This is a genomic window from Pseudomonas sp. 44 R 15 (assembly GCF_900004965.1).
In the GTDB taxonomy this organism is placed as follows: Bacteria; Pseudomonadota; Gammaproteobacteria; order Pseudomonadales; family Pseudomonadaceae; genus Aquipseudomonas; species Aquipseudomonas orientalis_A.
This window is the reverse complement of sequence record NZ_CVTU01000022.1, coordinates 1-57,671: the sequence shown is the minus strand read 5'-3', so window position 1 is coordinate 57,671 and position 57,671 is coordinate 1. Positions and strand designations below refer to the sequence as shown.

28 protein-coding genes (1 of these 28 running past the window's edge) are annotated in these 57,671 nt (G+C 63.8%); 20 read left to right on the top strand and 8 right to left on the bottom strand.

Annotated features, from left to right (window positions below; translation table 11 throughout):
* Window positions 1-453, top strand: the 3' portion of a protein-coding gene (locus BFP93_RS01645; RefSeq protein ID WP_240996978.1) for a GNAT family N-acetyltransferase. It extends 54 nt beyond the left edge of the window; only the last 453 of its 507 coding nucleotides appear in the window; its start codon lies off the left edge, out of view; the stop codon is at window positions 451-453.
* A gap of 46 nt (window positions 454-499) precedes the next feature.
* Here the strand turns inward: BFP93_RS01645 and BFP93_RS01640 are convergent, their stop codons facing one another.
* Window positions 500-1,561: an SDR family oxidoreductase gene (locus tag BFP93_RS01640; protein WP_065891689.1), complete on the bottom strand. Its 1,062-nt coding sequence runs from the start codon at window positions 1,559-1,561 to the stop codon at window positions 500-502.
* 96 nt (window positions 1,562-1,657) lie between these two features.
* Window positions 1,658-2,572, bottom strand: a complete 915-nt coding sequence (locus BFP93_RS01635) for an AraC family transcriptional regulator (protein WP_218061228.1) — start codon at window positions 2,570-2,572, stop codon at window positions 1,658-1,660.
* A gap of 126 nt (window positions 2,573-2,698) precedes the next feature.
* Between BFP93_RS01635 and BFP93_RS01630 the strand changes: the two genes are divergently transcribed.
* Complete coding sequence (locus BFP93_RS01630) at window positions 2,699-3,208, top strand: RidA family protein (protein ID WP_256095146.1); 510 nt, start codon at window positions 2,699-2,701, stop codon at window positions 3,206-3,208.
* Window positions 3,209-3,339: 131 nt separating this feature from the next.
* On the opposite strand, the gene BFP93_RS01625 is transcribed toward BFP93_RS01630, so the two are convergent.
* Genes BFP93_RS01625 through BFP93_RS01610 form a run of 4 tightly spaced genes read right to left on the bottom strand, consistent with a single transcriptional unit; the run spans window position 3,340 to window position 8,002 of the window.
* Complete coding sequence (locus tag BFP93_RS01625) at window positions 3,340-3,672, bottom strand: isochorismate lyase (protein WP_065891688.1); 333 nt, start codon at window positions 3,670-3,672, stop codon at window positions 3,340-3,342.
* A 28-nt stretch (window positions 3,673-3,700) separates the two neighbouring features.
* Complete coding sequence (locus BFP93_RS01620; protein WP_065891687.1) at window positions 3,701-4,924, bottom strand: histidine decarboxylase; 1,224 nt, start codon at window positions 4,922-4,924, stop codon at window positions 3,701-3,703.
* A 39-nt stretch (window positions 4,925-4,963) separates the two neighbouring features.
* Window positions 4,964-6,799: a (2,3-dihydroxybenzoyl)adenylate synthase gene (locus BFP93_RS01615; RefSeq protein ID WP_065891686.1), complete on the bottom strand. Its 1,836-nt coding sequence runs from the start codon at window positions 6,797-6,799 to the stop codon at window positions 4,964-4,966.
* Window positions 6,800-6,826: 27 nt separating this feature from the next.
* The gene (locus BFP93_RS01610) at window positions 6,827-8,002 is read right to left on the bottom strand and encodes an isochorismate synthase (RefSeq protein WP_065891685.1); all 1,176 of its coding nucleotides are present in this window, start codon (window positions 8,000-8,002) and stop codon (window positions 6,827-6,829) included.
* Window positions 8,003-8,115: 113 nt separating this feature from the next.
* On the opposite strand from BFP93_RS01610, the gene BFP93_RS01605 reads away from it, so the two are divergent.
* Together BFP93_RS01605 and basC are read left to right on the top strand one after the other, a co-directional pair.
* Window positions 8,116-12,456, top strand: coding sequence for an amino acid adenylation domain-containing protein (locus BFP93_RS01605; RefSeq protein ID WP_065891684.1), 4,341 nt, complete (start codon window positions 8,116-8,118; stop codon window positions 12,454-12,456).
* A 31-nt stretch (window positions 12,457-12,487) separates the two neighbouring features.
* Window positions 12,488-13,807: a putative histamine N-monooxygenase gene (basC, locus tag BFP93_RS01600; RefSeq protein WP_065891683.1), complete on the top strand. Its 1,320-nt coding sequence runs from the start codon at window positions 12,488-12,490 to the stop codon at window positions 13,805-13,807.
* Between the two features lie 45 nt (window positions 13,808-13,852).
* Here basC and BFP93_RS01595 read toward each other — a convergent pair whose 3' ends face one another.
* Window positions 13,853-15,964 carry a condensation domain-containing protein gene (locus BFP93_RS01595; protein ID WP_065891682.1) on the bottom strand — a complete coding sequence of 704 codons (2,112 nt, stop codon included), beginning with the start codon at window positions 15,962-15,964 and terminating at the stop codon, window positions 13,853-13,855.
* A gap of 229 nt (window positions 15,965-16,193) precedes the next feature.
* Between BFP93_RS01595 and BFP93_RS01590 the strand changes: the two genes are divergently transcribed.
* The 8 genes from BFP93_RS01590 (at window position 16,194) to BFP93_RS01555 (ending at window position 26,446) form a co-directional block, all read left to right on the top strand.
* On the top strand, window positions 16,194-16,712 hold the full coding sequence (locus BFP93_RS01590) for a sigma-70 family RNA polymerase sigma factor (RefSeq protein ID WP_065888161.1): 519 nt from the start codon (window positions 16,194-16,196) through the stop codon (window positions 16,710-16,712).
* Between the two features lie 137 nt (window positions 16,713-16,849).
* Window positions 16,850-18,628, top strand: a complete 1,779-nt coding sequence (locus BFP93_RS01585; protein ID WP_065891681.1) for an ABC transporter ATP-binding protein — start codon at window positions 16,850-16,852, stop codon at window positions 18,626-18,628.
* A complete protein-coding gene (locus BFP93_RS01580; protein ID WP_065891680.1) occupies window positions 18,622-20,379 on the top strand; it encodes an ABC transporter ATP-binding protein in 1,758 nt (585 codons plus the stop codon). Before BFP93_RS01585 ends, BFP93_RS01580 begins: the two co-directional genes overlap by 7 nt.
* Window positions 20,376-21,320, top strand: coding sequence for an ABC transporter permease (locus tag BFP93_RS01575; protein WP_083203258.1), 945 nt, complete (start codon window positions 20,376-20,378; stop codon window positions 21,318-21,320). Before BFP93_RS01580 ends, BFP93_RS01575 begins: the two co-directional genes overlap by 4 nt.
* Window positions 21,317-22,264: an iron chelate uptake ABC transporter family permease subunit gene (locus BFP93_RS01570; RefSeq protein WP_065891679.1), complete on the top strand. Its 948-nt coding sequence runs from the start codon at window positions 21,317-21,319 to the stop codon at window positions 22,262-22,264. Before BFP93_RS01575 ends, BFP93_RS01570 begins: the two co-directional genes overlap by 4 nt.
* On the top strand, window positions 22,261-23,043 hold the full coding sequence (locus BFP93_RS01565) for an iron ABC transporter ATP-binding protein (RefSeq protein ID WP_065891678.1): 783 nt from the start codon (window positions 22,261-22,263) through the stop codon (window positions 23,041-23,043). The genes BFP93_RS01570 and BFP93_RS01565 overlap by 4 nt, the downstream gene beginning before the upstream one ends.
* Complete coding sequence (locus BFP93_RS01560; RefSeq protein ID WP_065891677.1) at window positions 23,040-24,023, top strand: siderophore ABC transporter substrate-binding protein; 984 nt, start codon at window positions 23,040-23,042, stop codon at window positions 24,021-24,023. Before BFP93_RS01565 ends, BFP93_RS01560 begins: the two co-directional genes overlap by 4 nt.
* A 149-nt stretch (window positions 24,024-24,172) precedes the next feature.
* Window positions 24,173-26,446 carry a TonB-dependent receptor gene (locus BFP93_RS01555; RefSeq protein ID WP_065891676.1) on the top strand — a complete coding sequence of 758 codons (2,274 nt, stop codon included), beginning with the start codon at window positions 24,173-24,175 and terminating at the stop codon, window positions 26,444-26,446.
* Window positions 26,447-26,648: 202 nt separating this feature from the next.
* Here BFP93_RS01555 and BFP93_RS01550 read toward each other — a convergent pair whose 3' ends face one another.
* Window positions 26,649-28,778, bottom strand: a complete 2,130-nt coding sequence (locus BFP93_RS01550; protein ID WP_065891675.1) for a TonB-dependent siderophore receptor — start codon at window positions 28,776-28,778, stop codon at window positions 26,649-26,651.
* Window positions 28,779-29,187: 409 nt separating this feature from the next.
* On the opposite strand from BFP93_RS01550, the gene BFP93_RS01545 reads away from it, so the two are divergent.
* The 8 genes from BFP93_RS01545 (at window position 29,188) to BFP93_RS01510 (ending at window position 57,560) form a co-directional block, all read left to right on the top strand.
* Complete coding sequence (locus BFP93_RS01545; RefSeq protein WP_065888169.1) at window positions 29,188-29,994, top strand: ABC transporter ATP-binding protein; 807 nt, start codon at window positions 29,188-29,190, stop codon at window positions 29,992-29,994.
* Complete coding sequence (locus tag BFP93_RS01540; RefSeq protein WP_065891674.1) at window positions 29,991-30,974, top strand: FecCD family ABC transporter permease; 984 nt, start codon at window positions 29,991-29,993, stop codon at window positions 30,972-30,974. The genes BFP93_RS01545 and BFP93_RS01540 overlap by 4 nt, the downstream gene beginning before the upstream one ends.
* Entirely contained in the window at window positions 30,971-32,014 is a 1,044-nt protein-coding gene (locus tag BFP93_RS01535; RefSeq protein WP_065891673.1) for a FecCD family ABC transporter permease, read from the top strand. The genes BFP93_RS01540 and BFP93_RS01535 overlap by 4 nt, the downstream gene beginning before the upstream one ends.
* A 28-nt stretch (window positions 32,015-32,042) precedes the next feature.
* Window positions 32,043-32,981 (top strand): ABC transporter substrate-binding protein, encoded by a 939-nt coding sequence (locus BFP93_RS01530; RefSeq protein ID WP_163003348.1) that lies wholly within the window; start codon window positions 32,043-32,045, stop codon window positions 32,979-32,981.
* A 151-nt stretch (window positions 32,982-33,132) separates the two neighbouring features.
* Window positions 33,133-34,125: a TauD/TfdA family dioxygenase gene (locus tag BFP93_RS01525; protein ID WP_141687927.1), complete on the top strand. Its 993-nt coding sequence runs from the start codon at window positions 33,133-33,135 to the stop codon at window positions 34,123-34,125.
* A 67-nt stretch (window positions 34,126-34,192) separates the two neighbouring features.
* Window positions 34,193-38,998 (top strand): non-ribosomal peptide synthetase, encoded by a 4,806-nt coding sequence (locus tag BFP93_RS01520; RefSeq protein WP_065891671.1) that lies wholly within the window; start codon window positions 34,193-34,195, stop codon window positions 38,996-38,998.
* A gap of 50 nt (window positions 38,999-39,048) precedes the next feature.
* Complete coding sequence (locus BFP93_RS01515) at window positions 39,049-48,528, top strand: non-ribosomal peptide synthetase (RefSeq protein WP_065891670.1); 9,480 nt, start codon at window positions 39,049-39,051, stop codon at window positions 48,526-48,528.
* A 2-nt stretch (window positions 48,529-48,530) separates the two neighbouring features.
* Entirely contained in the window at window positions 48,531-57,560 is a 9,030-nt protein-coding gene (locus BFP93_RS01510) for a non-ribosomal peptide synthetase (protein WP_065891669.1), read from the top strand.
* Window positions 57,561-57,671: the final 111 nt, after the last annotated feature.

Below are 57,671 nucleotides of genomic sequence, written 5' to 3'. Positions count from 1 at the left end.
CTTCTCCACGCGAATCGGGAAAGCCTTGAATATCATGGCCGCTGGGTACAGCCGTTCACGACCGCTTCAGGGTTCGAGGAGTGGTATTCGGCACACATTACGGGCGCAAGCGTTGGGCTGGTGGCCCGCGATAGAGAATCCGGGCACATTGTGGGAGTCACCCATCTAAGCCAGATCTTCTATAAAGGATTTCAAAACGCCTATCTCAGTTACTGGGGCATGGCTTCGTTTGCCGGGACTGGAAGAATGTCCCAGGCGGTGGGGTTGACAACGAGGTATGCCTTTGAGGAATTAGGGCTTCACCGTATCGAAGCCAATATTCAACCTGAAAATGTGCGATCAATAGCACTGGTCAAACGTCTCGGATTCACGAAAGAGGGGTTTTCTGCGAAATACCTTCAGATCGGCGGAGTCTGGTGTGATCACGAACGCTGGGCGCTCCTGGCCGATTGATGCCTGCGGTGAGAGGCAACAAACGGCCTGGCGTCTCAGGAACGGCCTAAGGTATCAAGCGTGTCTCGCGTAGTTTGTCGAACACGTCGAAAAATGCCTGATCGCTCGCCTGGTAGGCGGTGAAGCCCATGGCACGGCTTTTCGACATGTCCGTGACCACTTCGATGGGTCGACCCAGGTCCGCATCGGTATGCCATGGGGATATCAGCCGACCGATATCGGATTCCTTCAGCCCGAATTGCGCGACCATTTGCGTCCATACGGCTTGGTCGTCAGCCATCTGCCCGGCAAGGGGGGAGGGTGAAGCGGGATAATCGGCGGCAGGCACGTCGAAGTATTCGGCAATTCGGCTCCACATCCATTTCCAACGAAAGACATCGCCATTCGTGACGTTAAATGCCTGATTGGCCGCAGCCGGCGTAGTGGCCGCCCACAATTGTTGTTTGGCCAACTGCCGGGCATCCGTCATGTCAGTGAGGCTGTCCCACTGCACTGTTGATCCGGGAAATACAAAAGGGCGATGGGTCTGTTTACAAATCGAGGCATAGACAGCGAGGGTGGTGGCCATGTTCATCGCGTTGCCTACAGCAACCCCGGTGACCGTATGGGGGCGATGAACGCTCCAGGTAAAGCCGTCCTTTTCAGCTGCGGCGAAGAGTTCGTCTTCCTGGGCGTAGTAGAAATTTTCGATGTCCAGACGACCCTGATCCTCGCGGAACGGTGTTTGCGGAAGGCTGCCGTTACCATAGGCTTCGAATGGGCCGAGGTAGTGTTTCAGCCCCGTGACCAGCGCTACGTGTTCAACGCTCCTGGCTGGACGAATGGCGGCCAGCACGTTGCGAACCATGGCCGCATTGACACGAATGTTCTCGGCTTCCGTGGCTTGCCGTGACCATGTCGTAATGAACACATGCGTGGGCTTCAAACCCGCGAGCGCGTGTTCCAGCGAAGCGGGATCCTGAAGGTCTGCCGCCACGGGGATCACGCCTGGCGCTTGCGATGGGTGCCTGGACAGCGCGGCGACCTGCCAGTTGTTGTCGATTAATAACTGAGTGATGGCGCTGCCGACGATGCCGCTGGCGCCGACGACCAAAGCTGTTTGGCTCATATGTTTCTCCTGGATTCAGGTTTGGGAGTCCGCCTGAGTGACAGAGGTTCAACCTGATCTGATCCGCAGGGGCATCAAAATCGCGGCTCCAAGCGGCTACTGCCTACCGGTCTTGATGTTGACGACATTCTTTCTGGGCGGCTCGCCAAACAGCCGCTTATATTCTCGACCAAATTGATTGGCACTTTCATAGCCGACCATTAAGGCCGCTTCTGTCACATCGCAATCTTCAACCAGCATCAGGCGTTGCGCCTCATCCAAACGCAGACGCTTCTGATATTGCAAAGGGCTGAGTGTCGTTATTTTTTTAAAATACTTGTATAAAGTGGAAGGCGCCATATTCAATGTCCCGGCCAATTTATCTACCTGCAACGTTTCCCGGTAATTTTCCCGCAGCCACATGATCGCCTGATCAATTTTATTGTTTTGAGAACCGACTGTATTCAAAAGTCGAAGTTGATGTCCAAAGGGTGTTGTGAGCAGTCGGTAGTGAATTTCTTGCGATATTAGCGCTCCTAATGCCTTGGCGTGCTCTGGCTTATCGAGTAATTCAAGCATTCTTAAAAAAGCATCAAGCAATTCCGGGCTGAGTTCTTGTACCGCTGCGCCAACGGCAATGTCGTGATTATATTCAGTCGGCGCTGGAATTCTAGCAGCTAATGCAGCGATCAAAGGCCTGTCAAGATCCAGGGAAACTGACAGGTAGGGCCTCTCGGAAGTCGCTTCCAGGAGACAACTGGAGACGGGCATGTTCACGCCGGCGATAAAACATGTGTACTCCCCGAATGAAATATCATTGACACCCATACGAACCCACTTCCTCCCCTGTACTGCGATAATAAGTATCGGCTTGTAGAAGTGGGGTTTTGCCGTATCTGAATGGTCATAGCGGTGCAGCGTAAAACCCTCGATAGGGGTTGGGAAGCGGCCCTCCTCAGTGAGAAGCCCACGAATCATATCCCTGAGCGCCACTCGGCCATCTTCAGCCGCAAAACGATAGTTTTCCGCCAATTAGGGCCTCCTTTGCAGGCACAGTGGGGTAAGACCCATATTTACACATTGTCATACGAAATTATGACACATGCAGAAAGCGCAGCGTGTTGGAAAAATCCACACGTAGAGGATCAGGCAGTAATCGTGCAGAAACGTGACTATTGTCTTTTGCCGGACTTTGAGAACATGGCTAACTTGAAAATCACCTGGCCACGTACTTTAATTCATAAACTCATAATCACCCATGCACTAAAATTCGGACTTACTCATATGCCAAGCGCTAATATCGAATGTAAAAATTACCCGGCACTTCCTCCCGCAGTGGGGCCCTATTCGCATTCAGTAAAAAATGGCCACACGCTCTATCTGTCAGGCTTTACTGCATTCGGCACTGAGGCTCAAGGGCAAAGTCTTGAAAAACAGGCCAATGCTATTTTGCAGCAGATTAAAACGGTTGCAGTCGAGGAGGGCACCGATATGTCTGCACTCTTGAAAGTGACTATCTTCATCACCGACTTCAGCCAGGCCGGCGAACTGCGCAAGGTGCTGGCGCAGCACTATGATGGGCATCTCCCTGCCAGCTCCCTGGTCGAGGTTTCCAAATTGTTTTCCCCGGAACTGAATATCGAAATTGAAGCTATTTTCGGGATATAACAGGCGGTAGAGGCGGCGTTGCATGTTGGAGCAGCGTGCAACCCGCCTCAAACTGGCCATGGAAATGTGTGATACGTGGGGGTCAAGTCCACCCTGGCGGATGGACCTGAATGCGCGGGCCTTTCGATGCTTTAGCCAGCGTTTTCCATACTTCGCTGCGGATAAAGCGCTCGCCAATGTGAGATTTGCTGTTGGATGTTCCAATAAATGATGTGCTCGTAGAGTTTTTCCACAAAATCCACATCGAATCCAGTGTCGACGGCCCACTCGCGGCGGTCCTGCAGCATCGCCGCCACCCGTTCCGGCGCGGGGATCGCTTGTTCGTTGGCCTTGAAGCGCACGGCGGCCTTCACGTAACCCAAGCGTTGTTGCAGTGACTCCAGGATCTGACGGTCGAAAAAGTCGATGCCCGCGCGGATGTCGGTGAGGCTTTCGCACGCCTCGGGGGTTTTCAGTGACGACATAGTGTTTGTCTCTAATAAAGGGTTCGTTTCAGATGACGTCGAAGCGTGGACACGCCAGCCGGGCAGCGGTGGGCGGCTGTTCATGGGCGCCTTGACGCGCACGGGCGGCGCCAGTGCCCCAGGCGTTGCTGTCACGCTCGGCGATGACCTCATCAATCAAGGCGTCGATCATGCAGTTGTCGTGATGATGGGGCGTGGTGATCAAGTGCGCGGTGCCACCGGAGATGGCCAGGCAATACTTTTTCGCGATGCTTTCCGACGGGCAGGGAAACACCACGGTGATGGAGTTCTCGTTGCGCCATGCATCGATGCCGGCTGCCTGGAAGCGATCCACGGCATATTGCGCCTGGTCCAGGCAGTGGCGGACACGCTGGCGCCAGTCGGCGAACGAGTGGCTGCGCAGTGCCGCCCACATCATCAGCGGCGTGTGGCCATTGCGTGAGCCGCTGATGGTTTTGTCATGGGCCAGGATGTAGTCGACTTCCACGCAGATGAGCGCCACGTTCTTGCGCTTGGCGACCACGATGCCGCACGGGATCGGCGAACCAATCATCTTGTGCCCGGACACGCAGATCGAATCGATGCCGTCGGCAAACGTGAAGGGTTGCGGGTGGTCGACGAAGGGCAGGATCATCCCGCTCAGCGCCGCGTCGGCATGCAGGTAGTAGTCACGCCGGGCAATGCCCGCCAGTTGCAGCCGTTGCTGGATGGTCGCGATATTGTCCACCGCGCCACGCATCGTCGTGCCGATATTGGCGAAGATGATCGGGTGACGCTCCTGGTCGTCGGCGATCTTGAGCATCAGGTCGTCGTAGTCGATCTCGCCGTTGGGCAGGGATTCGACGGCGCGGCATTTGATGCGCAGCAGCTTGACGATCTTGGCCACCGAGTAGTGGGTTTCCCTGGAGTAATACAGGGTGCCGTCAGGGAACAGTTCGCGGGCCAGGTAGCAGCCGAACATATTGCCTTCGGTGCCGCCATTGGTGACGTAGCCCCAGCTGTCTTCGAGCGCAATGTCGAACAGCTCGGAGAAGTACGTCATCACGTCCTTTTCAAAGTCGAACGAGTTCAGCACATAGTTGCTGTACTCGTTCCAGTCCCCGCAATTGTTGATCGAAAACTGCAGGAAACGGTGCAACTGAGAGTAATCGAAATCGGCGGATTCGGGGTAGCCGATGTTGAAGTACTGATGGGTCACGCAGTGCTGCCAGAAGTGCTCAAGCCTGCTTTGGTCGGCCGTGGATAACGTCATCTCTAACTCCTTTTAAATCGACTGGGCGAAGCGGCCCGTTCAGGCCGCTTTTTGCCGCGTGTCCACCAGCGACCACCAACTGGCGAGCGTGGGCGAGTCGGCCAGCTCTTCAAAGGTGACGGCGATTCCACGCGCCTTGAGTTCGGCGGCAAGTTTCATCACTTGCAGGGAGTCGAGGCCGTAGAAAATCAGGTTTTCCTCGGGGTCCAGTGCTTCGCCGTCTTCGATCAATTGCAATACGCGGGTTTTCAGCCAGGCGCGGGTGGTTTCCGCCGTCAGCAGTTGGCGCAGCTGTTTCTTGTCGATCTTGCCCACGGCGGTGAGCGGCATGGTGTCGATCAGCCGGATGCGGTCGGGCAGTTTGTATTCGGCGATGCCCAGTTCCATCAGGTGGCGACGCAGGGCGGGCGGCTTGAGGTTGGGATTGCACGAGACGACGAAGGCGCAGCTCTTTTCCCCCAGTGCGGCGTCGGGCATGGCGACCAGACCGGCGTGGGTGACGTCGGGGTGCAACACGATGAGGTTTTCGATCTCTTCGGAAGCGACTTTTTCGCCACCCCGGTTGATCTGGTCCTTGACCCGGCCGACGACGCGCAGGTCACCGCTGGGTGTCATTTGCACCAGGTCTCCGGAGTAGTAGTAACCCTCGTTGTCGAAGGCCTGGGCGTTCTGTTCGGGGCTCTTGTAGTAGCCGCAGAAGGTGTAGGGGCCGCGGGTAGCCAACAGGCCGGGCTCGCCGGGCGCTACGGGCACACCCTGTTCATCGACGATTTTGATTTCGTCCCCCGGGCTGATCGGGCGGCCTTGGGTGGTAAAGATTTGCTCGTCGGTGTCATCCAGGCGGGTATAGTTGATCAGGCCCTCGGCCATGCCGAACACCTGCTGCAGTTTGCAGCCGAGCACCCCGGGCACCTGGCGGGCCAGCGAGTCGGCGAACACGGCGCCGCCGACCTGCAGGAATTCAAGCGATTGCAGTTGTTCGGCGTGCTGCGGCGCGGCCTGCAGCCACAACGCGACGGCACTGGGCACCAGGGCGACGGTGTTGACTTCGTGGCGCTGGATCATTGCGAAGCAGGTCTGCGGTTCCGGGCTCGGCGCCATGATGAGGGTACCGCCTGCGTACAGCACGCCCAGGGCACCCGGGGAGCTGAGCAGGAAGTTATGCGCTGCCGGCAGGGCGCACAGGAAGCGTGTTTGTGCGGTCAGGCCGCACACCTCGGCACTGGTGCGGGCGTTGTAGTGGTAGTCATTGTGGGTGCGTGGGATGAGCTTGGGTGTACCGGTGCTGCCGCCGGACAATTGGAAGAGGGCCACTTCATCCGGTGCGCTGGGGGAGAAATCCACGGGGCTGTCGCTCGGGCTTTCGATCCAGGCAGCCAGGTCGTTGGGGGCATGCTGTTCGCCGAGGAACAGCGTGACCTCAGGGCTTGCGCCGACTTCGTTGAGGTCGGCGAGGTAGCCGTCATCACGAAACACTTCATGCTCACGGGAGGCGATCAACAGCTTTGGCGTGATTTGCCTGGCGTAGCTTTTAAGCTCCAGTTTGCGATGGCTGTAGAGCGCGTTGAGCGGCACGATGCCGGCCTTGAGCAGCGCGAACAGCACGATGTAGAACTCGGCGATGTTGGGCAGTTGCACCAGCGCGGTGTCGCCGTGGCCAAGCCCGCTGGCGGCCAGGCGCGAGGCGAGGTTGGAGGACAGTTGATCCAGCTCGCCATAACTGAAGCGACGCTCGCCGCAAATGATCGCGCAAGCCTGGGGCTGTGCCTGGCTGCTTGCCTGGAGCAGGTGGGTGAGGGGTTGATCGATCCAGTAGCCGTTTTCCCGATAGCGTTGTGCTCTTTCGAGGGGCCAGTGCGTGAATTCTAGGGTCATGAGGGTCACTGCTGAAAAATGGGGAAATTAGTGGGCCAGGCCGCATGCGCGCAGCATGGTGCCGAGCTTGGTCTGGACTTCTGTCCATTCGGAGTCGGGGCTTGAGGCTTCGACGATGCCGGCGCCGGCGAACAGGCGGACCTTGTTGCGCTTGATGGTGCCGCAGCGGATGGTCACGACCCATTCGCCGTTACCCTGGGCGTCGCACCAGCCGACCATGCCGGTGAACAGGCCTCGCTCGACGTGCTCGACGAAGCGGATCAGGTGCCGCGCGCGCTCGGTAGGGAAGCCACACACCGCAGGGGTTGGGTGCAGGCGGCACGCCAACTGCAAGGCGGAAATGCCGGGGTCGGCCAGGGTGCCTTCGATACGGGTGGAGAGGTGCCACAGCGCGGGCGTGCTGATCAGGCTAGGGCGCTGTGGCACGTCCAGCCGTGTGCACAATGGGCCGAGCTGGGAGGCGATGTCTTCGGTCACCAGGCGGTGTTCATAGTGGTCTTTTTCCGAGGCGGCCAGCCAGTCGGCGTTGCGCCGGTCGGCTTCGGGGTCAGCCATGCGCTTGGCCGAGCCGGCGAGGGGATTGGACACGAAATCCAGACCGTCCTTGTGCACCAGCAATTCGGGGCTGACGCCGATCAGCGTGGCGCCGTCCGGCATGGGCACGCGGAAGTGGTAGCCGCTGGGATTCTGGGCACGCAGATTGTTCTGCATGGCGCTCACGTCCACATCCTGGGCAAACAGCAATTCACGCTGCACCGAGAGCACGGCCTTGCGCACGTCGCTGTGGCGGAAGTTGACGATGGCGTGTTCGACCGTGCGCTTGAAGCCTTGCTCGTCCGGTATGTTTTTTTGTTCAAGCAGTTCCGGCATCGAGGCCGCACCGGTGTGCACGGCACCGCTGCGGGCACGCCACTCGGCGTGTTCGGGGATGTAGAGGCAGGACGCTTCAGCGGGATCGAAGGGGATGGCGCCGACGATGATCGGGTTGGCCTGGCCCGCTTTGCGCGCTTGTTCAAAGGCGTGCGAGACGGTTTTTTGAAACAGGCTGCTGGCGTTTTCACCGGCGATGGCCGGCGTTTCGATTCGTTGCAACATGCCGCTGACCGCCAGCTCACGATCGCCGGAGGTGAATGAAAAACTCCGCGTTTCGTCAAGCTGTTGCACCTCATCCATGTCGCTCGTCCTAAGGGTGCCCGTTCTCATGTGCAGAAAGCCTCCGTGGCTTGTGGTCAAAAAATTATACCTTGAAATATAATCATTATCGTTTCTAATAGGTGACGCTAATCATTTAGATTTGTCAATCACATGAGTGGACCATGAGAGAGTTAACTTCGATGCAGGCCGCCTGTTGGATCGGGCGTACTGCTCATGCCTTTTTAGGGAGAGTTTCGGCTCATCTTTATGCCGAGTTCGATGGCCAGTGCATTGACCTGGACCGGTTACACCAAGCGCTAGAGCGGGCCAGCCTGCTGCATCCGATGCTGCGAATGCGCGTGGATGTGCAAGGGCTGCAATCCATCGCGTCCATGGACCAATCGCCGCGGTTGGAAGTCGAAGACCTGCGTGCCATGACCGAGTCGCAGGCCACCCGCCACCTGCTGGCCAAACGGGAGGCGTGGACACATCAGCAACTGGACCTGCGCCATGAGCCGGGCGCCCGGTTTGCAGTGAGCCTGGTGGCCGACGATAGGTTTCGCCTGCATGTCGATACCGACATGATCGCCATCGACCCCTCCAGTTTCCGCACGCTGATGGAAGACCTGGCCCGGATTTACGAGCAGCCCGATGACACGCTGGCGAACACGCCATCCTTCTTCGACTGGTACGACAAGGTGCGTGTCGACCCGGCGCTCAAGGCCGCTCGGGATCGCGACCGTGCCTGGTGGCGTGAACGTTTGGCGCACGTTGCGCCGGCCCCCACCTTGCCATTGCTAGAACATCCGCCGGAGCACGCGCAAAGCCACCGACTCCATACCTGGCTGGGCCCCGTCGAGCGTCAGGCATTGGAACACCTGGCACGGGAACGCAGGATCACCCTGTCGACCTTGATGATGGGGCTGTTTGCGGCGGTGCTCGGGGAGCAGACCGGCGACCGTAGCTTTCGTCTCAATGTACCGACGTTCTGGCGCCAACCGCTGGTGGATCATGTCGAGCGCGTGGTGGGGGACTTCGCCAATGTGTTGATTCTGGATGTGGACATCGAGTCCGCCGCCACGCCGGCCGCGCTGTGTGCGCAACTGGCGAAAAAAATGGTCGGCCTGCTTGAGCATTGCGCCTATCCGGGGGTGAATGTGATGCGCGACCTGTCCCGCCATCACGGCTCGCCACAGCTGGCGCCGGTGGTCTTTACTGCCGCGCTGGACATGCCCGGTGGCGACTTGCTTTCGCCGCGCGTGCGGCGTGTATTCGGCCCGATGAATTGGGTCATCTCCCAAGGGCCTCAGGTGGCGCTTGATGCACAGATCGCCTGCGCCGATGGCGGCATCCTGATCAACTGGGATATCCGTCTTGATGCGTTGCCACTGCCGTGGGTAACGACGTTCTTTGAGCGCTTTGTGGCGATCACGCAGGAAGTGGCGGCCGATTCGCGCGCGTTGGATCAAGCGCTCAATGTCGGTGTTTCGCGCACACTCGAAAAACCACTGTCAGCCCTGCAGCAGGCGTACCTGTTGGGGCGTGGCACCCAGGTGCCTCTTGGCGGCGTGGCCATGCAGGAGTTTCGTGAATACCACGGGGCCATGGACCCGACGCTGCTGCGCAGTCGCCTGGCAGCGATGGTGCAGCGCCATGACAGCCTGCGCACACGGGTGGATGCGCTTAAGTTAGTAAGTTACGTCAGCGATGAAGCCCGCATCAATCTAGACGAAGTCGACCTTACATCGATGTCGGCGCAAGCCGCGTCGGCGTACATCGATGAACGCCGCGAGGCCTACGCCCACGCCATCTTCGAGCTGGACCGTGCGCCTTGGAATGTCACGCTCTTCCACCTGCCCGACCACCAGTTGACCGTGTTCGTGCGCCTGGATGCGTTGATCCTCGACGGCCGCTCCATTGCTGCGTTGTTGGTCGAGCTGTTCGACGGACTGACCGGTGATGAGGCCGCTGCCGAGGCTGCGCCTGCCCAGGTGGATCAGGCCCATCAACGCAAGGCCGACGCGGTTTACTGGAAGACCAAGCTCGCCGACGTGACGGGCGCACCACGCTTGCCATGGCGCGTGCCGCTCGATCAAGTGCGGGCCTCGCGCTACGAGCGTCAGAGCCGACAGGTGCCCAAGGCGGTATTCAACGGTTTCTGCAAATTGGGCGCCCGGCAGCGGCTATTCAAGAACTCCGCCCTGATGGCGCTGGTGATGGAGGTGCTGTCCCACTGGCTCGATGAAGGCGGCTTGTGTGTGGCGGTGCCCGTTGCGCCGCAAACGGGCGGTGCATTTGCCAACCGTTCCAGCTTTATCGCGATCAACCGAAGCGAGGCGCCCGGCACCTTCACGGAGCGTGCGGCGAAGCTGCAAGTGGACGTGCTGGAAGGGCTGCAACACTTGGCCTATTCGGGCGTGGACCTTGCCCGGTTGCTGTTCGAATCCCACGGCCCAGGCCCTGTGCTGCCGGTGGTGATTACCAATGGTTTTTCCTGGCCGGTGTCGGCGGCGGACAGTCTCATGCAATTGCAAGGCGGCCTGACCCAGACGCCTCAAGTGGCCATGGACATTCGCTTCTGGGCAAACGCCGAGGGCGCGCTGGTGCTGGATATCGACTATGCGCGGGAAGTCCTCGACCCAGCGGTGGTTCACGACATCCTGGATGCGTTGGAAAAGGCCATCAGCCAGATCAGCGCCAGCGGTGAGTTTGCCGTGGACGCCGGTGCGATCATCGACACGTCTCACTATTGCCTTAATAGCGCGACAACCGATGCCCGTGCCGAAGGGTTCCTGGCGCAAATCGCCAGGCACCTGTTCGACCCCGCCAACCAACGGATCGCCCTGATCAGCGGCGAGCGGCAGATCAGCTACGCCGAACTGGGAGCGGATGTGTCGCGTGTCATTGCGGCGTTCAAGACCCGTGGCATCGGCCCGGGCCAAGTGGTCGCCATCTGCCTGCCACGCAGCCCGGAGCACACCACGCTGACCTTGGCCTGTGCACTGACGGGCGTGATCTGGGTGCCTATCGACGCCTCGGCGCCGGACGAGCGTCGGCAGTATCTGTTGGAAAACTGCCGCCCCGATCTGGTGATCATCAGCTCAGGCGAGACGGTCGAGCAGGCCCACGCCACGCCGAACGAGTTGCTGGCCGGGCCGCAAGCCAGTGCGCCAATACTGGATGATCGCTCGCTGAGTGAAGCGCCGGCGTATTACCTCTACACCTCGGGCACCACCGGCAAGCCCAAGTGCGTGGTGCTGTGCAACCGCGCCACGGCCAATGTCATCGGCAGCACCTTGTCACACTGGCGCGTGAGCGAGAGCGACGTGTTCATGTCGGTAACCCCGCTGCACCACGACATGTCGGTATTCGATGTGCTCGGCTGCCTGACGGCCGGCGCCACGCTGGTACTGCCTGGCGTCGGCGAGGAAAAGGATGCGCTGCGTTGGAATCAGTTGATCGCCAGGCACGGTGTGACGCTGTGGTGTTCCGTGCCGGCTATCCTCGAAATGCTGCTGGCGTGCCGTGGTGACTATGACTTGGCCAGCCTGCGCCTGATCGCCCAGGGCGGCGACTACATCAAGCCGGGCGTGATCGCCGAGTTGCGCGGGCTGCTGCCATCGTCACGCCTGATTTCCCTGGGGGGGCCGACAGAAACCACGATCTGGAGCATCTGGCACGACATCACTGCCGATGACCAACTGCAAATTCCCTACGGGCGACCGTTACCGGGCAACCGCTATCTGGTGCTCGACGCCCAGGGCGCGCATTGCCCGGCAGGGGTTGTCGGCCGCATTCATACGGCAGGCGTCAACCTGGCCCTGGGCTACCTGGAAGACGGCGCGCTGGCACACACCGAATTCATCAGCGTGATCGATGAGCACGGCCAGGCCGTACGTGCATTTCGTAGCGGTGACTGCGGGCGCTATCGCCGTGACGGCACGTTGATGTTCGACAGCCGCGTGAATGGCTACGTAAAGGTGCGCGGCGTGCGCGTGTCGCTGCCCGACATCGAGAACGAGCTGATCAAGCATCCTGCGGTCAGGCACGTGCTGGTGGTGGACTACGGCGAACAGCGCCAGGGCGAGGTCAACATCGGTGCGCTGTACGTGAGCGCAGAAGACGCCGCCCCCTTGACCGCCGCCGCGTTGCGCCAGTTCGCCCGCGAGCACTTGCCGCAATCCCACGTGCCCACGCGTTTCCTGGCGGTGGAGGCGCTGCCGTTATCGCAAAACGGCAAGCCTGATCGCCCGCGCGCGCGCAGCTTGTTGCTGGAGCCTGCCGAAGAGGTCGTTGAAACCCCGTGCAGCAAGGTCTTGGCGATCTACCTGAGTGTATTGGGCAGGCCCCCGCAGGACGGCGCCAATGCCTCGGTCGACTTCATCAGTCTGGGCCTGCGGCCCCAGCATTTGAAAGCCATCGCTGCGCGGTTCCAGGAGGAACTGGCGGTGACGCTTTCCCTCGGACAATTACTGCGTTGCCGTAACGCACACGATGTCGAGCGATTGCTCGCCTGCGCATAACCATATAGCACTACCCAGGGAGACAGATTGGATGACGGATTTACCCACTGTAGATATCGCCGGTGTTGGCATCGGGCCCTTTAACCTCGGGTTGGCCGCTTTATTGTCCAAACATTGCGAGGTGACCAGTCTTTTCCTGGATCGCAAAGCCGAATTTCGCTGGCATGAAGGGTTGCTCTTGCCGGGCACCACGTTGCAGGTGCCGTTTCTGGCGGACCTGGTGACGATGGCTGACCCGACCCACGAGCTGAGCTACCTGAATTACCTGCACCAGCACGATCGCCTGTACCAGTTCTATTACTACGAGAACTTCCAGGTGCCGCGCCGCGAGTACGACCACTATTGCCGTTGGGCATCGCAGCAGTTGCCGACGTGCCACTTCGGCGAGGATATCTGTGATGTGACTTACGACGCGGGAGCCGGCAAGTTCCTGATTGAAAGCCAGTCCGTGTCAGGCTTCAAACGCTGCTATTCCAGTCGAAACCTGGCGGTAGGCATTGGCACTACGCCCATATTGCCGCATTGGGCTCAGGTGAAAAGTACGGCACCGATCCTGCATTCGGCGGAGTTTGGCAAGCGCCAGGCGCAGTTGTCGCAATGTCGGCGTGTCACCGTGATTGGCTCCGGCCAGAGCGCCGCCGAGTGCGTGCTCGCGTTGTTCAACGAGCTGACCCCCGAGCGGATTGCCGCAGGCGCTTCGATCCGCTGGATCACCCGTTCAGCCGGTTTCCACCCCATGGAATACTCCAAGCTGGGGCAGGAGTGCTTTACGCCGTCCTACATGGAGTACTTCCACAGCCTCCCGCGCGAGCGCCGTCGCGAGGTCGTGGCCAAGCAGGGCCTGTTGTACAAAGGCATCAGTTTTTCCACGATCGCCGCTATCTACGACTTGATCTATGAGCGCTCCATCGGCGGCAGTGACCCTGGCCTGACGTTGCTGTCGAATTGTGAAGTCGAGACGGTCGAGGACGTCGCCGGTACGCTGCGTATTGCCTATCGGCACCGTGAGCTGGACCAGGCCGGCAGCCTGGAGGCCGACGCGATCGTGGCCGCGACGGGCTACGGGCATGCTTGGCCGCAGTGGTTCGAGCGCCTCAAGGGGACGGTGCTGGAGACCGATGAGCACGGTGACTGCTTTGTGGAGGATGACTTCACTGCACGTCGCTGTGATGACGGGGCAGGGCGTATCTTTGTGCAGAACGCCGAGATCTTCCAGCATGGCGTGGGCTCGCCGGACCTGGGCGTTGCCGCGATTCGTAACGCGAGCATTGCCAATCAACTGCTCGGCCGCCCGCACTACCGCCTGCCCAAACGCTCGTCGTTCCAGCGTTATGGCATGCATGAGGTGTAGTGCGTGAACGACAGGGCCTTGGTGTTACCAAGGCCCTGTTGAAGGTCAGACGCGGATGTGGTCCAGGGTGAGGGTATCGGCGCCAGGTGTCGCAAACAGCGCGAACATCTGCTCAATCGTGGCGCTCATGCGAGCCATCTGTTGTGCACTGTAACGGTCCGAACGGTAGGTCACCACCAGGCGCAATGCGCGCTTGCCGTCCAGCGTGTTTTCCATGATCTCGAACTGAATACCGAACATCGACTGGTTTTTGTCCGGGTCAATCTGGCGGTAGCGGATCGCGCCGTTATCCGGTGTGCGCAGGGCGCCGTTCAAGGCGTTGTTGGCGTGAATCTGGATGTACACGTCGAACAGCAGTCCATCCGCCGGGGTCATGCCCAGGGCCTGTTGAATCTGCTCCATCGGCACATCGGCGTAGGCCATCGAGTCGTTGATCAAGCGACTGACGTTTTCAATCAGGGCGCCGACGGCTTGTCGAGCATCGAATTGCACGCGGTGCGCGACCATGGTGGTGAAGTAGCCGACCGTGTCGTAATACGCCGGATCTGTGCGACCGGAAGCCGAGGTGCCCACTACCAGGTCTTTCAAATCGCCGAGCTTGTGCAGGGAGAGCACGATTGCCGAATAGACCACGCCGAACAGTGACGCCTTGTTCTGCCGGGCGAAGGCGTACAGGGGGTCGGTCGTGCCTTGGGTGGGCTTGATCTCGAACCACTGGGCCTTGGTCGATACCTGTGCCGGCGGTGCCTCGGAGGAGGGCAGCGTCAGGCCACGGGTGGCATCGCGCAGCATGCCGGTCCAGTAGTCGAGGTGCTTCTGGTTGATCCCGGCGGCTTGCTGGCGCACGGCGAATTCATGAAAGGACGGTGCCGGGCTTTTCCAGACGGGCGCTTTGTCGGCCGCTCGGGCCAGATAGGCCTGGGCCAGTTCTTCCATCATCACGTTGAGCGACCATTCATCAATGGCCATGTGATGGACGAGCAGCGACAAGGTTTGCCGTTGATGTTGCGCGTCCTGAATGAAGCGCACCCGCAGGGGCAGCTCGCGGGTCAGATCGAACTGATAGGTGGCTTCGCTTTGCAGGGTGGCACCCTGGCTTTCGCGGCTGGGCCAGAACCACTTGAACTGTGCTAGCTGCGAGGTCGGCACGATTTGCTGGTATGCCTCGCCACGCTCGAAGTGGAAGGTGCTGCGCAGGCTGGCATGGCGCTCAAGCAGGTCATGGAATGCCTGCTCGAACAGCGCTTCATCCACCGGGTCGAGAAACTCCATGGCAAACGGCAGGTTGAAGATCGTGCCGAATTCGAAGGCGGCGTAAGCGCGTCCCAGGGACGCCTGGGCCAGTGCGAACGGCGCTTTTTGTACATCTTGCGACGAGCCGATGGCGGTCGTTGGTGCAGCGTTTTTCGCGATGACCCGGGCGCGTGCCGCCAAGGCGGTTGCCGAGGGTGCGCTGAAGAAATCGTTGAACTGGACTTCGATGCCGTGGCTGCTCGACAGCTTGCCGATGATGCGGGTGGCCAGCAGTGAGTGGCCGCCAAAGTCGAAAAAGTCATCCGTCGCCAGCATGCCCGGTTCCGCCAGGGCTTCGCGGAACTCGGCGAGGATAACGGCCGCGACTTCAGGTGTTTCGGTTTGGGCGGCGTTCTCGCCGATGTCCGCCTGGCGGTGCAGCCACGGCAGTGGCGTATCAGCGGTGTGCATGATCTTGCGGTACAGGTCGTTCGCCTGGCAGGTCTGGTCAAGAATCGGGTGAAGGACCAGCGCCAGGATGGGCGCATCCGGCGTTTGCATAATCAGCGCCTTGAATGGCGGCTGGTGTTCGGCGTCCCACGGCGCGGCTTGTTCGGAGAGCAGGTAGTGGCCGGCGTCACCGGTCACCTGAATGCGCTCGATGCACGCTTGCCAGTCGCGCGCCTGGACCTTGTCGACTTCGCCGTCATCGTTGAACTGATAGCGGGCATTGAGCTCGGGGATTGATTCGATCACCGCCTGGAGTGCCGACTCCAGCCTTGCGCGGTCGACAGTCGCGTCGAGTTTCCAGGCATTCAGGTGCTTTGAAATGCGTTCGGGATATTGCTGCTGCAAGAGCCAGATATGCGCTTCGTAATCGGTGGCAGATCGTTTTGAAAACGTATCTGGAGTGAGTTCCATCATGGAAGTTTCCCGCCTTATCAAACTGAACAGTCAGAAGTAGAGATGGCACCAAGTGCCGACAGACCCATCCTCGGTCTGGTGTAACGCCTGGGAACCCGGGCGTCAGAGGACGTGCAATCCGGTTGCGTTGCAGGGGCTTTATGAACACCGTATGATCGCAAATAATAATCATACATATTCGCATTAGTCAAAATCTGATCGCGGGTGGATTCGTCTCAGGAGAGGTGTTGTGAACAACGGAGCGTTTGCGTCCAAACGGCAATTCGAAAAGCTGTACATCGACCATCACCGCTGGTTGTGCAGCCTGCTGCGGCGCAAGCTGGGCAATTCGTTGGATGCTGCGGATCTGGCCCACGATATCTATCTCAACCTCATCAAGAAGGGCCGCGTGCCTTCGATCGAAGACTCGCGCTGCCATTTGACCCAGATCGCCAAAGGCATGGTGATTGACCTCTATCGTCGCCGTCACCGCGAAGCCCGCCACCTGGAATCCCTGATGCAGCAGGCCGAACCGCTGGTGCCGTCCGAAGAGGAGCGGGCGCTGGCCGCCGAGGCGCTGGTGCAAATCGATGACGCGCTGCAAGCCAAACCGCCCAAGGCCCGCGAAGCACTGTTGCTGTGCAAGCTGCATGGCATGGGCCATCGGGACATCGCCGCCGAATTGAACGTGTCGGTGTCCTCTGTCGAAAAATACATCGCGGCGGGCCTGCGGGCCTGCCATCCCTTCGCATCGACGGCCGGGCTGTGAACAATTAAATCCGCAGCGCCATTGAGGGTTTCGTCGCATCGTTCGAAATACACGGTAGGCACGGTGCAAAACGCTCGAACGCAAAAGGACGCCAGGTACGCCACACGGTGGCCGGCAGTGGTTATTCAGGAGAGCTCATGAGCGTTAAAGACACACCCATCGGTTCGGTATCCCAGGTATTACGCCCCATTCGCGGGCGGCTGATACTTGCCGCGGTACTGGCCGCCCTTGGGACCATGCTGACCCTGGTGCCCCTGGCCGGCATCGCCCACATTGCGCGACTGGCCATGGGTGACGCAGCCAGTTGGGTCCAGCTGCAAGGCCCGGTCTGGCAAGTAGTCGGCGTCAGCCTGGCCTGCCTGTTCCTGGGCATGACCTTGATTTCGCTGGGGGAGATGGTCGCGCACCTGGCCGACAACCACATCACCGGCCACCTGCGCCAGGCCATCACCCGCCGGTTGGCCAGGGTGCCGCTGGGCTGGTTCACCCGTCGTGCTTCGGGTGAGGTCAAGCAGGCGATGCAGGATGACATCGGCACCTTGCACAGCTTGACGGCGCATTTTTTCACCACCCTCGGCCGTACGCTTGGGGCGGTGATCATCGCTATCCTCTACCTGTTTGCCATGGACTGGCGCATGGCGATTGTCTCGCTGCTGCCATTCCCGCTGTTTTTCCTGTTTTTCACCCGCGCCACCAAGGCCAGTGGCGCGAACATGCAAGCGTTCGGCGCCGGCATGATGCGCATCAACAATGCCGTGATCGAGTTCGTCAACGGCATTCCCGTGGTCAAGGCATTTGGCGCCGAGGGCAAGGCCCATGGCAGTTACCGGAGTGCGGTGGATGCCTTTGCCGCTGCGTTTACCGACTTCACCCGGCCACTGGTCAGTGCAATGGCCAACGCCCACGCCATGATCACGCCCGTGGCGGTACTCGGTGTGGTGCTGGCGTCCGGTACGTTGGGGGTGAGCCAGGGCTGGCTGGCTCCGGTGGACATCCTGCCGTTTGCGCTGGTCGCTCCAGGCATCTGCGCGCCGCTGTTGCTGCTGAGCTATATCACCCACGACCTGAACAACGCGACCGCCGCCGCCCAGCGCGTGCAGACCCTGCTGCAAACCCCGGTGCTCGAAACCCTGCCAGGCGCGTCAGCACCACTGCCGGCAAACGCTGAAATTCGCGTCGAACACCTGAGCTACCACTATAACGACGACGCCCCGGTGCTCCAGGACCTGAACTTCACCCTCAAGCCGGGCACCGTGACCGCCATCGTCGGCGCATCCGGTTCCGGCAAGTCGACCCTGGCGCGCCTGCTGCTGCGTTTTTTCGACCCTACCGAAGGGCGTATCACCCTGGGGGGTGTCGACCTGCGCCACATCGAGAGCACCCAGTTGTACCGGCGTATCGGTTTCGTGTTGCAGGAGGTACGCCTGATTCACGCCAGCCTGCGCGACAACATCGCCCTGGGCCGTCCCTCGGCCAGCCAGCAGGAAATCGAGGCCGCCGCGCGTATTGCGAACATCCACGAACGCATCCTGGACCTGCCACGGGGCTATGACTCGGTGATCGGTGAAGATGCACAGCTTTCCGGCGGTGAGTTGCAGCGCGTCAGCATCGCCCGCGCCGTGTTGCTCGACCCACCCGTGCTGGTACTGGATGAAGCCACGGCGGCAGCCGATGCCGAGAATGAGGTCAAGCTGCAACAAGCCCTGTCGCGATTCGCCCAGGGGCGCACGCTCATGGTGATCGCTCACCGGCTCGACACGGTGATGCACGCCGACCAGATCATCCTGATCGACAACGGCACCCTCTGCGAGCAAGGCACCCACGCCGAGTTGCTCGCGCGCAAAGGTCGCTACGCCAGGCTGTGGGCGTTGGGCGGTTATGAACAAGCCAAGGAACAGGCGGTGTCGTCATGCTGAAAACCTTTATTCAACTGCTCGGCGAAGACGCTTCGGTGCTGCGCCGCTACCTGGCGATGGCGCTGGTCTATGGCCTGCTCTGCGGGGTGACGATTGTCATGCTGGTGCCGATCCTCACCCACTTGTTGGCGGGGGATACCCGCGCCGCCGCGCAGTGGCTGATCGCGCTGGTCATCGGTGTGGTGGTGTGCTGGGCACTGCGACGCAGCGTCGAAAAAGCCGGCATCCGCGTCGGCATCGCCGTGCTCCAGCGCGGGCGACACCGCCTTGGCGACCATGTGGCGCAGTTGCCCGTCGGCTGGTTCAGTGCGCACAACACGGCGCGGCTCAGCCACCTGGCGACCTCGGGCATGATGGAAATGGCGCAATTGCCCGCACACGTGTTCACACCACTGTTGACCGGTGTGGTCACGCCGGTGGTGATTCTCATCGCGCTGTTCATCCTGCACTGGCCAATGGGCCTGGTGGCCCTGGCGACCCTGCCGGTGCTGCTGGGCGTGTTCGTGTTGACGGCGCGGTTGGGGCAGCGAGCCGACCACGACTTCCAGCACAACGCCGCCCTGACCAGCCAGCGCATGGTCGAGTTCGCCCAGGCGCAGTCGGTACTGCGTGCCTTCAATGGCGAGGACGGCGGTACCCGGTTCCTCGAACAGGCCATCGGTCGCCAGCAGCAGGCTGCCAGGCATCTGATCCACGTATCGGCGATGTCGGTGGTGTTCAATGCGTGGGCGGTGCAGGCCGGTTTTGCTGCGCTGCTGGTGGCTGCCACCCTGTGGCTGGGCGACCTGCTGGGCGCCGGCCTGGAAGCAGGCTCGGTCATCGCCGTGATGATTACGCTATTGCTGGTCAGCCGCTTTATCGACCCGCTGCTGGAAGTGGCCGGCTACAGCGAAGTGCTGCGCGGTGCCCGTGGCCAGTTGGGCGCGGTGCGCGAGATTTTTGCAGTCAAGCCGCTGCCGCAGCCACAGGCCCCCGAGGCGCCTGTCGATAGCAGCGTCGAACTGCGCAACGTCAGTTTCGCCTATGCCGAGGGCCAGCCCGACGTGCTGCGCGAGGTCAGCCTGCGCATCGAACCGGGCAGCATGACCGCACTGGTGGGCGCTTCCGGCTCGGGCAAGACCACATTGGTGCGCTTGATCGCACGCTTCTTCGATGTGACCCAGGGCCACGTGAGCGTCGGCGGCGTGGACGTGCGCCAGATGTCCGGTGAGCAACTGGCCGGCCAGATCAGCCAGATTTTCCAGGATGCCTACCTGTTCCAGGGCAGCATTGCCGACAACATCCGTATCGGCAAACCAGCGGCCAGCGATGCCGAAGTGATGGACGCGGCGCGACAAGCCGGCGTGCTGGAAATCATCGAGCGACTGCCCCAGGGCCTGGACACACCGGTGGGCGAGGGCGGGGCACGCTTGTCCGGTGGCGAACGCCAACGGATCTCCATCGCCCGTGCGCTGATCAAGGATGCGCCGATCCTGCTGGTCGACGAAGCCACCGCGGCCCTTGATGCCGAAAACCAGGCCGCCATCGCCGAAGCGCTGGCGCGGCTGCGTGGCAAACGCACGCTGATCGTTATCGCCCACCAGCTGTCGACCGTGGTCATGGCCGACCAGATCCTGGTGCTCGATCAAGGCCGGCTCAGCGAGCAAGGTTCCCATGCCCAATTGAGCGCCCAACCCGGGCTGTATGCCCACTTTCTTGCCCAGCGCAGGGCGGCAAAAGGCTGGCGGATCGCGGGTGAGGACGCTTCTTGAGTCGTACAGCAGTAGTCGTCCTGTTTGTCGTGCTGTGCGGCCTGTCGCTGATGGTGGGGGTCAAGCAGGTGTCGTGGGTCGAGCTGCTGAGCTTTTCCGACGACGCCTGGCTGACCCTCACCGCCAGCCGGCTGCCACGCCTGGCCGCGCTGATCCTCACCGGGGTCGGGTTGGCCGTGTGCGGGGTGATCCTGCAGCAGATCGTGCGTAACCGCTTCGTCGAGCCCGGTACCAGCGGTGGGTTGGATGCCGCCAAGCTGGGCATTTTGATTTCCCTGACGGTCGCGCCGGGCGCCGGGGCCGCCGGCAGAATGCTGTTCGCCCTGGCCTTTTGCTTTGCCGCCAGCCTGATCTATGTCGCGATCATCCGGCGCATCCAGTTCAAGAACACCGTGATGGTGCCGGTGATCGGCCTGATGTACGGCAGCGTGCTGAGCGCCGTCGCCGAGTTCTACGCCTACCGCCACAACATCCTGCAGAGCATGCAGGGTTGGATGCTCGGCGATTTCTCGAAGATCGTGCAGGGCAATTACGAGATCATCTACCTGATCCTGCCCATCGTCGTGCTGACCTACCTGTATGCCCATCGTTTCACCGTACTGGGCATGGGCGAGGGCATGGCCAGCAGCCTGGGCCTGAACTACGCCGCCAACGCGGCGCTGGGCTTGATGTTGGTGGCCGTCACCGTCTCCGCCACGGTGATTACCGTGGGCGCGATTCCCTTCGTCGGGCTGGTGATTCCCAACCTGGTGGCCCTGCACTACGGTGAAAACCTGGAGCGCACGCTGCCCATCGTCGCCCTGTGCGGTGCCTCGTTGCTGTTGATTTGCGACATCCTCGGCCGCCTGCTGATCTACCCCTTCGAAGTGCCGATCGGCCTGACTGCCGGCTGCATTGGCGGTGTGGTGTTCCTGGTGCTGCTGATCCGGAAGTACACATGAGACACATGGCTACCCGTTATGGCCTTTGGCTGCTGGTCCTGTTGCTGGCCCTTGGGTTCCTGTTGCTGGGCTCGGGCCTGGATTTCGATTACGTCATTCCCAAGCGGCTTACCCGCCTGGCCGCAATCGGCATTGCCGGCGTGTGCATTGCGTATTCGTCGGTGATTTTCCAAACCATCGCCGGCAACCGCATCCTCACGCCGGCGATCATGGGCTACGAGGCGATCTACCTGTTGTTCCAGGCGTTGCTGATTCTGCTGCTGGGCACCAAGAGCCTGCTGCTGGGGCGTGACGGCAACGTGCTGTTATCGGTGCTGTTGATGCTCGGCTATTCGTGGCTCATCCACCGTTGGCTGTTGCGCAATGGCAGTCACAACGTGTACCTGCTGTTGCTGCTGGGGTTGGTGTTGAGCATGGTGATGGGCACCTTCACCCAATTCATCCAGTTGAAGATCAGCCCCGGGGAGTTCTCGATTTTCCAGGGATTCAACTACGCCTCGTTCAACAAGGCGCAACCGGGGCAGGTGATCTATTCGGGCGTGTTGGTGGCGGCGGTGTGCTTCATCGCCCAGCGCACGTTGCCGGTGCTCGATGTCCTGGCCCTGGGACGTGACCAGGCGATTTCCCTGGGGGTCGACTACCCACGCAGCGTGCACCTGCAACTGGCCCTGATCGCCATTCTGGTGGCGGTGTCCACCAGCCTGGTGGGGCCGACCGCGTTCATGGGCGTGTTCGTCGCCAACATCGCCTACGCCCTGGCCGGCACCACGCGGCACCGGGTCACCTTGCCCCTGGGCTGTGCGATTGCCATTGGCATTTTCATCATCGCTCAGTACCTGGTGGAGCAATGGCTCAACTACAACACCTCCGTGAGCATTCTCATCAACCTGGTGTGCGGTGTGTATTTGCTCGCGCTGATGATCCGAACCCGAGGCACCGCATGATCTCTCTGCAACACGTCTACAAAGCCTATGGCGCCAAGCATGTGCTGAGTGACGTCAGCGTGCAGTTCCCACCGGGGCAAGTGACCTCATTGATCGGCCCCAATGGAGCGGGCAAATCCACCTTGTTGATGTTGATCGCCCGTCTGTTGACGCCTACCCGTGGCGATGTACTGATAGGCGGGCGCAACATCGCCGACGTACCGGTGCGTGACTATGCCAAGCGCGTCGCCACCTTGCGTCAGTCGCCGGATTTCAACCTGCGCCTGACCGTCGAAGAACTGGTGGCTTTCGGGCGTTTCCCCTACAGCCGAGGCGCACTCACCGCCCAGGACCGGGTGGTGATCGACGAAGCCATCGAGTTTCTTTCACTGCAACCGCTGCGCCTTTGCTACATCGACGAGCTCAGCGGCGGGCAGCGGCAGATGGCGTTCCTGGCAATGACCATCGCCCAGCAAACCGATTACCTGTTGCTGGATGAGCCGCTCAATAACCTCGACATGAAGCACGCTGTTCACATCATGCGCGCCTTGCGCCGCCTGTGTGATGAGCAAGGTCGCACAGTGATCCTGGTGGTGCATGACATCAACTTCGCGGCCAATTATTCCGACCATATCGTGGCGATGAAGGGCGGCGCCATCCACCGTCACGGCCCGGTCGACCAGGTAGTGACCGAGGCCAACCTGCGCGAGCTGTTCGACCTGGATTTCGAGATTCTGCACAGCCAACAAGGCTTCGTTTGCAACTACTTCAACCCATCACCTTCAAGGGAACTGACATGAGCACTGATCACACGAACAGAATGCGCGCGCTGCTGCTGACGATGGCCGTGGCGGCCGGGCTGCAGGGGTGTGACAAACCGGCACCGGAGGCCAAGGCCCCGGTCGCGGCGCAGGCGGCCTACGCGCCGATCACCATCGAGCATCCGCTGGGCACCACCGTAGTCACTCAGTTGCCCCAGCGGGTAGTGGCCTTCGACATGAGCGAGCTCGACACCCTGGATCAACTCGGGGCCCCGGTGGTCGGCATCGCCAAGGACTACGTCGCCAGCTTCCTCACTCGCTACCGTGACGACACGAATGTCGCGGATGTGGGCACGACCATCCAGCCCAACCTGGAGCGCCTGCATGCGCTCAAGCCCGACCTGATCCTGATCTCTCCACTGCAGGCCCAGAGCTATAAGGAACTCAGCCAGATTGCGCCAACCGTGTACGACGACGTGGACCTGACCAACAAAAAAGGCAATTTCATCGAGACCGCCAAGGCCCATTTGACCCTGCTGGGGCGCATCCTCGCCAAGCCGGAACTGGCCCGCCAGAAAGTGGCGGAGATGGATGCCAAGGTCGAGCAGACCCGCCAAGTCACTGCCGGTCGCCCCGAGAAGGCCTTGATCGTGCTGCATAACAACGGTGCCTTTACCTCCTACGGCGTGAAATCACGCTACGGTTTTGTGTTCGACACCCTGGGCGTTAAACCGGCCAGCCCCGACATCGAGGCCGGCCTGCATGGCCAGCCGATTTCCAATGAGTTCATTCAGCAGGCCGACCCGGACATTCTGTACGTCATCGACCGCACGGCAGTGATGGAGCACCGCCCGGCCCTCGACCTCAAGAGCCTGGACAACCCCCTGTTGCGCAAGACCAAGGCATGGAACAACGGCCGCGTGATCTTCGTCGACGCCCAGACCTGGTACCTGTGCACGGCCAGTGTGACCTGCCTTAACCGCATGGCGGACGAGGTGGTGCAAGGCTACAAAGGCTGATCCAGACACGCGTTCGTGTACCCAAAGCCGCTGCCATTCAGGTTGCGGTTTTTTCTTGCGAATATTTATCATTTAGGTTGAGGGTTTGTGGTTCTGGTACGGAATCCTAGTGAATGCACTTCAATACTTCGCATCGAAAGGAATCCAGCATGTCGGAACACGGCCGCCCAACTCGCGCCCACCCTGATTTATCCCAGGCCACACCGCGTACTTTCCCGTTTACCTTGAACCGCACGTTCTGCGCCGTGCAGATGGCCTTGCTGCTCGGTTTGAGCGGCGGCTCGCTGGCCGTGTCGGCGGCGCCTGAACCGGAGCCGGCCACCGAGGCCCGGCCCGAAGCGGAAAAGAACCGCCTGGTGCTGTCGGAAACCACCATCGTGGGCGAGCGGCTCGCCACCGACGACCTGCCACCTGCGTACGCGGGTGGGCAGGTCGCCACGGGCGGTCGTATCGGGCTGCTGGGCAACAAGGACTTCATGGAAACACCGTTCAACGCCATCAGCTACACCGATGAATTCGTACGCAACCACCAGGCCAAGGACATCGGCTCGGTGATTGGTGCCACTGACCCGTCGGTCAACGTGCCGTCCAAGCGGTCCATCCTCGAAACCTTCTTCATCCGCGGCTTCAACACCAGCGCCAACGACGTCACCTTCAACGGCCTGGCCGGCATGGCGCCGAACCTGCGCGGTTCGACCGAACTGGCCGAGCGCATCGAAGTGCTCAAGGGCCCGTCCGCACTGCTCAACGGCATGCCGCCCGATGGCAGCGTCGCCGGCAGCATCAACATGGTGCCCAAGCGCGCCGCCGACGAACCGCTGACGCGGATCACCACCAGTTACGAATCCAGGGGGCTGTACGGCGCCCACGCTGACGTGGGTCGACGTTTTGGCGAGCAGAACCAGTTCGGTATCCGCTACAACGGCGTGTACCGCGATGGCGACACCAGCGTGAACGACCAGCAGCAAAAAATGCAACTCAACGCCCTGGGCCTGGACTGGCGCACTGAGCGCGTACGCCTGTCCCTGGACGCTTACAAGCAGCGTGAGCGCCTGGATGGCGCCACCTATTTCGGCATCGGCATCTCGCCGGCGGTCAATAAAGTGCCCAGCCCGAGGAAGGGCAACCACTCCCTGGCACCGGACTGGGCCTACACCATCAACGACACCGAAACCGTGCTGGTCCGTGGCGAGGTCGACCTGAATGACTCGCTCACCGCCTTTGCCGCCTATGGCCAGCGCGACGGTGGCCGCAATGCCCTGATGACCCGTGACACGCTGATCAACAACACCGGGGACATCAACGTGCTGGCTTATCGCTCGGACGGGCAGGGCACGCAGAAGTCCGGTGAAGCCGGCCTCAAGGGCACGTTCGACACCGGCCCGGTAGGCCACGCCTGGTCTGTGGCCGCCACCCAGTACAAAACGGAGATGAGCTACAAGGACTTGATGATCCCCAACTATGTGGTCACCAACTACGACAACCTCGACTTCGGCCCGACACCGCCCCTGGGCAAATATGGCGCCGTCACCTCCCGCAGCGAAGCCAAGCTGAGAAGCTTTGCGTTCCTCGACACCCTGTCGTTCCTCGATGGCCGCGTGCAATGGACCGTAGGCTGGCGCAACCAGACCGTGGAAAGCGCCGGCCTGACGCCGGCCCGGGTCAAGACGTCCCGCTACAGCGACAGCAAGGTGTCGCCGGCGACGGCGTTGCTGGTCAAGGTCACCGACGACGTTTCGCTCTATGCCAACTACATCGAAGGGTTGTCCCAAGGAGGCACGGCACCCACCAGCGCCGCCAACTCGGGTGAAATCCTCAGCCCTTACCAGACCAAGCAGTATGAGGCCGGCGCCAAGTTCGACCTGGGCACCTTCGCCACCACCCTGGCCGTGTTTCAGATTGAAAAACCCAGCGCCTACACCGACCCTGTCACCAATATCTACGCCACCAACGGCGAGCAGCGTAACCGTGGCGTGGAATGGAGTTTCTTTGGTGAAGTACAACCCGGCCTGCGCCTGATGGGCGGCGCGTCCTATACCCAGGCTGAGCTGACCAAGGCGTTGGTCAAATCAAACGAAGGCAACCAAGTGACCGGCGTACCTAAGATCATCGCCAAACTGGGCGCCGAATACGACCTGGAAACGGTGCCGGGCCTGACCCTGACCGCCAACACCAACTACGTGGGCCGCCGCTACGTCACCGACGACCATCGTATGGAACTGCCGTCCTACACCGTGTTTGACGTGGGCGGCCGCTACACCACCAAGGTCATGTCCAAGCCCGTGACCTTGCGCGCCAATGTCGAAAACGTGGCCAACCGTGCCTACTGGATCGGTTCGTACAGCGGCGGCGACGGCAGCGGATTGTCCGGTGGCCTGGGTACGCCGCGTACGCTGCAGCTGTCGGCGTCGGTGGATTTCTAACCTTTAACCCGAGCGTGGGGGCGTCCGAGGATGCCGCCATGCCGGGTTGGCAAAGCGTTACGAACTCTCTGACGCATCGTGGGAATTAATCAAGGATCTGGTTTCTCCAGAGCGGAGAATGGGTCGCCCGCTGCCTCTGTCCGTCAGGCAGGTAAGGCCGCGCGCCGCAGCAAGGGGCTTGCTCGGCGCGCGGAGCGGCGGGTCACCAGTTGAAGTTCACCGAGGTCAGCAGGGTGCGCTCGTCACCGTAGAGGCAGGTGGAGAAACTGCACTGCGCGTAGCGCTTGTCGGTCAGGTTGTTGGCGTTGACGGTCACGTCCCAGTGTTCGTCGATCCGGTAGCGCGCCATGGCGTCGAACAGGGTATAGGCTGGCATGGCCGAATCCATACCCGAGGCCTGTGTTGTACCCATGTAGCGAGCGCCGGCGCCCACGGTCAGTTTCGGAATGCCCCAGTTGACGAAGTCGTAGCGGGTCCACAGGGCTGCCTGGTGGTAGGGCGTTTCGTCGGTACGTTGACCCACTTCGGCGGCGATCGCGCTCTTGGTGGTGCGTGCATCGGTATAGGCGTAGGTGGCGATCACGCTGAGTGCCGGGGTGATATCCGCCTTGGCTTCCAGCTCCAGACCGCGGGAGCGTTCCTCGCCGGTTTGGCGGAACTCGTCGGTCGCTGGATCCTGCTTGAGCACGTTGGTCTGGGTCAGCTCGTAGACGGCTGCGCTGAGCAGCATATTGCTGTCCTTGGGCTGATAGCGCACACCCACTTCGTACTGTTTACCTTCGGTGGGGGTGAAGGTCTGGCCGGTGACTTGCGCAACGGAAACCGGGAAGAACGACTCGCTATAGCTGATGTAGGGCGCCAGGCCGTTGTCCGCCAGGTAGACCAGGCCTGCGCGCCAGGTGGTGGCTTCGTCGCTTTGGCTGGCCTTGGCGCCATTGCGATGCGCTGTCTGCTGCTGGTCAGCCCAGTCGTGGCGGCCACCCACCTGCAGGACCCATTTGTCGCCGAACTTGATCTGATCCTGGAAATAGGCACCTTTTTGCAGCATGTCGAGCTGCGAGCCACGGTCTAAGGAGCGGTTTTTGTTGACCACTACGGGCTGACCATAGTTGTAGCGACTCAGGTCCAGGCTGGGGGCTGCGCCTCGGAAGTTATGGGAGTCGTAGGAAGTGTCATAGCCGTCGAAACCGACCAGAACGGTGTGCTCGACGCTGCCGAGCTGCCATTTCGATTCGATATTGGTGTCGCTGCCCAGGGTTCGAGCACGCTCACGGCGATCACTGTATTGCCGTGCAAGGATGCCGGTGTTGGCGGCATTGCGGATAGCCGCTGCGGACGTCTGAGCTTGCAGGTAGTTCCACTTCACATCGGACTCGGAGTAACGCAGCTTGTGATTAAGCGTGAAGTGTTCGTTGAAGTGGTGGGTGAATTCGTACCCCAGGGCCGACATCTCGCCATTCATGTCGTCGTAGCCCGGCTCGCCGATGAAGTCGTGGCGGCCGATCTTGAAGGTGCCGTCACCCGCACCTTTGACCAACTGATAGGGCAGGGGTGCGGGGAAACGCGTATCGGTCTTCTGGTAGAAGGACAGCAGGGTCAGCGATGTGTCTTCGTCAGGGCGCCAGGTCAGCGCCGGGGCGATGTAGATCTTGTCGTCGTTGAGATGATCCTGCTGGGTGTCGCTGTTGCGGCTGAGCAGGGTCAGGCGATAGCTCAGGGTGTCGCTACCGGGCAGTGCGCCGCTGAAATCGGCGGCGAGCTGCTTGCGGTCATTGGAGCCCGTCTGCAGTTGCAGCTCATGAAGCGGCGTTTCGGTTGGGCGCTTGCTGACGCCATTTACCATGCCGCCGGGCGAGAGCTGGCCGTAGAGCACCGAGGCAGCGCCGCGAATGACCTCGACGCGCTCCAGGCCATAGGGTTCCTGAATGCCGTCGTAGGAGTTGTTCTGCAGGCGCAGGCCGTCGCGCAGCGAGCCACCGGTGGCGGATTCGACGGAGAAGCCGCGCATGCGGAAGCGGTCCGCAGTGCGGTTGAATGAGGTCGCGCTGGCGGTGAACCCTGGCGTGTAGCTCAGCGCCTGGGCCAACGTTTCCGCCTGGCGGTCGCGGATCTCGTCGCTCGTCACCACCGACAGCGACTGCGGCGTCTCGGTGATCGGCGTGTCGGTCTTGGTAGCGCTCATGTTGCGTTTGGCTACATAGCCGACCACATGTTCGGTGGGCTGCTCAACGCTTTGCCCGGTAACGTTGATGGCATCAATCTCCAACGGCGCAGCCGTGGCTGCCGGGTTGGTCTCAGCGGCATGCAGGCTGCCCGAGCCCAGGCTGGCCATGGCCAGTGCTAGCGCGGTAATGCTGAAGGCTGGGCGTCGGGCGAAACGTTCGTGGCTTAGGTGCGTAACCTGGCGCATGGCGAAGGTACATCCTCTGGTCTTCTGGTATGTGTGCGCAATGCGGAGGACTTTCTGTGTTCCTTCACGCCAGTGCGCCGTGGCAGTCAGCAATAGCGCGCGAACTCTACATCTAAATGAGAAATATTTGTACTAGCTCACGCGTTATTGTCATCACCAAGATATTACTGCAAGCTAATGCGCATAAATGTTCAAGGCCTGGACGCTGCCCGATAGGCAATGTCCGCCCTGAGCTGGACGAGATTCGCGGTGAACCCGCATGCCCGGCAATCTGCGCTGGCTCTGAGCCAAGAGGGCGCTGGCGCGGTGGTTCGAATTCGAGTGTGTATGCATGTTGAAAGCGATGGGGCTTCATCTTCAATTCGACGAATTGAAGGTGCTCGATGACATCAGTCTGACCATTCACGAAGGCTGCTTTACCGCATTGATCGGGGCCAATGGTTGTGGCAAGACCACGTTGCTGAACGTGCTGGCGCGCATGCTACGCCCGGCCAGCGGCGACGTACTGCTGCAGGGGAAGCCTCACGTTCAGCTCTCGCGACGTGATCTGGCCAGGCAAATAGCGCTGTTGCCGCAACGCACCGCTTCGCCTGCCGGGATAACCGTGCGCGAGCTGGTCATGCAGGGGCGCTACCCCTGGCAAAGCTGGTGGCAGCAGTGGAGTGACGCCGATCAGCAGGCGATCGACCGCGCCGTGGCACTGGCCGACGTCGGCATGCTGCTGGACCGCACCCTGACCAGCCTGTCCGGAGGGCAGTTACAGCGCTGCTGGATTGCCATGACTCTGGCGCAGGAGACCCCGGTCATCCTGCTCGACGAGCCCACCACCTTTCTCGACATCGCTCATCAGATCGCCTTGCTCGAATTGCTCGCCGATCTGCGTGACCAGGGACGCACTGTCGTCGCGGTTCTGCATGACCTCAACCAGGCCGCGCGCTACGCCGATCAACTGGTGATGTTGCGCCAGGGCAAGGTGCACGCCCAGGGCACGCCCGCCGAGGTCTTCACTGCGGCCAACCTCAAGGCGGTGTTCGATCTGGATGCGCATATTCTCATCGATCCACATTCCGGTGATCCTCTGTGCGTGCCGGCTTCGCCTGCGCGCATTCGCGCACTTCACAGCCAGGTAGCCCGATGACGGGTGGGTGGCGCTGGTCGATCTGGTTATCGATCTTGATCGGCATCGGTCTGGCGTCGACGCTGCACCTGGCCGTGGGGGCCAAGTCGATCCCCTGGAGCGATGTCTGGCAGGCGCTGCTGGCGTATGACCCGAGTAATTCTGATCACAGTGTCATCCGCGGTTCGCGCCTGCCGCGCCTGTGGGTGGCGATGGTTGTGGGCGCCTGCCTGGGGCTGGCCGGCACGGTGATGCAGGCGGTGGGCGACAATCCATTGGCCGACCCGGGCATCCTCGGCATCAACAGTGGTGCGGCCTTGTTCGTGGTGATTGGCTTGCTGGTGCTACCCGGCAATGACATGACCATGATTCCCCTGTTTGCCTTCAGCGGCGCTCTGGTGGCCGCCATCGGCGTCATGCTGCTGGCCGGGCGCACGCCCAATCCGGTGCGCCTGACGCTTTCGGGAGCGATGATGGCCGCGCTGTTCGGCGCCATCACCGCGATTCTGCTGTTGCTCGATCAGCAGGGGCTGGACAGCCTGCGTCGCTGGCTGACCGGCTCGCTGGGTATCAGCGGGGCAAACCTGCCAAGCTGGCTCTGGCCCTACCTGATCGTCGGCATGTTGCTTTGCCTGATCAACGTGCGGGCGTTGAATGCCTATCGGCTGGGCGCGCAGGTGGCCTCCAGCATGGGCGTCAACCTGTTGCGGATGCGGCTGTTGAGTTTGGCGGCCGTGGTGCTGCTGTCCGGTTGTGCGGTGGCGTTGGCTGGCCCCATCGGTTTTGTCGGGCTGGTAGTGCCCCATGCGGCGCGGCTGCTGGTTGGCCACGACCTGCGGCAGCTAATGCTGGCCGCGCCGCTGCTGGGCGGCTTGCTGCTGGTGCTGGCCGATATAGTGGCGCGCACCCTCGTGAGCCCGTACGAACTCAATACCGGCATCGTCACCGCGCTGATTGGCGGCCCGGTATTCGTCGCGCTGGTACTGAGGAAGCTCAAGTGAGTCGCTGGCTGACTACGCCAAGGCGTTGCCCCGGGTTGCCCTGGGTCGGCCGACCCATCGATGTGCTGGCGGCGTTGGTGCTGCTCTTGTTGCTGATGGGCCTAACGTTGTACGCGGCGAGCGTAGGCAGCTACACGACGGGCATGGCTCAGCTCTGGCAGAGCCTGTTCGCCGATGATGAGACGGCGCTGGCGGCCAGCGTGCTGTGGGAGTTGCGTCTGCCGCGCATCCTGCTGGCGATACTCGGGGGCGCGGCGATGGCTCTGGCTGGCGTGTTGATGCAGTCACTGACGCGTAACCCACTGGCTGCGCCGGGATTGGTCGGGGTGGAGGCGGGCGCCAGCGTCACCATGCTGCTGATCCTGGTGCTGTGGCCGGAGGCCTTGCCGCTGTCGCTCTATCCCCTGGCAGCGTTGCTCGGCGGTCTGGCGGTGGCGCTGTTTATCGTCGCGCTATCCTGGCGCGGCGGCATTGCCCCGCTGCGTCTGATTCTGGTCGGCGTGGGGCTCACGGCCATGCTCGGTGCCGTCGCCGATCTGCTGATCACCTACGGCAATATCGATCGGGTCGAATCGGCGCTGATGTGGCTTGGCGGCAGCCTGCATCGCAGTGGTTGGCCGCAAGTGCAGAGCCTGCTGATCTGGCTGCTGGTGGCGGGCACGCCCCTGTTGTTCTGTCATCGCCAGCTCAATCTCCTGCAACTGGGCGAGAGCGTGGCGCTCAGTCGCGGCCTGAATGCACCGGTGATAATGCTCTTGCTGTTGCTGTGCAGCGTCACGTTGACGGCGGCAACGGTGGCCAATATCGGCGTGATGACCTTCGTTGGTCTGGTCGCGCCGCACCTGGCGCGGCAGTTGTGCGGTGACCGGCATGGCGCATTGTTGCCGCTGTCGGCCCTGTTCGGGGCCGTACTGGTTCTGCTGGGTGACACTTTGGGGCGCGGCTTGCTGCCGCCGTTGCAACTGCCGGCCGGTCTGGTGGTGGCGATTATCGGTGCGCCTTATCTGTTGGTTTTGCTGGCGCGGCAACGCAACCGTTGACGCGTGGTCACTTAAGGATATGACGAAGATGTTGGTGAAGTTCAAAGCCCTTTCCCTGATAGCCTGTGTACTGTTGGGCCTGAGTTCGATGCAGGCTGTCGCCGCCGAAACCCGTGTCTTCGAGAACCGTTTCGGCCGTGTCGAAGTGCCCGTCGCACCGCGTTGCGTGGTCTCCCTGCATGACCTCAGTCTGACCACCCAACTGCTCGAACTGGGCATAACCCCGTGCGGGTCCACGGGGCGCAAGAAGATGTTCTCGGACGCGTTGTTCCGTGGCGCTCAGCAGCGCTTCGATGTCTCCGGTATTCGCTATGTGGGTTCGCACCAGTCGCCCGATCTCGAGGCCATCGCGGCGCTCAAGCCTGACCTGATCATCGGACTGTCCTATCACCAGGACCTGAAAGAGCGCCTCAGCCGCATTGCCCCGGTGGTGCTGCTGCCGGCGCGCGAGACCGACATCAAGACTTACGCCAAGGAGCTGGCCGAACTGGTAGGCAAGCAGCAGCGCTACCAGAAGCTGCTGAACGAATACGAATGGATCGTCGGCGAATTCGCCAAGCGGGTGAAGGAGCCGGGGCGTATCACGGTAACCACCCTGGAGGTCTATCCGGACGGTTTCCAGCTGATCGGCCGTTCCGGCATGGATGACGTAATCGCCGATTTCGGCCTGGGGCGCGTGTCGGCCTTCAAGGAGGCGCGTCAGAACGTGCCTTATAGCCTGGAGCGCATTGGCGACTTCGACAGTGATTTCATCATCGATACCTATGAGGAAATGCTCGGTTCGCAGGCTGGCACCGAGGCCTTCCGCCGTTCGCCGCAGTGGCAGAACCTGTTCGCGGTGAAGAACCATCAGTTCCTGTATTTCAACCGAAGTCGTTTTGCCGACACCATGCAGGGCATGATCGGCTCGGCCTACCTGCTGCTGTCGCATATTGGCGAGCGCGATTACAACCTGCAGGAAAAGTGATCCATCCAGCCTGGGTAAGCGGCTGCGGCCGCGCAGGTGATGGCTAAATAGTGCCCAGGACCTTATGTTTAAGTAATATTAATTCCTGTTTGATAATGAGTCGGTTTTGCGATAATTTTGTGCCCCTCGTCAGTAGCACAAAGGAACGCAGATGCTTACCGATTTGCTCAACCGCGCAAACCATTCACTCGATGAGGTTCAGGCGGGTGTCGAGGGACCGCTGCCCTTTGTGTCGCGTGCCCCTGTGCCAGGCGACTCCTGGCGTGATCACGCAGAGCTGATCCGGCGTGCGGCCGACAGCAACCTGCAGACCACCGGTGGCATCCTCTTTCGCGATTTCGCCTTTCGCGACGCTAACGACTTCGAGGAGTTCGCCCGCTGTTTCGGTCACGAACTGCTGACCTACGACTACGCCTCCACGCCACGCACCAAGCTCAACAGCCGCGTGTATACGTCGACCGAATACCCCGCCCACCAGATCATTCCGCTGCACAACGAGCAGTCCTACTCGTTGAACTGGCCGATGAAAATCTGGTTTCACTGCATCCAGACCGCGCCGGTCGGCGGTGAGACGCCCATCGCCGACAGTCGCCTGGTCTATCAGCGCATCGATCCCGCCATCCGCCAGCGTTTCGCCGACAAGCGCCTGATGTACGTGCGCAACTATGGCAATGGTCTGGATCTCTCCTGGCAGCAGGCGTTCAGCACCGAGGATCGCAGCGAGGTCGAGCGCTTCTGTCGGCTCAACCACATCGACTTCGAGTGGAAGGACGACGGCGAGCTGCGCACGCGCCAGGTCTGCCAGGCCGTCGCGCAGCACCCGGTCACCGGGGAGTGGGTCTGGTTCAACCAGGCGCATCTGTTCCACATCTCCAACCTCCCCGAAGCGCTGCGCGAAACGCTGGTGTCGATCGTCGGCGAGGAGGGCGTGCCGCGTAACGTCTTCTACGGTGATGGCTCGCCCATCGAGCTGGAGGCGCTGGAGCATGTGCGCGATGTCCTGCAGCGCACCCAGATCAGCTTCCCCTGGCAGGCGGGCGATGTGCTGATGCTCGACAACATGCTGGTCGCCCATGGCCGCTCCACCTTTCAGGGGGCACGCAAGGTGGTGGTGGCCATGGCTGAGCCCGCCTCGGCCGTCTGACGCTGAATAATCCTCGAAGCCACTGCCAGGGTGGCTGACCTCGAATCCGCACGATGAAGGACGACACATGCTCGATCGCTTGATGCATGACTGCTGGCTGCGCGGTATCCGCCTGTCCGCGAGCGAAGGCCGCCTGATGATTTCCACGGGCTTGCCTGAGGCTCTGAGTACCGAGTTGGAGCGTGAGCTGCACGTGCGCAGTGCGGAAATTCTGCCCTGGTTGGCGCGTCACCCTGACTATTTCCAGGCGCGCCCGCTCAACGATAACGAGCGGGCCCTGTGGTTCCTGCAGCGTATGGAGCCCGGCAGTTGCGCCTACAACATCGCCCTGGCCGGGCGTATCAGGCCGCATTACCTCTGGGCAGATCTGCCGCATCGTCTGGAGCGGGCCTGGCAGACGGTGCAGCAGCGTTATCCGCACCTGTGCAGCGCCTATGTCGAACGTGATGACGAGTTGCTGCAGTGGGACAGCCGCCCGCAGCCCACCTCATTGCAATGCGAAATCCGGCAGGACGCGGATGCCGCCAGTGTGCAGCAACGTGTCATTGAGTTGGCCGACAAACCCTTCGATCTGGCTGCCGGTGAGGTCAGCCGACTGGTGCTGTTGAGCAACCAGTCGGGCGACCGTGTCGAGCATACGCTGCTGCTGGGCATCCACCATATCGCTTCCGACCTGACCACGTTCGACGTGCTGTTCGGTGAGCTGTTCGCCCTGGTCGATGGCGACGTGCTTGCCGATGTCGACCCCGAGGCCTATCGCAACTGGGGCAGCGCGTTGTACCTGCGCAGCGAGGCGATCGAGGCCGAGGAACTGACCTGGTGGCAGGCGCAACTGGCCGAAGCGCCGGCGCTGGACCTGCCCATCGACTTCGCCCGTGGCAGCACCCAGGGCTTCGAGGGCGCAGAGCTGTCGTTTCATTTCGGCGCGGACAACAGCGAGCGGCTGCGTGCGGTCGCCAAACGCCTGGGCGTGACGCCCTACGTCTATTGGTTCTCACTGTTCCAGCAATTTCTCGGGGTGCTGTCCGGGCAGGATGATTTCGTTCTCGGTACGCCCAGTGGCTGGCGCCTGAAGCGCGAGCAGGCTGAACTGCCGGGTTATCTGGTCAACCCGTTGCCGGTGCGCTGCCGTTTGCGCCGTGATCTGTCCAGTGCTGAGTGGGCCAAGCAGGTGGCGGCCACTGTCCGGCAGACCTTGCGCCATCGTCACTATCCCTTCGCGCGCCTGGCCAAGCATCTGGATCTGCCGCGGCAGATGGGCCGGGCACCGGTGTTCCAGCACATGTTCACGCTGAACAAGGAGCGTGACGTGCCGTTCGAGCGCTACATCGAGCGCATGATTGGCGAGCAGCGTGGTGCGGCCCACGAATTGAACCTGGTGATCATCGATGACCTGCCCGAGTTCGTCGGGCGCTGGCGTTACAGCAAGGCGCTGTATCGGCGCGAGAGCGTCGAGCGCTTCCAGGCGCAGTTCATTGCCCTGGTCATGGCGGCCCTGGAGCAGCCGGACGTGCCGTTTGCCGAATTGGACTGGCTGCCTCTCGACCAGCGTTCGCAATTGTCTGGCGAATGCCTGCCGGTACCGGAAGAGAGCGCCTGGAACGCTTTTGCCAAACACTGCATGGAGAAGCCCCAGGCCATCGCCCTGGAGGATCAGCAGGGGCAACTGAGCTATGCCGAACTCGCCAGCGCCGTGGTCGCCCGTGGCGAGCGCCTGCACGGTTCGCTGAGTGCGAGCGGTGATCGGGTTGCCCTTTGCCTGCCGCGCAGCCGCGAACTGGTGATGCACATGCTCGCCGCCTGGCAGTGCGGCGCGACCTATCTGGCCCTCGACCCGCAGTGGCCCGCGTCGCGTCTGCAGGATATTTGCCTGGATGCAACGCCCAGTGTCTACGTGGGTGAGGGCGAACGGCCAAACTGGTTACCGACGCAGGTGCAGTGGCTGGCCGTGCCGGTCGAGGCGCTGTTCAGTGATGCGCCGCTGCGCACCCGCGTGCCGGCGGACGTGCCGGCCTACGTGGTCTACACCTCCGGCTCCAGCGGGCGGCCCAAGGGCGTGGAGGTGACCCAGGGCAACCTTGTTCACTATGTCAGCGCCTGCCTGGCGCGGCTGCGCTTGAGCGCTGACGCCAGCCTGACTAGCCTGGCCAGTTGCGCCACGGACCTGGGCCACACCGCCTTGTTCGGCGCGCTGCTCAGCGGCCGGCGCTTGCGCCTGCTGGACGAGGCGCTGGCCTTCGATGCCGAGGAGCTGGCGGCGCTGCTCGGGCAGCAGCCGGTGGACATGCTGAAGATCGTGCCCTCGCACCTCAACGCCCTGCTGGTGGCCAGCGAGCCGCAGCGCCTGTTGCCGCGCCAGTGCCTGGTACTCGGTGGCGAAGCCCTGGGCGCCGATCTGCTGGCGCGGGTGCGCGCCCTAAGCCCGCAGCTGCGCATCGTCAACCACTACGGGCCCAGCGAAACCACGGTGGGCGTGCTGACTCACGACGTCGAAGGTGAGGGTGACGCACCGCTCGGACGCCCCCTGGGCAACGTGCAAGTCAGCGTGCGCGGGCCGGATGGCGCAGTGCTGCCGGCTGGCGTCAGCGGCGAGTTGTATATCGAGGGCGCGACCGTGGCGCGTGGTTACCTGAGTGCCGGCGAGGCCGATCGGGCGCGCTTCGGTGCACGGGGTTACCGCACGGGTGACCGGGTACGCCTCGATCATCTGGGGCGGGTGCTCTTTCTCGGGCGCCTGGACGAGCAGGTGAAGATTCGCGGCTACCGCGTCGAGCCTTCGGAAGTGGCGGCGCAATTGCGTGCGCTGCCACAGGTCGATGACGCGCGCGTGCTCAACGCACCGACGCCCTTGACCGGCAACCGCCTGGTGGCCTTCCTGGTCGCCGGGCCGAGCGCACTGGCGGATATTCAGGCCGCGTTGCAGGCACGCCTGCCGGACTACATGCAACCGGCGCAGTGGCATTGCCTGGAGGCGCTGCCACTGCTGGCCAATGGCAAGGTCGATCGCCAGGCGCTGTTGAACCTGGCCGAGCAAGCACCGCGCAATCTCGAGTCGCGTACCGAGCAGCCGTTGAGTGCACTGGAAAGCGCTTTGCTGGCGATCTGGCGTGAACTGCTGGGTCACCCGAGCATCGGCCCGGACGACAACTTCTTCGCCCATGGCGGCGATTCGATTCTCGGCCTGCAGATCATTGCCCGTGCACGCCAGCAACAGATCACCCTCACCCCCAAGCAACTGTTCGCCGAGCCCAGCGTGCGGGCGCTGGCGCGGGTGGCGCAGACGCCACAGCGCGCCAGGGTCGAGCGCCTGCTGGTGATTGCCCGGGAGATTCTCGAAAAGCCCGAACTGCAAGCCGACGACAACTTCTTCGCGGTCGGTGGCGATTCGATCCTCAGCCTGCAGATCATCGCCCGTGCCAAGCAGCAGGGCCTGCAGCTCAAGCCCAAGCAGATCTTCGAGTTCCCTTCGGTCAGCGGCTGGGCCGAGCAGGCCCTGGACCTCGCCAGTGTGGCCGAGCAAGCCAAGGTCGATAGCGCCGAGCCGAGCGCCGCTTTTGCCCTGACGCCGATCCAGGCCTGGTTCTTCGACCAGCAGCAGGCCACGCCACAGTACTGGAACCAGTCCCTGTTGCTGGCCGTTCACCAGCCGCTGGAACCGGCGCGCCTGGCCCCGGCGCTGGCGAGCTTGCTGCGGCGTCACAGCAGCCTGCGGCTGATCTTCGAGCAGAGCGGGCAGGGTTGGCAGCAACGCTATCAGCCGCTGTCGGCGGCGATGGAAGACACGCTGCTGCAGGTGGTCGAACAGCCGCTGGACGACGCGCTGCTGCAGCAGTGGCAGCAGGGTTGGCAACTGGATCGAGCCCCGTTGATCCGCTGGGTGTATTTCACCGGCAGCGAGCACCTGCTGTGTACGGCGCATCACCTGCTGGTCGATGCGGTGTCCTGGCAGGTGCTGCTCGACGAGCTGGAAAGCCTGTACCACGACCCGCAGACTTCGTTGCCGGCGGTTTCCACCCGCTTCGATCGCTGGAGCGAGGCCTTGCAGCGTCATCGCCAGGCCCCCGAGGTGCTGGCCCAGCGTGACTACTGGCAGGCGCAGTTGGCCGAGGAGGGCGACGTCGCCCTTGATGTCAGCGTGTATGGCGAAAGCCGCACGCTGGAAACGAAACTGTCCCTGGAAAAAACCGAATGGTTGCTGGGCGACTGCCATGGGGCCTACAGCACCCAGGTGCAGGATCTGCTGGTCGCGGCACTGGCTGGCGTAATCGGCCAATGGCAGGGGCGTGAGCAGGTCACCCTGGAGATGGAAAGCCACGGTCGCAGTGGCTGGGAGCAGGGCCCGGATCTGTCGCGCTCGGTGGGTTGGCACACCAGCCGTTACCCATTGGCCGTGCGTGCCGCCGAACAGCCGGAGGACGCGATCATCGCCGCCAAGGAAGCATTGCGCCGCGTACCGGAGCAGGGCATCGGCTACGGTCTGCTGCGCCTCGACCCACAGCACGGGCTGGGTGCCGCGTCGCTGCTTACCTTCAACTACCTGGGACGGGTCGACCAGTGGCTGGGTGGTTCGCGCCTGTGGCGCCTGGCGCAGCCGCTGTGCCCGGCCATGCGCGCCCCCGACACCCGCCGTACCCATCTGCTCGACGTGACCGCCCTGGTCGACCAGGGCCAGTTGCACATCGAGTGGCGCTACGCCCCGCACGTGCATGACCAGGCCCTGATCGGTGCACTGGCGCAGCAGTTCCAGCAGGGTATCGAAGCCCTGCTCGAACACTGCCTGGCCCCCGAGGTTGGTCGCGCCACCGCTGCCGACTTCGCCGATTCGGGGCTTTCCGACGACGAATTCCTCGGCCTGCTCGAGCAATTGCAATGAGCACCCCCGGCGCCCCCACATCCCCAGCCCATGGCAAGGAGACCCTCGACATGAACGACAAGGTCAAAGCACTTTCCCGCAATATCGAGGCCATCTATCCCCTGGCGCCCATGCAGCAGGGGTTGCTGTTTCACAGCCTGATGCACCCGGGCAAGGGCATGTACCTGCTGCAGTACCGCCATGTGATGGTGCTGCCGCAACTCGATCTGCAGGCGTTCCGCCAGGCCTGGGCACAGGTGGTGGAGCGCCACGAACTGCTGCGCACCTCCTTCGTCTGGAAGCAGCAGAAGCGGCCGATGCAGGTGGTGCACAAGCAGGTCGAACTGCCGATCAGCTATGAGGACTGGTCGGCTATCGACGAGGCCGAGCAGCAGGCGCGTCTGGAACATCTGCTGGCCGAGGAGCGTCGCGAGGGGCTGGATTTCACCCAGGCACCGCTGATGCGCGTGCGCCTGTTCAAGCTGGCCCCGGACACCTACCAGTTCGTGCGCAGCTATCACCACATCCTCATGGATGCCTGGTGCTTCTCCATCATCATGATGGACTTTCTCGACGGTTACCGCGCCGCGCGCGAGGGGCGGCGTCTGGAGCTGCCCAAGCCACGCCCGTACCGCGACTTCATCCGCTGGCTGGAGCAGCACAAGCCCGAGGATCATCAGGCCTTCTGGCAGCAGCGCCTGGCCGGCTTCGACACCCCCACCTCGTTCGGTTTCGGCCACCCTGGCCGCGTGATCGATGCACCGGAGCCGGTAGAGGATTGCGTCGAGCACCTCAGCGTCGAGCAGACCCAGGGCCTGCAGCAGGCCGCCAGCGGTCTGGGCATCACCCTCAACACCCTGGTGCAGGGTGCCTGGGCCTTGGTACTGGGGCGCTACAGTGGCAATCGTGACCTGCTGTTCGGCGTCACCGTGGCCGGGCGCCCAGTGCACATGCAGGGCATGGAGAGCATCGTCGGGCTGTTCATCAACAGCCTGCCGCTGCGCTGGAGCTGGCAACCGCAGCAGCCCCTCGGTGCCTGGCTCAAGGCCTTGCAGGCCGAGAACCTGAGCCTGCGCGAACATGAAAGCGTGTCGCTGGCGCAGATCCAGAGCTGGAGCGAGGTACAGCGCCAGGATCTGTTCCAGAGCCTGTTCGTGTTCGAGAACGCGCCGATCTCAGCCAGCCTGCGCCAGGGCCAGTTGGACTACCTGATCAGCGACATGGCCAACCGCACCCACACCAACTATCCGGTGACCGTGGTGATCGTGCCCGGCGAGCGCCTGCACCTGCAGTTGACCTACCAGACCGACTGGTTCCTGCGCGAGGAAGTCGAGCAGATGCTGCGCCACTTCCGCACGCTGCTGCTGAACATGGGCGACAGCCTGGCCAGCGAGGCGGATATCCCGCTGCAGCGCATCGCCATGCTCGATGCGGCGGAGATCGCCCAACAGCACGCCTGGGCCAGCGGTGACCTGGCGGCGGACGCGGCGCAACTGCAGCCGCTGTACGTCGAGCGCCTGCAACAGCAAGTGCGTCGCACCCCCGAGCGAATCGCCGTGGTGCATGGCGAGCGCAGCCTGAGCTTCGATCAGTTGAACCGGGCGGCCAACCGACTGGCCCGTCATCTGCGCGCCAATGGCGTGCAGGACGGCGACCTGCTGGCGTTGCTCGATGAGCGTGGCCTCGACCTGGTGGTGATGATCCTCGCCACGCTCAAGGCTGGCGCCGGCTGGCTGCCCCTGGACCCGCGCAATCCGCCGCAACGCCTGGCCCAAGTGCTCACCCAGAGCCGTTCGCCGCTGCTGTTGCATGGCGTGGAGCAGGGTGAGCTGGCACAGCAGGCGCTGCAGCCGATGGCGCAGCCGCCGGCTGCGATCCGCTACGAGCCAGCGGCCCTGGGCGGCTACAGCGATGCCGACCTGGACATCCCCGTGCATGGCCTGTCGCTGGCCTACTGCATCTTTACCTCGGGCTCCACCGGCACGCCCAAGGGGGCGATGGTGGCCCACGCCGGGATGCTCAACAACATGCTCGGCAAGGTGCCGGGCCTGGGCCTGAATGTAGATGACGTGATCGCCCAGAGCGCGCCGCAGTGCTTCGACATCTCCGTCTGGCAGACCCTCGCCGGCCTGGTGCTGGGGGCGCGCACGGTGATTCTCGGCGACTGCGTGATGCAGAACCCCGAGGCCCTGGCCGAGGCCATCGCTCGCCATGGCGTGAGCATTCTCGAAGCGGTGCCGTCGCTGATGCAGAGCCTGCTCGAGGCGGGCCTGGAGCGCACGGCACTACGCTGGGTATTGGCCACTGGCGAGGCGCTGCCACCGGCGCTGGCACGGCGCTGGTTCGAGCGCTACCCCGGCATCCCGCTGATGAACGCCTACGGGCCGGCCGAATGCTCCGACGACGTGGCCTTCCATCCGCTCACCGAGCGCCTGGCCCAGGCGCGCAGCAGTGTGCCGATTGGTCGCGCCACCCTGAACAACCGTCTTTACCTGCTCGATACCGAATTGCAACCGGTACCACGCGGGGCGGTGGGTGAAATCTTCGTCGCCGGCGTGGGGGTTGGCCGTGGCTATATGGCCGACCCGGCACGCACGGCGGCGGTGTTTTTGCCCGACCCCATCGCCAACGACGGCAGCCGCCTGTATCGCACCGGCGATCTGGCGCGTTTCCTGGCCAATGGCGAGCTGGAGTACGTCGGTCGTACCGACCACCAGGTGAAGATTCGCGGCCACCGTATCGAGCTGGACGAGATCGAAGCCTGCCTGACCCGTTACCCCGGCGTGCGTGAAGCGGTGCTGCTGGCCCGTGACGACCAGCAGCGCGCCAAGGTGCTGGTCGCCTACCTGGTGGCCGAGCCGCAGCCCTCCATCGAGGCGCTGCGTGAGTTCGTTGCCGCCAACCTGCCGCCCTACATGCTGCCCAGCGCGTTCATGCTGCTCGAGCGCATGCCGCTCAACGCCAACGGCAAGATCGACCGCAAGGCCCTGCCGGCGCCCGACTTCGCCGCGCAGAGCGAGGCGCGCTACGTGGCGCCACGCAGTGAGCTGCACGCGCAGTTGGCCGAAGCCTGGCAGGGCGTGCTGGGGCTCGCGCGGGTCGGCATTGAGGATCACTTCTTCGAGCTGGGCGGGCATTCGCTGCTGGCCACGCAACTGATCGGCCAGATCGGCAAGCTCAGCGGCAAGGACCTGCCCCTGCGTGTGGTCTTTGAGCGCCCGACCATCGCCGCCATGGCCGAGTGGCTGGAACAACAGCAGGCCAGCGAGAAAACCACGCCGATGCGCCTGCCGCGTCCGCAGACCCTACCGTTGTCGTTCGCCCAGCAGCGCCTGTGGTTCCTCCAGCAACTGCAGCCGCAAAGCCCGGCCTACAACCTGGCCGGCGCGGTGCGCCTGAGCGGCGACCTGCATGTCGCTGACCTGCAGGCAGCTTTGCAGGCCCTGGTCGATCAGCACGAAGTCCTGCGTACCCGTTTCGTCAGCGACGGCGGTGAACCGTCGCAGGTCATACTCGCCAAGGCCGAGCTGGCCTTGCCGCTGATCGAGGTGGCCAGCGAGGCGCAGTTGCACGACCTGCTGCGCCAGGACGCGATGACTCCGTTTGCCCTGGACAGCGCGCCGCTGCTGCGCGCCTGCCTGTATCGCCTCGGGCCGCAGGCGCACGTGCTGGCGCTCAATTGCCACCATATCGCCGCCGATGGCTGGTCGCTGCAACTGATCATCGACGGGCTTTGCAGCCATTACCGCGAGCTGCGCCAAGGGCGTAAACCGGCGTTGGCCGAGGCGCCGATGCAGTACGTCGACTATGCCCTGTGGCAACGCCAGTGGATGGGCAGCGCCGCCTGCCAGGACGAGCTGGCCTACTGGCGCGAGCAGTTGTCCGGCGAATTGCCGGTGCTCGAGCTGGCCGCTGACTTCCCCCGGCCGGCCCATGCCAGCCAGGCCGGCGGGCGCGTCGAGCAACGCCTGCCGGACGCGCTGGCGGCGCGCCTGCGGGCATTCAGCGCGAGCCACGGCTGGAGCAACTTCATCCCCATGCTCTGCGCCTTCCAGCTGCTGCTGCGCAGCCGCAGCGGCGAGCACGACATCCTCGTCGGAGTGCCGGCCGCCAACCGCCATCACGCGGCGTTGCAGCCGTTGGTGGGCTGCTTCGTCAATACCCTGGTCTATCGCCAGAAGCTCTCCGGCACGGTCAGCCTGCTGCAACTGATGCGCGAATTGCAGGCGCTGTCCGTGGCGGTGCAGTCGCATCAGGACCTGCCCTTCGATTACCTGATCGAACAGCTCGGCGTGGCCCGCCAGGTCAGCTACAACCCGTTGTTCCAGGCCATGTTCAACTACTTCCCGGGCCATGCCCTGGAGCGTTTCGAGCTGACCGATCTGATCGCCGAGCCGCTCGACAATCGCCCGGACAGCGCCCTGTGCGACCTGCATCTGGACGTGCGCGACAGCGAACACGGCATCGCCCTGAGCCTGCAGTACAGCAGCGAGCTGTTCGGCGAGCAGACCGCGCAGGTGATGCTCGAGCAGTATCTGGCGCTGCTCGATGCCGTGCTCGAACAACCGCAGCAGGTACTGGGCGAACTCGCCTGGCAGCCTGAGCAGCGCGCGCTGGCGCGTTTGCACGGTGAGCCCGTGGAGGGTCGGGAAGACATCCTGCAGGCCTTTGCACGGCAGGTCGCCGAGCAGCCCGAAGCCATCGCCGTGCAGGCCGGCGAACAGCGCCTGACTTATGCCGAACTGAACCAGGCGGCCGAACGCCTGGCGGCTGCCTTGCAGGCCCGTGGCGTCGGCGCCGAGGATCGTGTGGCCCTGCGCCTGCCGCGCGATGCGCGGCTGCCCATGGCCATGCTGGCCATTCTCAAGGCTGGCGCCGCCTACGTGCCGCTGGCCGAGGACACCCCGGCCGAGCGCGGCCGTTACATCCTTGCCCATGCGCAGCCGCGGTTGTGCCTGACCAATGCCGAGGCCCTGGCGGAGCTGGCAGAGTGGGGCAGTGCCGTCGAACTGCTGGATATCGATGCGTTGACCACCACCGCGCCCTACCGCGCGCCGAGCGTGCATCCTGCCCAGCTCGCCTACGTGCTCTATACCTCGGGTTCCACCGGCCAGCCCAAGGGCGTGGCCATCGCCCGTGGCAACTTGATGAACCTCATGCTCGGCGTGCAGCAGGTGCTGCCATTGACGGCGCAGGACAGGGTGCTGGCGCTGACCACCGCGACCTTCGATATCGCCATCGTCGAGCTGCTGCTGCCGCTGAGTCGCGGGGCCAGCATCCTGCTCGCCGACCGTGAGCAGGCACGCGACCCGCACGTCCTCGACCGCCTGATCGAGGCCGGCCAGCCGACGGTAATGCAGGCCACACCCGCCACATGGCGTATGTTGGTGGCGCACACCGGGCGCAGTTGGCAGGGCGTGCGCGCCATTTCCGGTGGCGAGGCCCTGCCGTGCGCGCTGGCCGAGGCCATGGAGCAGCGTGGTGCCCAGGTGATCAACGGTTATGGACCGACCGAGGCCACCGTCTACAGCACCTTCGAGCCGCGGCAGGGCGAGAGCGGCGGGGTGGAGGTGCCGATCGGCCGGCCCGTGGCCAATACCGCCGCCTATGTGCTGGACGCCGACTTGCAACCCGTGGCGCCGGGCGTTTCAGGCGAGCTGTACCTGGCGGGTGCCAACCTCGGGCGTGGCTATTTCGCTGCGCCTGCCCTGAGCGCGGCGAGCTTCCTGCCTGATCCTTTTGTGCCGGGGGCGCGCATGTACCGCACCGGCGACCGCGTGCGAAGCAACGCCAAAGGCAGCCTGGACTACCAGGGGCGCCTGGATTTTCAGGTCAAGCTGCGTGGCTTCCGTATCGAGCTGGGCGAGATCGAAGCCTTGCTGGCGCGGCTCACCGGGGTGCGGGAAGCGGCCGTGGTGCTGCTCGGCAGCGGCGACAGCGCGCGCCTGGTGGCTTACTACTCGGTCACGCAGGCGGCGGATGCTGATCTGGACGACGCCGCGCTACGCGTGCAGCTGGCGCAGCACCTGCCGGATTACATGCTGCCGAGCCAGTTCGTGCGCCTGGACAGCTTGCCGTTGAGCCCCAGTGGCAAGGTCGAGCGCAAGGCGCTGCCGGCGCCAAACCAACATGAAGGTCAGCGCGACGGCGAGCTGAGCAAACCCTGGGAGGCGCCACTGGCCGAACTGTGGTGCGAGCTGCTCGGTTGCAACGCGGTTGGCGCCGGCGACAATTTCTTCGCCCTCGGCGGCCATTCGCTGCTGGCGGCACGGCTGGTAGCGCGCATCGCCGAGCGCTACGAGCGGCAACTGCCGCTGCGCAGCGTGTTCGAGTGCCCGACCCTGGGTGAACTGGCGGCCAGCCTGGCCACTGCCGAGGGCGCAGGCGAGAGCATCCTGCGGCGATTCGGCGAGGCGCCGGCGCCGCTGCACTTCACCCAGCAGCGGCTGTGGTTCCTCGACCGGTTGCAGGGCGACACCCAGGCCTACCACCTGTCACTGGCCATGCACCTGCACGGTACTCTGCAAGCCGAAGTCCTGGAACGCGCCTTGGCACAACTGGTGGAGCGCCAGCACAGCCTGCGTAGCGTGTTCAGCGAGACGCAAGCAGGCGCGCAGCAGCAGGTCGTGCCGTTGCACGGCAGGCTGCTCAGCGTCGAGCCCTTGCAGCAGGATGTGCAGTCGCCGGCCTTCGCCCGCACCTTGAGCGAGGAAGCGCAGCGCGCCTTCGACCTGAGCGCAACGCCGCTGTGGCGGGTGCGGCTGTATCAGGGCGAAGGGCAGAGCGTGCTGCAGGCCACCTTGCACCACATCATCGCCGACGCCCGCTCGCTGGAGATCTTCTTCGATGAGCTGCAATGTCTTTACCAGGCCGAGCTGAGCGCAACCCAGGCGGCGTTGGCGCCGCTGCCGCTGCAGTTCAGCGATGTCGCCGCCAGTTGGCAGACGCCTGCCGGGCAGGCACGCATTGAAGCGCAGCTGGACTACTGGCGGCAGGCCCTGGCCGGCGAACCGCCGGTGCTGGACCTGCCCACCGACCTGCCACGTCCTGCCGAGCAGGGCTACCACGGGCGGCGCCTGCGTTTCGAGCTGCCCGTCGAGTTGGTCGAACGCCTGCGCAGCACCGCGCAGCGTCATGGCCTGACCGCCTTCGCGCCCCTGCTGGCAGCATGGAAAGTGCTGCTGGCCAGGCATTCGGGGCAGCGCGAGCTGTGGATCGGCCTGCCGGTGGCGCAGCGTCAGCAGGCGCACACCGATAACCTCATCGGCTATTTCGCCAGCACCCAGGTGCTGCGTAGCCAGATCGACCCACTGCAATCCGTGGCCTCGTTCTGGCAGGCGTTGCAAGCCACCCACCTGACCGCGCAACAGCACGGCGACGTGCCCTTCGAGCGGCTGGTGGAGGCTTTGCAGGTACGCCGCGATCTCAGCCATACGCCGCTGTTCCAGGCGCTGTTCAACCTGATCCAGCGCGATGACGTAGCGGCGGTCGGCCAGGGTTTTGCCGGCCTGCCGGCGCAGCGCCTGAATGTCGAGAGCGACAGCGCCCTGGTGGACATCGGCCTGCATATCGAGCAGCACGGCAGCGTCTGGCACTGCGTGCTGGAGTACAACACCGAGCTGTTCGTCGCCAGCACCATGCAACGCTATGCCGACGAGTACTGCCACCTGCTTGACGGCATGCTGGCGCGGCCCGAGGCGCGGCTGTGGGATATCGACCTGGCAAATGCCGATCATGCCCTGACACGCCGCACGTGGAACTTGCCGGCGCATGCGCTGAGCGAGACGCAGGATCTGATCGCGCGCTTCGAGCGCCAGGCCCTGCGCACCCCGGATGCGCTGGCCGTGGATTGCCAGGAGCAACGCTACAGCTATGCCCAGCTCAATGCCTTGAGCAACCGCCTGGCCCACTGGCTGCGCGCCCAGGGTGTCGGCTGCGACGATCTGGTCGCGCTGTGCCTGACCCGTGGCCCGTGGCTGCTGCCCAGCATCCTGGCGATCCACAAGGCGGGGGCGGCCTACTTGCCGCTGGATCCGCAGCAACCGGGCGAACGGCTGCGCTTCATCATCGAGCATGCGCGGCCGCAGCTGGTGCTCAGCGAGCACGCCTGCGCCGACGTGCTCGGCAGTGTCGACAGCCTGGCCGTCGACCACCTGCCGCTGGACGAACAGCCGGCACACGACCTGGCATTACCGGTGTCGCCGCTGCAGCGGGCCTACGTGATCTACACCTCGGGTTCCACCGGCACGCCGAAGGGCGTACAGGTGACCCGTGGCAACCTGAGCAACCTGCTTGCCGGCCTTGACCGCCAGTTGCCACTGACGGCCGAGGACGTCTGGCTGGCCAGCACCACCTACGCCTTCGATATGTGCAAGCCGGAGCTGTTCCTGCCGCTGCTCAAGGGCGCGACCATCCTCCTGGCGCGTCGCGAGCAGGTGGTCGATGGCCACCGTCTGTTCGATCTGCTGCGCCGTGCCACGGTGTTCCAGGCCACCCCAGCCGGCTGGCAGATCCTGCTGGAAACCGGGCGTGACGACTGGCCGGCCCTGCGCGGCCTGATCGGCGGCGAAGCGGTGCCGGCCGAACTGGTGAGTGTGCTGCAGGCCAAAGGGGTGAAGCTGATCAACGCCTATGGCCCGACGGAAACCACCGTCTGGTCGACCACCCAGGCGCTGCGGGAAGTGCCGGCCGGCGTCGCCGATATCGGCATGCCGCTGCTCAACACCCGTTGCTACGTGCTCGACGAATGCCTGCGGCCAGTGCCGCTGGGCAGCACCGGCGAGCTGTATATCGCCGGCAGCGGGGTGACCCGTGGTTACCAGCGGGCGCCGGCGATCACCGCAGCGGCGTACCTGCCCGATCCGTTCGCCAGCGAGCCTGGCAGCCGCATGTACCGCACCGGTGACCTGGTGCGTCGACGCAGCGATGGGCACCTGGCCTATGTCGGCCGCGCCGATTTCCAGGTCAAGGTGCGTGGTTTTCGCATCGAGCCGGGTGAGATCGAATCGCTGCTGCGCCGGTACCCCGGGGTGGAAGAGGCGGTGGTCATGCTCGATGCGCGCAGCCACAGCTTGTTCGCCTGGCTGCAGGCCGCGAGCCCGGTCGACGAGGTGGCGCTGCGCCGTCATCTGGAAAGCCTGCTACCCGCTTACATGGTGCCGGGCGGGTTTATCCAGGTGCAGCGTTTCGCCCTTAATGCCAACGGCAAGATCGACCGCAAGGCCCTGCCGGCGCCGCAAGCGCAGGCCGAGCAAGGCGTGGCGCCGCGTACGGCGCTGGAGCGCGAACTGGCCGAGCTGTGGCAGGAGCTACTCGATCTGCCGCAGGTCGGCGTGCTCACCAGCTTCTTCGAACTCGGTGGCCATTCGCTGCTGGCGATGCGCCTGATGACCCGGGTGGAGAGCCGCTTCGGCGTGAAGGTCGAGTTGCGCAGCCTGTTCCATAATCCGACCATTTCCGGCCTGGCCGAACAGATCGAAAACCCACAGCGGCCTTCGACCGACCAGGCACTGGATGAGATGCAGCGTTTGCTGGCAGAGATGGAAGACTGAAGATGAATGTGACCAACCAACAGGCCTTTATCGAGATAGCCCAGCGCCTGGCCTCACTGCCGGCGGACAAGAAACAACAGTTCCGCCAACGCCTGGCCGAGAAGGGCATCGATAGCTGGCGCCTGCCCATCGTCCCGGCCGCTGGCGGGGAGGGTGCAGCGGTGCCGCTGGCCCATGCGCAACTGCGTTTTCTCTCGGCCGAGGCCCTGAGCAGCCGTGCGCTGTACAACCTCTGCTCGGTGCTGCGCTTCGATGGCCGTCTGGACCTGGCGTGCCTGCAGCAGGCCATGCAGCAACTGGTGGAGCGGCACACGATCCTGCGCACTCGCTACGTGGCCGATGCCGGAGGCCAATTGCAGGCGCACTGCGAGCCCTGGACGGCGGGCCTGCCGGCGGTCGAGCCGCTACCCCGCGAGGCGCTTGCCGACCCGCAGCAATGGTGCGCCGACGAGTACGCCCGGCAACTGGCCGAGCCCTTCGACCTGAGCCGCGAAGTGCCATGGCGCTGGCGCGCGTTCAGCGATGCCGAACAGGGCAGCACCTGGCTGTTCTTCACCATCCACCACGTCGCCTACGACGCGTGGTCGGCCCAGCAACTGACCCGCGAGCTGGCCGAGGGCTACCGTGCCTCGAGCCTGGGCGCGCCAGCCCAGTTGCCGCCGCTCGACATCCAGTACGCCGACTATGCCGCCTGGGAGCACGAGTGGCTGACCAGCGACGCCTGCCGCCAGCAACTCGATTACTGGTGCAACCAGTTGGCCGATGCGCCCGCTGCGCTGGCCTTGCCCTGCGATCATCCGCGTCCGCCCGCCAACCAGCGTCGCCATAGCGGCGCGGTACGGGTGCGCGAATTGCCGGCTGACTTGTCGGCGCAGGTGGACAGGGCCATCCGCGATCAGGGCGTGACCCTGTACATCTTTGGCCTGACCGCTTTCGCCTGCCTGCTGGCGCGCTACAGCGGCGAGCGTGACCTGTGCCTGGGTACATCGGTGGCGCAACGCGATCGCCCCGAGCTGGCGCCGCTGATCGGGCCGCTGCTCAACACCCTGGTGATTCGCCAGCGCCTGGAGGACGACCCGGACTTTCGCAGCGCCCTGTTGCGCACCCGCGACAGCGTGGCGGCGGCGTTCGACCAGCAGACCCTGCCGTATGAAAAGATCCTCGAAGCCCTCGACCGGCCGCGTTCCAGCCCGCTGTTCCAGGCCATGTTCGTGCAGGTCGAATTGCCGGAAAGCCGCACCCTGAGCCTGCCGGGGGTGACCGTCGAGGTGCTTGACCCGCCGCAGCGCCATGCCCGTTTCGATCTCACCCTGCGTCTGCTGCGTTGCGCCGACCAGCGCCTGCGCTGCGAGCTGGAATACAGCGATGAGCTGTTCGAGGCGGCCACCATCGAGCAACTGCTCGACGATCTGCAGGCCATCCTGCAGGAGGCATCAGTCAATCCCGGGCAGCGCTTGTCGGCACTGCGCCTGGCCTCGCCGGGCAGCGAACTGCAGGGCCCCGCGCTGGGCGCCAGCCCTGAACCGCTGGATCGACAGGTGCGGCAGTGGGCCGCGCGCACGCCGCAGGCGCCCGCCCTGTGCGATACGCGGCAGTCGCTGGCCTACGGCGATCTGGCCAATGCCGTGCAGGCACTGGCGATGCGCCTGGCCGAGCAGCACGTCGGCCCCAGCCAGGTAGTCGCGCTGTGCATGCCGCGCAGCGCCGAGCAGGTGCTGGCGATGCTGGCCTGCTGGCAACGCGGGGCGACCTGCCTGTTCCTCGACCCGGCGCAGCCCGTGCAGCGCTTGCAGCAACTGCTTGAAAGCAGCGCGGCGAGCCTGCTGCTGAACCTGGCCGAGGCGCCAGCGCTGAACGGCGCGGTCGCGCGTCTGCAACTGAGCGCCGCCGATCTCGCCGCCCCCGCACCGTGCCAACCTGTGCCCAGCCTTAGCCAGCCCGAGCAGGCCGCGTACCTGATCTACACCTCGGGCTCCACCGGCCAGCCCAAGGGCGTGCTGGTCAGCCATGCCAACCTGGCGCATTACGCCGCTGCCGTCAGCCAGCGCCTGCAGGCCAGCGCCGGCAGCCGTTGGGCGACCCTGGCCACGGTCGCCGCCGACCTCGGCCTGACCTGCGTCTTCGCCGCCTTGCACTCAGGTGATCCGCTGATCCTGCCGGAGGCCGCGCTGGCCTTCGATCCACCTGGCTGGGCCGATTTTCTGGCCCAACATCCCGTGGACTGCCTGAAGATCGCCCCTTCGCATTTGCGTGGCCTGCTGGCGCTGGACGATGCCCGGCGGGTACTGCCGCGGCAGTTGCTGATCCTGGGCGGTGAAGGCTTCGATGCGGCGCTGTTCGCGCGCATCCGCGAACTGGCGCCGCAGTTGCGCGTGTTCAACCACTACGGCCCGTCGGAAACCACCATCGGTGTGGTCTGTGGCGAGGTGACGGAGGCCGGGCAGGGCGCTTACCTGCCGCTGGGCCAGCCATTGGCCGGTGCCGAGCTGCGTATCGTCGATGCGGCGGGCCAGCCCGTGCCGCGCGGCGTGGCGGGCGAGTTGCTGATCGGTGGCCCCCAGGTCGCGCTGGGCTACCTTGGCCAGCCGCATGTTACTGCCGCCGCCTTCATCGATGACGCAGGGCAGCGTTTCTACCGCAGCGGTGATCGGGTACGCCTGGATCACCATGGGCGTCTGGCGTTCCTCGGGCGCCAGGACGATCAGGTGAAGATTCGCGGTTTTCGCGTCGAGCCCGGTGAGGTCAGTGCCTGGCTGAGCCGGCAATCGCGGGTACGCGAAGCCGTTGTGCTGGCACGCGAGATTCAGGGGCGCATGCAACTGGTGGCCTATTTCGCGCCGCGCCTGACCCCGGACGAACTGAGCGCCATCCGGGCGCAGGCCCGGGCGCAACTGCCCGAACCGCTGCAGCCGGCGTACTGGTCGAGCCTGGATGCCTTGCCGCTGACCGCCAATGGCAAGCTGGATCGGCGTGCCTTGCCCGAGCCTGAAACCGACGGGGCGGTGGACGCGGGCGGGCAGGCGCCCCAGGGCGTCAGCGAGCAATTGCTGGCCCGGCTGTGGTGCCAGGTGCTCGGCTGCGCCGCGGTCACTCGCCAGGACGATTTCTTCGCCCTCGGCGGCGATTCGATTCTCAGCTTGCAGCTGATCGGCCTCGCCGCGCGCGAAGGGCTCCGGCTGCAGCCGCGCGACGTGCTGGAACAGCCGACCCTGGCGGCCATGGCAGCCAGTGCCGACTGCCGCGCGCAGCCGCGTCTGGCGAGTATTCTGGCGGCCTTCCGCGAACTGCTGGGCCAGCCGCAACTGGGGCTGGACGATGACTTCTTCGCCGCGGGTGGCGATTCGATTCTCAGCCTGCAACTGATCGCCCGGCTGCGCCAGGCCGACCTGCGCCTGATGCCGCGCCAGTTGCTGGAAAACCCCACGCCGCGGCAACTGGCGGCCGCGCTGGAGCCGGCGCCTGCCACCCGCAACGAGCCGACAGAGACGTCGCCTGCGTTGGTCAGCGCGGTGGCGCGGCTGTCCCATGCCCAGGAACGGCTGTGGTTCATGCAGCAGCTCGAACCCGACACCACCGCCTACAACGTCACGCAACTGCTGGCCTTGCAGGGTGAACTGCACGTGCCACGCCTGCGCAGCGCCTGCCTGAGCCTGATCGAACGTCACGAAGCCCTGCGTTGCCGTTTCTTCGAGGACAACGGGCAGGTGCGCCAGCGCCTGGTGGAGGCGCCCGAGGCCAGCTTCGCCCTGCACGATCTGCGCGCATCGCCGGCAGATGCACGGGAGGCAGCGATCGCCCTGGCCGCGCAACGGGTCTTCGACCTGGCCCAGGGGCCGTTGGTGGCCATCGACCTGTTCCAGTTCGCTGAAGACGACTATCGCCTGCTGTTCAACGCCCACCATATCGCCGTGGACGGCTGGTCCATGGGGCTGCTGGTGCAGGATCTGGCCGCTCTCTATGAGGGCCGTCAGCCTGTGCCCGGAACGGGCCTGTTGCAAGTGATCGAAGCGCAGCGCCAGGCGCTGGAAGGGGATGCCGGCCAGGTACTGCTCGATTACTGGCAGCAGCGCCTGCAGGGCTTGAGTGACGAGCCGCTGGCCCTCAGCGAAAGCCCGCGCCCGGCAGTGCAGGCGTATGCCGGCGCGCGTGAGCAGTTCCCGTTACCCGGCGAGCTGACCTCGGCAATCGCGGCCCGTGCCAAGCAGCTTGGGGTCACCCCCTTCGTGCTGTATTTCGCCGCGCAGCAACTGCTGCTCTGGAAACACGCCGGGCGCCGCGATTTCGCCATCGGCTTGCCCGTGTCCGGGCGTGAGGCGGCGGACAGCCAGGCGCTGGTCGGTCTGTTCGTCAACACCCTGGCCTACCGCGTGCAGCTTGATGGGCTGGAAAGCCTGGAGCATTTTCTGCGGCGCCTTGGCCAGCGCCTGGCAGATGATCGGGCCCATGAGCAATTGCCGTTCGAGCGCCTGCTCGATGTGCTCCAGGTCGAGCGCAGCCTCGACCGCACGCCATTGTTCCAGGCCATGTTCAACTACCAGGTCGATCACCTCGGCGAGCGCAATCTGCAACTGCCGGGCGTCACGGTAGCGCCGCTGGCATTGCCGCAGGGGGCGATCAGCGCCAAGTTCGACCTGACCTTCAATGTGTTCAGCCAGGGCCGCGGCGATGGGGCCAGCAGCCAACTGATCGTCGAGTACGCCACCGCGCTGTTCGACCCGGCCCGCATCCAGTGCCTGGTGGACGACTACCTGGGTGTGCTGGCCAGCCTGGCGCATCTCGATCTGCAGCAGCCGCTGCTGACGCTGCCACTGCGCTCGGTACAACGCCTGCACAGCGCGGGCGACGCTGCCGAACTGAACGTCGAGGCGGATTTCGTGACCCGCTTCGAGGTTCAGGCCGCCTTGCATCCCGAGCGCACCGCCGTGTTCTGCCGCGACCGACAACTGAGCTACGGGCAGTTGCAGGCACAGGCCAACCAGCTTGCGCACTGGTTGTTGGCGCAGGGTGTGACGGCGGAGTCCACGATCGCCTTCTGCCTGCCGCGCGACGAGCGCCTGCTGGTCTGCCTGCTGGGCATCCAGAAGGCCGGGGCGCAGTACCTGCCGCTCGATCCGAGCCATCCGCCTGCGCGGCAGGCGGCCATCATGCAGAGGGCGCGGCCGCATCTGCTGCTGTGCGACCTTCAGGATGAGCATTTTCCGGCCACGTTGCGCTGCCAACTCTGGCAGGACCTGGCGTTGCAGGCGCAGCCGACCGATGCACCGGCGCTGCCCAGGCACCTGCAGCAACTGGCCTACACGCTCTACACCTCCGGCTCCACCGGGCAGCCCAAGGGTGTGCAGATCAGCCGGGGCAACTTTGCCAACTTCCTGTTGGCGATGGAGCGCGCCTTGCCGCTGGACGGCGTGCAGCGCTACCTGGCGCTGACCACCGTGACCTTCGATATCAGCGGCCTGGAACTGTGCCTGCCGTTGGTGCGCGGTGGCAGCGTGGTCCTCGCCGATGACGAGCAACGCCAAGACCCGCTGCTGCTGGCGCAGTTGATCCGTGAGCGGGCGGTGGAGCTGATCCAGGCCACCCCGGCGACCTGGGCCATGCTGCTGCAGGGCGATCGCCAGGTGCTGGCCGGGCGGGTCGCCCTGGCCGGCGGCGAGGCCCTGGCGGCGGAAATGGCCAGCGAGCTGAAGCCGCTCGTCGGCTGCCTGATCAACGTCTACGGGCCAACCGAAACCAGCGTCTGGTCGACCTATACGTCGGTTGAGGCGCTGCATCAGCCGGTGGTGCCGATTGGCCGGCCGCTGCTCAACACGCGCTGCCATGTGCTCGACGAGTTCCTCTGTGAGGTTCCGCCAGGCCGTGCCGGCGAGCTGTATATCGCAGGCCTTGGGCTGGCCCGTGGTTATGCCGGGCAGCCGGCGCTGAGCGCCGAGCGTTTCATCGCCGACCCGTTCGGCGGCGCTGGCGGGCGCCTGTACCGCACCGGCGATGTCGCCCGGTGGCAGGCCGATGGGCAGTTGTATTACCTGGGCCGCAGCGACGATCAGATCAAGCTGCGCGGCTTCCGTATCGAGCTGGGTGAGATCGAGGCGGCGCTGCTCGGTCACCCGGGGGTCGCCCAGGCGGTGGTGGCGGTGCAGGGTGAGCACCTGGCCGCGTTCTGGGTTGCCAGTCTGGCTGGCGAGCCGAGCGCAGACGAGTTGCGTGAACATCTGCAGGCACGTCTGCCGGTGTATATGCTGCCAACTCACCTGCAAGCGCTGCCGGCATTGCCGCTCAACAGCAACGGCAAGGTGGATCGCCAGCAATTGCCGCAGTTGCGCAACCAGCAGCAGGCGGCAGCCGGCAGCGCGCAGCGGCCGATGAGCGCCAGCGAGGCCCTGCTGAGCGAGATCTGGGGCCAGGTGCTGCAGCTCGAGCAGGTGCCGCTCGATGGGCATTTCTTCCAGCTCGGCGGGCACTCGCTGATGGCCGCGCAGGTGCGTTCGCGTCTGCGCGAGCAGGGCTTCGAGGTGCCGCTGCGCTGGCTGTTCGAGACGCCTTCGCTGACGGAGCTGGCGGCGCGCGTGGAAACCCAGGCCACCGCCATCGACCCGGCTGGATTGAGCATCGCGCGGGTCGATCAGCACATCGACCAGCCGCTGTCGCCTGCGCAGCAACGGGCCTGGCTGATGCAGCAACTGCAGCCGAGCGACAGCAGCTTCAATATGAGCAGCAACGTGCGCCTGCGTGGCGCCCTCGATACCCAGGCGTTGCAGCGGGCCTTGCAGCGTGTGATACGACGCCATGCGATCCTGCGCACCACCTACCATCAGCAGCAGGGCGAGGCGCGCCAGCGCATCCAGGCGGATTCTGCGTTGACGCTGCAACTGGCGACCCTGAGCCAGGCGCAGTGGGCGCAGGCTGAACATGAGATGGCCACGCGACCGTTCGACCTGAGCGTTGAGGCGCCGCTGCGCGCGGTGCTGTATCGCCTGGGCGAGCAGGAACATGTGCTGCAACTGGTGCTGCACCATATCGCCTCCGACGGCTGGTCCGGCTCGGTGCTGATCGGTGAGCTGGTTGAAGGCTACGAGGCCTACAGCCAGGGCCGGCTGCCCGTGGAGCGCGAACTGGCGATCCAGTACGTCGACTATGCCGCCTGGCAGGTTTCAGCGGCGCTGCGCGCCCGTCAGCGCCAGGGCCAGCAGTTCTGGCAACGTACCCTGGCCGGCGTACCGAGCCAGGTGCCGTTGCCGTTCGACTTCCCACGCGGCGAGCGCGATAGCGGCGGTGGCGCGGCCTTGGACTTCCAGTTGCCGGCGGCGACGCTGGCACGCCTGGAGGCCTTGCAGCGTGACAGCGGCTTGTCGCTGTTCATGTTGCTGCTGACCGTCTATGCCGCCGTGCTGCAGCGCGAAACCCAGGGCCGCGACCTGGTCATCGGCACCGACGTGGCCAACCGCGAACACCCGACTACCGAGGCGCTGATCGGCTTCTTCGTCAACCTGCTGGCGTTGCGCATTCGCCTGCAACCGGAGCTGAGCTTCCGTGAGCAGGCGGTATTGGTGCGCGATGTCTGCCTGGATGCCTTCGCCTGGCAGGACACACCGTTCGAGCAGGTGGTGGAATGTCTCGACCTGCCGCGTGTGGCCAACCAGCATCCATTGCTGCAGACCCTTTTCGTGCTGGACAACACGCCGCGTCAGCCGCGCCGCCTCGGCAACCTCGAGGTCACGCCGCTGAGCCGTGAACAACAACACTCCAAGTTCGATATGGCGCTGTTCGCCGCTGCCGACGGCGATGCCCTCAGCCTGCGCTGGGTGTACCGCACCAGCCTGTTCCGCCCAGCCACCATCGAGCGTTTGCGCGACAGCTTCCTGGCGCTGCTCGATGCTGCGCTGGGTGCGCCGGACAGCCCCATCGATGCCTTACCTCTGCCTTCCAAGGGAGCCGCTGCCATGTCCACCACCACGGACAACCCGCTGCAACGCAAGATGAGCAAGCTCGGCAAGCTGCGCCAGAATGGCCCGGCTGCCGCGGCCACACCGATCGAAACCCGGCCGCTGCGTGCCGGCTCCAGCTTCCCCCTGCTGGTGCAACTGCGCGAGCGCGAGCTGGCCCCCGCCGTGTGGGCCGAGAACCATCGCGAGCAGGTGGAAGTCTGGCTGCGCGAGCACGGCGGGATTCTCTTCCGTGGTTTCGATCTGCCGACCCCGGCGGACTTCGAGCAGTTCTGCCAGGCGTTGTGCCCGCAGCTGTACGGCGAGTACGGCGATCTGCCGAAGAAGGAGGGCGGCAACAAGATCTACAAGTCCACGCCCTATCCGAAGGACCGCATGATCATGTTCCACAACGAGAGCGCTCACCAGCATCGCTGGCCGCGCCGGCAGTGGTTCTATTGCGAGACGCCGGCCACCAGCGGCGGGGCCACGCCCATCGTCGACAGCCGTGAGGTGTACCGCGAGCTGCCGGCCTGGCTGCAGGTCAAGCTGCGTCGCAAGCAACTGATGTACGTGCGCAATTTCAGCGCCAGCCTGGATGTCAGTTGGCAGCACTTCTTCCAGACGGAGGAGCGTGCCGAGGCCGAGCGCATCTGTCATGAGGGCGGGATTGAGTTCGAGTGGCGCGGCGCCAACCAATTGCACACGCGCCAGGTATGTCCGGCGGTGATCCTCCACCCGCTGACCGGCGATGCCAGCTTCTTCAACCAGATCCAGCTCTACCATCCGGCGTTTCTCGATGCCGATATCCGTGAGCAATTCCTCAAGGGGCGCGATAGCGTCATGCCCCGGCAGGTGTTCTACGGTGATGGCAGCGAACTGGAAGAGGCTGCCATCGAGGCGATCAATGCCGCTTACGAGCGTTGTGCGGTGCGCTTCGACTGGCAGCGCGGCGATGTGGTGATGCTCGACAACATGCTCGCCGCCCATGCCCGCGACCCCTTCGAGGGTGAGCGGCGCATCGTCGTCGCCATGGGCGACATCTATCGCCGCGATCAGGTCGCGGCCGCACCGGCTACGGCTGAGGAAAACGCTCTGGAGATGACACCATGATGGATCTTGGCCTGCCTCTTTCCCCGGCCCAGAAGCAATTGGCCGAGGCCAGCCCGCAGGCGTACCGCTGGGTGCGCATGACGCTCGCCGGCGTTGCGCCGGAGCGGGTCG

Excerpts from the sequence above, each read along its gene's own strand:
- BFP93_RS01615 (WP_065891686.1), bottom strand. The coding sequence starts at position 6,799 with ATGACCCTAGAATTCACGCACTGGCCCCTCGAAAGAGCACAACGCTAT.
- BFP93_RS01510 (WP_065891669.1), top strand. The coding sequence starts at position 48,531 with ATGAATGTGACCAACCAACAGGCCTTTATCGAGATAGCCCAGCGCCTG.
- basC (WP_065891683.1), top strand. The coding sequence starts at position 12,488 with ATGACGGATTTACCCACTGTAGATATCGCCGGTGTTGGCATCGGGCCC.
- BFP93_RS01595 (WP_065891682.1), bottom strand. The coding sequence starts at position 15,964 with ATGATGGAACTCACTCCAGATACGTTTTCAAAACGATCTGCCACCGAT.
- BFP93_RS01515 (WP_065891670.1), top strand. The coding sequence starts at position 39,049 with ATGAACGACAAGGTCAAAGCACTTTCCCGCAATATCGAGGCCATCTAT.
- BFP93_RS01625 (WP_065891688.1), bottom strand. The coding sequence starts at position 3,672 with ATGTCGTCACTGAAAACCCCCGAGGCGTGCGAAAGCCTCACCGACATC.
- BFP93_RS01570 (WP_065891679.1), top strand. The coding sequence starts at position 21,317 with ATGAGACACATGGCTACCCGTTATGGCCTTTGGCTGCTGGTCCTGTTG.
- BFP93_RS01545 (WP_065888169.1), top strand. The coding sequence starts at position 29,188 with ATGTTGAAAGCGATGGGGCTTCATCTTCAATTCGACGAATTGAAGGTG.
- BFP93_RS01520 (WP_065891671.1), top strand. The coding sequence starts at position 34,193 with ATGCTCGATCGCTTGATGCATGACTGCTGGCTGCGCGGTATCCGCCTG.
- BFP93_RS01530 (WP_163003348.1), top strand. The coding sequence starts at position 32,043 with ATGTTGGTGAAGTTCAAAGCCCTTTCCCTGATAGCCTGTGTACTGTTG.
- BFP93_RS01555 (WP_065891676.1), top strand. The coding sequence starts at position 24,173 with ATGTCGGAACACGGCCGCCCAACTCGCGCCCACCCTGATTTATCCCAG.
- BFP93_RS01640 (WP_065891689.1), bottom strand. The coding sequence starts at position 1,561 with ATGAGCCAAACAGCTTTGGTCGTCGGCGCCAGCGGCATCGTCGGCAGC.
- BFP93_RS01605 (WP_065891684.1), top strand. The coding sequence starts at position 8,116 with ATGAGAGAGTTAACTTCGATGCAGGCCGCCTGTTGGATCGGGCGTACT.
- BFP93_RS01620 (WP_065891687.1), bottom strand. The coding sequence starts at position 4,924 with ATGACGTTATCCACGGCCGACCAAAGCAGGCTTGAGCACTTCTGGCAG.
- BFP93_RS01540 (WP_065891674.1), top strand. The coding sequence starts at position 29,991 with ATGACGGGTGGGTGGCGCTGGTCGATCTGGTTATCGATCTTGATCGGC.
- BFP93_RS01610 (WP_065891685.1), bottom strand. The coding sequence starts at position 8,002 with ATGAGAACGGGCACCCTTAGGACGAGCGACATGGATGAGGTGCAACAG.
- BFP93_RS01525 (WP_141687927.1), top strand. The coding sequence starts at position 33,133 with ATGCTTACCGATTTGCTCAACCGCGCAAACCATTCACTCGATGAGGTT.
- BFP93_RS01550 (WP_065891675.1), bottom strand. The coding sequence starts at position 28,778 with ATGGCCAGCCTGGGCTCGGGCAGCCTGCATGCCGCTGAGACCAACCCG.
- BFP93_RS01580 (WP_065891680.1), top strand. The coding sequence starts at position 18,622 with ATGCTGAAAACCTTTATTCAACTGCTCGGCGAAGACGCTTCGGTGCTG.
- BFP93_RS01565 (WP_065891678.1), top strand. The coding sequence starts at position 22,261 with ATGATCTCTCTGCAACACGTCTACAAAGCCTATGGCGCCAAGCATGTG.
- BFP93_RS01560 (WP_065891677.1), top strand. The coding sequence starts at position 23,040 with ATGAGCACTGATCACACGAACAGAATGCGCGCGCTGCTGCTGACGATG.
- BFP93_RS01585 (WP_065891681.1), top strand. The coding sequence starts at position 16,850 with ATGAGCGTTAAAGACACACCCATCGGTTCGGTATCCCAGGTATTACGC.